The sequence below is a fragment of the Caballeronia grimmiae genome, from assembly GCF_000698555.1.
Taxonomy (GTDB): domain Bacteria; phylum Pseudomonadota; class Gammaproteobacteria; order Burkholderiales; family Burkholderiaceae; genus Caballeronia; species Caballeronia grimmiae.
In genome coordinates this window covers 1-57671 of record NZ_JFHE01000016.1, presented here as the reverse complement: position 1 = coordinate 57671, position 57671 = coordinate 1, and the positions used below count along the sequence as shown (strand labels likewise).

Below are 57671 nucleotides of genomic sequence, written 5' to 3'. Positions count from 1 at the left end.
GCCGGAGCTGACCGGCGTCACATCGACCTTCAACGCGTCGTCGCAGCAACTGCTCGCCGACGTCGACCGCGACAAGGCCGAGACGCTCGGCGTGCCCGTCGAAGACGTCTATAGCGCGATGCAGACGATGTTCGGCTCGCTCTATGTCTCGCAGTTCAACCGGTCGAGCCGGCTGTGGCAGGTGATTCTCCAGGCGGAGCCTTCATATCGGCTGAAACCCGGCGACCTCACGCAGATTTTCGTGAAGAGCAAGACCGGCAGCATGGTGCCGCTCAAGTCCGTGGTCACCACGCGCTACGTGACCGGGCCGGATCTCATCACGCGCTTCAACAACTTCCCGGCGGTGAAGATTACCGCGAACGCCGCACCGGGCTATTCGTCGGGTCAGGTGATTCAGGCGCTGGAGGAAGTCGGCGCGGGGCTGTCTTCCGACTACGGCATCGCGTGGAGCGGCGAGGCATACGAGGCGAAGCAGTCGGGCGGCACCTCGGGCCTCGTCTTCGTGTTCGGGCTCATCATGGTGTTCCTGATACTCGCCGCGCAATACGAGAAGTGGAGCCTGCCGCTCGGCGTGCTGATGGCCGTGCCGTTCGCGATCTTCGGCGCGCTGCTCGCGATTCTCTTGCGCGGGCTCAATAACGACGTGTACTTCCAGATCGGCCTCACGATGCTCGTCGCGCTGGCCGCGAAGAACGCGATCCTGATCTTCGAGTTCGCCGTGCTGAACGTGGAGGCCGGCAAGTCCGTGTTCGACGCTGCGATGTCTGCCGCCGAAGAGCGCCTGCGTCCGATCGTGATGACATCGCTCGCGTTCATCCTCGGCTGCGTGCCGCTCGCGATCGCGACGGGCGCATCGGCGAACAGCCGGCATTCGATCGGCACCGGCGTGATCGGCGGGATGCTCGGCGCGACGGCCATCGCCGTGTTCTTCATTCCGATGTTCTTCTGGGGACTCGAAACGATGTCCACGCGCAGGAAGAAGAAGGCCGCACAGGTGCCCGCGCCGACGCCGACCGATACCCACACACCCGGCGGAAGCGGCCCGAATGCGACGCCGTCGGCTCCGGACAAGGGGCACTGAGATGCAGCCCGACCGGTTTTTTCGCACACTGTCGGGCGTGATCGCCGCCGTATCGCTCGGCGGCTGCCTGCTCGGACCGAACTATTCGCGCCAGCCGGTGGAGACGCCCGCGACGTATCGCTTCGCCGCCACCGATGTCGCGGATACCGCCAACACCGAATGGTGGAAGCAGTTTCAGGACCCCGTTCTGGACGAACTGATTGCAACCGCGCTCGCCAACAACAAGGACGTGAAGATCGCGGCGGCGCGCGTCGAACAGTTCATGGGGCAGTTCGTCACGACGCGCTCCGCGCTGTTTCCGCAGATCGGCGCGGGCGCGACGGCGGCGCGGCAACGCTCGCCGCTCGGCGCGCTCCAGCAATTGCCGGGCGGCGTCGGACCGGTCTATAACAGCTTCGAGTTGTCGGTGTCGGCCGCGTGGGAACTCGATCTGTTCGGGCGCACCCGCCGCCTGACGGAAGCGGCGCGCGCCAATCTGCTGTCGAGCGAAGAAGGCAGGCGCGCGACGATTCTCTCGCTGGTCGCGTCGGTGGCGTCGTCGTATCTGAACCTGCGCAGTCTCGACAAGCAACTCGAGATCGCCAAGGCGACGACAGAGAGCCGCGCCGAATCCGTGCACGTGTTCACGCTGCGCTTCGAAGGCGGCGAAGTCTCGCAGATGGAACTCGCGCAGAGCCAGTCCGAATACGAAGCCTCGCTCGCGACGATTCCCCAGCTCGAAACGCAAATCGCGCAGCAGGAAGACGCGCTCTCGGTCCTGCTCGGCAGCAATCCCGGGCCGATCGTGCGCGGCTTGCAACTCGGCGCACTCGCGACGCCCGTGATACCGGCAGGCTTGCCGTCGGACCTGCTCGAACGGCGGCCCGATCTCTTGCAGGCGGAACAGGATCTGGTCGCGGCGAATGCGCTGATCGGCGCGGCGCGTGCGCTCTACTTCCCCCAAATCTCGCTGACGGGTCTGCTCGGCACCGCGAGCACGCAATTCTCGTCGCTGTTCACCGGGCCGGCGCGCTTGTGGTCGTTCGCGGGTCAGGTCACGCAGCCGATCTTCACGGCTGGCAACATATCGGGCCAGGTGCAGACGGCGGAAGCGCAGCAACGCGCGGCGCTGCTCACGTATCAGAAGGCGATACAGGTGGCGTTTCAGGAAGTCGACGACGCGCTCATCCAGTCGCAGAAGCTCCACGAACAACTCGAAGTGCAGGGCCGTCAGGTGACGGCGCTTTCGACCTACGCGAGGCTCGCGCGGGCGCGCTACGAAGGCGGCTATACGAGCTACATCGAAGTGCTGGACGCCGAGCGCAGCCTCTTCAACGCGCAGCTTTCGGAGACGCAGACGCATGCGGCGGCGCTGGCATCGTTCGTCACGCTGTACAAGGCGATGGGCGGCGGCTGGGTCGTCACCGCCGACCAGATGACCACGCAGACGGCGACGACGCCCACCGACGGAGCGAAGCCGGCTGCACCCGCGGCCCCGACAGTGCAATGAACACGGCAACCTCCACGGCGGAGCAGGATCGCGAGCTCACCGCATGCCCCGAATGCGACCTGCTTCAGTTCGAGCATCCGGTGCCGCCCGGCGGCGCGCTGCGTTGCTGCCGATGCCGCGCCGTGCTCTACCGGCGGCGCCAACGCGGTTTCGACCGCGCCCTTGCCTGCGCGATCGCGGCCTGCGTGCTGTGGCTGATCTCGAATGCGTTTCCGATCGTCGGGTTGTCGGTCAATGGCGATCTCGTCGAGACGACGCTCTTCGGCGCGGTCCGCGTGCTGTATCGCGACGGCATGTGGCCGCTTGCGGGACTGATCTTCGTCACGACAATACTGATGCCCGCCGCGCACGCGCTCGGCATGGTCTGGCTGCTGTTGCCGCTGCACGTGCACCGGCGGCCGTATCGTGCGGACGCGGCGTTCCGGCTCTTGCGCATCGCGCGCGAGTGGGGCATGACCGAAGTGCTGATGCTCGGCCTGCTCGTCGCGGTGGTGAAGCTCGCGCATATCGCATCGGTGGTGACGGGGCCGGCGCTGTGGTCGCTCGCCGCGCTGATGCTGCTGCTCGTCGCAGCGGCGTCGGCGTTCGACGAGCGCGCGATGTGGCGCGGCGTCGACAGCGCATCGCTTGCAACGCCGGAAAGTCCGACGCTGAAAGGACGCACCGCATCGTCGAGCGGCATATGCGTCTGTCACGACTGCGGACTCGCCACGCGCGGCGTGCTCCGGCATGAACATACGTGCTGCCCGCGATGCGGCGCGCGGCTGCATCTGCGCAAGCCGGCGAGCCTCTCGCGGACGTGGGCGTATCTGATCGCGGCGGCGGTGCTCTACATACCCGCGAACCTGCTGCCGGTGATGAACACCAGTTCGCTTTTCGGTGCGCAGAAGGACACGATCATGAGCGGCGTCGCGTATCTGTGGACGTCGGGGTCCTGGCCGCTCGCGATCATCGTATTCATTGCGAGCATCGCCGTGCCGATGCTCAAGATTCTCGCGATCGGCTATCTCGCCGCGAGCGTCAATCTGCGCATGACGCAGTACACGGCGCAACGCGCCCGCATCTACCGCATCGTCGAGATGGTCGGACGCTGGTCGATGCTCGATATCTACGTGATCGCCGTGCTCGTCGCGCTCGTGCAGTTCAGCGCGATGGCGACGATCGAAGCCGGGCCGGCCGCGATTGCATTCGGCGCGGTCGTCGTGCTGACCATGCTCGCCGCGATGTCCTTCGATCCGCGCCTGATCTGGGACACGAGCGATGCGAAGGAGACGCCGCGATGAGTTCCCCCGGCGACCTTCCCGATGCCGAACTCGTACCGAAGAAGCGCTGGCGCATCCCGTGGATATGGGTCGTGCCGGCGCTCGCGGTGCTGATCGGCATCTGGCTCGCGGTGCAGACCGTGCTGCAAAAAGGCCCGGTCGTGACCATCACGTTCAAGACCGGCGAAGGACTCGAAGCCGGCAAGACCAAGATCAAGTTCAAGGACGTGGACATCGGCATCGTCAAATCGGTGGCGCTTTCCAAGGACTACACGCGCGTCGTCGCGACGGCCGAGCTGACGCGCGATGCCGCGAACATGCTCGTCGACGATACGCGCTTCTGGGTCGTGCGTCCCCGCGTCGCGGGCGGCTCGGTGTCCGGCATCAGCACGCTGTTGTCGGGCGCGTATATCGGCATGGATATCGGGCGTCACAAGAACGTGCAGCGCGACTACGTGGGGCTGGAGACGCCGCCCGTTTTCGCGAGCGACGTGCCGGGGCGGCGGTTCGTCCTTCGCTCGCCGGATCTCGGTTCCATCGATGTCGGCGCGCCGGTCTATTTCCGCCGGCTGCAAGTGGGCCAGGTGACATCGTTCGAGCTCGACAAGGACGGCAGCGGCGTCACGCTGAACGTTTTCATCAATTCGCCCTACGACCGCTACGTCAACGCCGATTCGCGCTTCTGGCAGGCGAGCGGCCTCGATGTCACGCTCAGCACGGAGGGCCTCAAGGTCAACACGCAGTCGCTCGTCTCGATGCTGATCGGCGGTCTCGCGTTCGAGACGCCCGCCGTGTCGCTGAGCTGGGCGCAGGCTCCGGCCGATACGAGCTTCACGCTGTTCCAGACGCGTTCGGAAGCGCTGCGTGTGCAGGAACGCATCGTCGAGCATTACGTGTTCAACTTCACGGGCTCCGTGCGCGGCCTCTCAATCGGCGCGCCGGTGGAATTCCGGGGCATTCCCATCGGCGAGGTATCGGCGATCAATACCCGATTCGATCCGGCGACGGGGCGGATCAGCATTCCTGTCGAAGTGAAGCTGTATCCGGAGCGTTTCACGTCCCGCTTCGCGTCAGGCCCGAAGGGCGGCCGCATGGTGAGCGACCCGAAGGCGCTCGCGGATATGCTCGTCGCGCACGGCTTGCGCGCGCAGTTGCGCACCGGCAGCCTGCTGACCGGGCAGCTGTACGTCGCGCTCGAATTTTTCCCGACCGCGAAGAAGGCGACCGTCGACTGGAGCCGCACGCCGCCCGAACTGCCGACGACACCGAGCGGACTCGATTCGCTGCAGGATTCGATCAACCGCATCATGACGCGCATCGACAAGCTGCCGATCGAGCAGCTTACCGCCAGCGCCCAGCAGACGCTCGACAACACGAGCCGGCTGATGCAGAACCTCAACACCGAGGTCGTGCCGCAAGCGGCGACGACGCTGATGGCCGCGCGCGCCGCGCTCGACGCCGCGCATTCGACCCTGCTGCCAGGCTCCGGCTTGCAGCAGGACACGACGGAAGCGATTCGGGAATTGACGCGCACGGCGGCGTCCTTCCGCAGCCTGGCGGATTATCTGCAGGAGCATCCCGAAGCGTTGCTGCGCGGAAAACCGGAGGACAAGAAGTGATGCGCCTTGCGTGGGTGTCCCTTTCGATCATCGCCATGCTGGCGGCATGCGCGTCGCCGCGCGCGAGTTTCTATCGGCTGAGCACGGACGACACGCTGACGGCGACGGCTGTGCAAGCGCCGGCGCGGCCCGTCATCGTGGGTCCGGTGACGGTGCCCGATCTGGTGGATCGCCCGCAGATCGTGACGCGCAACACGGACAACGAAGTGGCGCTCAATGAGTTTGCGCGCTGGGGCGAGCCGCTGAAGAGCAGTATCGCGGATGCGATCGCCGGCGATCTGACGGTCCTGCTCGGCTCGGACCGGGTGGCGGTGGCGTCGCGTGCGATACCCGAGACGCAGGCGCTGCGGGTGCGTGTGGATATTCAGCAATTCGAATCGATTCCGGGCGATGCGGTGATGATCGACGCGCGCTGGAGCGTGCGCGGCAATATGGACGATGCCGGCGCGACGGGGCGATCGCTCGTGCGGGAAGCGGTGACGGGGCCGGATTTCGATGCGCTCGTGGCGGCGCATAGCCGCGCGTTGGGAAGGGTTAGCCGGGATATTGCGGGGGCGGTGGGGGGTGGGGGGCGTTGAGGGGGTCGCTATGCTGTTGCGAATTCTTCGATTGGCGGTTGCGATTGAAGACCAACGACTTGTCTCTCGCCGTACCAATGCGGTACGCGTGCTGTCCTTATCCGAATTGGGCCCCTGACCACAAGCGCCGCCTCACAACACCCACCGCGCGGCATCATCGAGCGCGGTTCCAGCGGGCGGTAAGTCCCGCCGCGCGATCCGCACGATCTCGACCGCACGCGTTTCCGGCGGCTGCATCGGCAGATACGCAAGCTCGAGCGTCACATCGGCGGCAGGCTCGTCGCTGCCCTCGTCCACGATCAGGTTCATCTGATTCACACGCAACGCGCGCTGCGTCACGCGGATCAACGTCGACGGCTCCTCGAACACGCCGATGATCGCTTCCAACTGCTGCTCGACCGCTTCGGCGCGCGAGCCGAGCGCGGCGATCGCGGCTTCGTTATCGGCGATATCGCGCTGAAGCCGCGCGACGTCCGTCGACGCATCGGCGGATGCAGACGGCGCGCCGCTCAGCCCCGACATCCCCGCGCCGCGCCGCCCGAGCATCTCCAAGCGTGCCGACAGCAGCGCCCGTGCTTCCTGTAGCGCCTCGCGCTGCGCCTCCCGTGCGCCAACGCGCGACATGCCTGCGAGCGCAAGCTGTTCGACCACCCGCAGCACGATCTCATGCCTGAGCGCGGCGTCGGTTTCGTCGCAGATGCGAATGCGTTTTTCGTCGAAACTCACCGCGACGCGCGGCACTTCCGAGCGCAGCACGCCGCCTTCGTGAGCCACCGCCAGCACGCGTCGCTCGACAAAGCGGCTGCTCAGCACCGCATAGGCGTGCTCCGCGACGTAATGACCATCGAACCAGCCGCGCAACTCATGCGACTGCCCGATGGTTCGCGTGATGTCGTCCGCCGTCGCGAACATCGTCCGCAGATGCGGATCGTCGGCCCATGCGGCGGGGGTGGCGTCGCGCGGGGCGGGCAAGGCATCGACGAGTTCGCGCGCATAACGCAGCGCCCCGCCGATGACTGGCGCGAGCCGCGCATCGTAGCGATTCGCCAGCCGCACTTGCGGCGCAATCCGCACGACGCGTTCCAGTGCTTCACGCACGTCCGCCTTCGATGCGCGCGCATCATCGTTCGTATTCCCGAATATTCGACGAAGGATGTTCATGCCATGATGTGCACGCCGCCATCGACATACAAGGTCTCTCCCGACACGCGCCGCGCATAGGGCGTCGCGAGAAATGCACACGTGAAGCCGACGTCCATGATGTCGACCAGTTCACCGAGCGGCGCACGCGCGGCGGCCTCGGTCAGCAACAGGTCGAAGTCCTTCAACCCCGATGCGGCGCGCGTCTTCAGCGGACCGGGCGATATCGCATGCACGCGGATGCCCTGCGGACCGAGTTCATACGCCAGATAGCGCGCGCATGCCTCGAGCGCGGCCTTCACCGGACCCATGACGTTGTAGTTCGGAACGACCTTGTTCGCGCCGTGATAGCTCATCGTGAACATCGTGCCGCCGTTCTTCATCAGCGGGGCCGCGAGCCGCGCCATCCTCACGAACGAATGACACGAGATGTCCATTGCTGCCGCGAAGCCTTGCGCCGAGCAGTTCAGCAAGCCGCCCTGGAGATCGTCCTTCGGCGCCCATGCAATCGAATGCACGACAATATCGAGCACGCCCCATTCGCGTTCGATGCGCTCGAAGACCGCATCGAGTTCATCTTGCCGTGACGCATCGAGCGCCATGAACACCGGCGCTTCGAGTTGCTGCGCGAGCGGTTCGACATGGGGCTTCGCCTTGTCGCTGGCATACGTGATAGCCAGCTCCGCGCCCAGTTCGCGAAACGCCTTCGCGCAGCCATACGCGATCGAATGCTCATTGGCGATGCCCGTTACCAGCGCCTTGGCGCCTTTGAGCGGCGGTTGCGGCGCGAGTGGCGTCATGCGGGCGCTCCTTGTGTCAACGCGAGCGTATGGCGCGCGATCATCAGTTCCTCGTTGGTCGGCACGACCCACGCGCTGACCTTGCTCGTTGGCGTGCTGACGCGCGGGCCGCCGCGCGCGTTGGCGGCGTCATCGAGTTCGATGCCCCACCATCGCGCCTCCTCGCACACGCGCCGCCGGATCTCCGCCGAATGCTGGCCGATGCCCGCCGTGAAAACGAGGGCATCGAGGCCGTGCAGCGCGGCGCCCATCGACCCGAGCTCGCGGCAGATGCGGTACACGTAGAGGTCGATGGCGAAGACGGCGCGCGGGTCGTCGGCGGCAAGCAGCGCACGCATGTCGCCCGAGATGCCCGATACGCCGAGCAGCCCCGAACGCCGATACAGCAAGTCTTCGATTTCGCCCGCATCCATGCCCAGTTCATCGAGCAGATAAAGCACGACGCCCGGGTCGAGCGTGCCGCAGCGGGTGCCCATCATGAGACCGTCGACGGCCGTAAAGCCCATCGTGCTCGCAACACTCTTGCCCGCCCGCAGCGCGCACAGGCTCGCCCCGTTGCCCAAATGCGCGACCACGGTACGCCCCGTCGCCGCTTCCGGCGCGATATCCGGCAGCACGCTCGCAATGTACTCATACGACAGGCCGTGAAAGCCGTAGCGCCGCACTCCCTTCTTCGTCACCGACTCCGGCAGCGCGAAGGCCTGCGCAAGCGGCGGTTGCGTAGTGTGGAACGCGGTGTCGAAACAGGCGACTTGCGGCATCGACGGCATGCGCTCGGCGATGATTCGCATCGGCCTCAGATTGTGCGGCTGATGCAGCGGCGCGAGCGGCGTGAGCGTTTCGAGTTGGTCGAGGATGGCGGCGGTGGCGAGCACCGGCTGCGTGAAATGCGCGCCGCCATGCACCACGCGATGCCCCACCGCGACAAGACGATGCCCGCTGCCCTGCCCGCGCAGAAAGTCAGCGATATGCGTGATGGCTTCGGCGTGCGAAAGCTGTACGCCTTCGCCCCACGCGTGTTCGCCGGCCGGCTGGCCGTGCGCATCGAACGCGGTAAAGCGCGGCGAACTGAAGAGCCCTTCGGCCTGCCCGTGTATCACGAGTGCGAGACCGCCGGAGCCGCCGGCATCGAACGCGCAGAATTTCAGGCTCGACGAACCCGCGTTCAGAACGAGAATAAGGTCGGCCATCGCATTACCCCAGCAGTTGCGCTTCCTCGGTGCGCTTGGCGGCGACGAGCGACGCCACGGCGCACGACGCCAGCCGCGATTGCAGCGAGTCGGCCCGGCTCGTGAGGATGATCGGCACACGCGCGCCGAGCACGATGCCCGCCGCATCCGCGCCCGCGAGAAACGACAGGCTCTTCGCGAGCATGTTGCCGGCTTCGAGATCGGGAACGAGCAGCACGTTCGCACGCCCCGCGACCGGCGAATCGATCTTCTTGGCACGCGCGGCTTCGGGGTCGATCGCGTTGTCGAGCGCAAGCGGGCCGTCGACGAGCGCGCCCGTGATCTGATGCCGGTCCACCATCTTGCAGAGCGCGGCAGCTTCGAGCGTCGATGGCACCTTCGGGTTCACCGTCTCCATCGCGGAGAGAATCGCCACGCGCACTTCGGGCATGCGCAGCGCGTGGCCCAGATCGATCGCGTTTTGCAGGATATCGACCTTGTCGGCGAGCGTGGGCGCGATGTTGATTGCCGCATCGGTGATGAGCAGCACGTTCTCGTGGCCCGGGACGTCCATCAAAAAGCAATGGCTCACGCGCCGCGCGGTGCGCAGTCCGCCTTCGCGCGCGACGACGGCGGCCATCAGTTCGTCGGTGTGCAGACTGCCTTTCATCAACGCTTCGGCCTTCGCTTCGCGCACCAGCTCGACCGCCAGCTTCGCGGCTGCGTGGCTGTGCGGGGCATCGACGATAGGAAAGCCGGCGATCTTCAGGCCATGCTCCCCGGCCACTTCGTGGATGCGTTCGCGCGGCCCGACAAGATAAGGCTTGATCAGCCCCATTGCGGCCGCTTCGACCGCGCTTTCCAGCGATGTGCGGTCACACGGATGCGCGATCGCGGTCGCGAGCGGCGGCAGCGTCTTGCAGATTTCGATGAGCCGCTGGTACTTCTCGTGCGTATTCTCCATATCATCTCCTTCAATGCGCCTGCGCCGATCCCTTCGCCTGCCTCGGCTGCTTCGCCGGCTTCGCGGCTTGCACGGGCAGCACCGCACGGATGCGCGCGAGCATCTCGCGCTGTCCGGCGGTCGGCTCCACACTTTGCACGCGGCTATCGGCGAGCAGCGTATCGATAAACGTCAGCAGCTTCTTCCGATCATCAGTATCGCGAAGCAACTCCGGCAGTGCCGCGAGCGCCTGCTCGGGCTCCAGCCGCACGACGATCTCCTGCTCGCCGCGCAGCCTCCGCCATGCGTCGGGCGGCATCTGCGGCACGTATTGCGCGTACTCTCGCGTGAGTTCCTGCCGCAGCAGCATGCGTGCGAACGGAATCGGCTGGTCATGCTGCACTAGCAAACACGCGACACGCGCGAGCGCCTCCGGATAGCCGCCACGCGCGATGCCCGCCAGCGCTTCCTGCACGAACGGCAGATCGCGCGGATCGGCCGGTTCGTGCCTGGCCGCCCGGCCATCGGCGGTTTGCGTGTGATGCGTCGAGAACATGTTTCCGTAGATGGAAAAGAAGAGGCTCTCGGTGGCGGCATCGCGCATCGCGCGATAGAAGTCGAGGCCCGCGCTCAGCATGTCCGATCCGAAATGCTCGGCTGCATGCCATGCGCCCGGCGCGGCATCGGGCTTGCGCGCGGCTTTCACCGCATCGGCTGCGGGGCCGAGCCACGCGAGCCACGGATTCATATCGGACACCATCCAGCGTTGCGCGCGCAGCGGATGAAACTGCCGCAGCCAGGTCGCGGTCACATCGTTCGAGATCGCCTGCACGAACGGCTGCGCGAAAAGTTCGTAGGCGCGCTGGTTGAAGTCCGATACCTGCTGAACCGCCTTGAACGGCAACTCGTCGACGCGTTCGAAGCGATTGAATCGCGCGACGACTTCCTCCAGCCGATGCTCGCGGAACGAGACGTCGTATTCGGTTGCGCCGTCCGCCGTCTTTCGCTCGGCGATCTCCATGCCGTACAGCCCCGGCGGAAATGATTCGATCGCCTCCAGCACAGATGCAATCTGCGTGTATTCCTTCTTCGCGACTTTGCCGCTCACGAAGATGCCGAGGTGCCCGATATCCTGATGCATGAGCCCGACGATCACCTGTCCGCGGGACTTGATTTCCTCGGTGCTGCCGTAGACATCGGCGACCCAGTTGAACGCCTGTTGCGGCGGCGTGATGTTGTCGCCGAGCGAGGCGAAAAGAACGATCGGCGACTTGATCGCGCGAAGATCGAACGACACGCCTTCCATGCCGCGCACTTCGCCCGACCACAGCTTGTTGCCGACGAAGAGATTGCGCGTGATCCATTCGATCTCGTCGCGGTTCATCAGGTAGTAGGCGCCCCACCATCGTTCGAAGTCGAGGAAGCGCGGCGGCTCGCTGTCGATGTTCGCATAGAGGTGGTAGTACTTGTCCCACAGGCTGTTCGCCGGGTTGAGCGCTTCAAAGTTCTGCACCAGATGCGCGCCGTCGAACTTGCCGTTGCCGAGGTCCGCCGTGAACGACGCGAGCCACGTGCCGCCCAGCATGCCGCCGGAATAGCGCATCGGGTTGTCGCCTTCGCCTTCGCTCCATGCGCCGCTCCAGTACGACATCGGCGCACCGTTGATGACGAGCGGGCCTGTTTCGTCCGGCTCGGAACTGGCGAGCATCATCGCGGCCCAGCCGCCCTGGCAGTTGCCGACGATCGCGGGCTTGCGGCTCTCGGGATGCAGCGCGCGCACGTGCTTCACGAAGCGCTGTTCGGCGGCGCAGACATCGAGCAGCGTCTGGCCCGGCTGCGGATCGCGAAAGAACGTGACGAAGTAGACCGGATGACCCGCACGCAATGCGACGCCCACTTGCGAGTCGTCCTTGAAGCCGCCGATGCCCGGACCATGCCCCGCGCGAGGATCGATGATGAGGTAAGGCCGCTTCTTGTCGTCGATCACGACGCCTTGCGGCGGCACGATACGCAGCAACGCATAGTTCACCGGCCGCGAAAAGCCGCGACCGTCGAGAAGCATTTCGTACTCGAAATGCAGCACCGGTTCGGAGCCGCGCTTCGCCTGCTCGACGAACTGATTGCCGCGCCGGCGCAACGTATCCCAGAAGAGAATCGAACGCTGAAACACGTCGACCGCATCTTCGTAGCCGTTCGAACTGGCGCGGCCGTTGTCGAGCAGACGCTTGCCCGCCGCGCGGAAGCGCTCATCGTATTGCTGCTGCGCGGTTTGCGCGCGCTTCTGAAACACCCGTGTGACTTTGCCCGCGATGTCCTGACTGCGGGCGAGCTGATCTGCATACGTCATGGCGCGGTCTCCGCGACGAGAGCTTGAGAGGGAAACGCTTACAACAGAGACGGGGGCTGCTCTCGTGGATGATTCGATTCGTTCAGCCCAACTGATCGATGGCGCGACATGGCATTGATACCATCGACCAAGCCCGCGCGCAACGTGGCTTCCATCGGCAGATGAAGCGGACCGCGCCTAGTAGCGCTCGGGCACGTACCGCAAAGGACGATCGCTCTCGCGGTAGCCCTCGGGCTTCTGCCGCTTCGGCAGCTTCACCTTCTCGCGCGGAACGTCGGTATAGGGGATGTTCGTCAGCATGTGGCTGATCATGTTGAGCCGCGCCCGCCGCTTGTCGTCCGAGCGCACGACGTACCACGGCGCGTGCTCGGTGTCGGTTGCGGCAAACATCTCGTCGCGTGCGCGCGAGTAGTCGTACCAGCGGCTATAGGAGCGCAGGTCCATCGGCGAGAGCTTCCAGATCTTGCGCTCGTCGCGAATGCGCGCCTCCAGGCGGCGCGTCTGTTCCTCCTGACCCACTTCGAGCCAGTACTTCAGCAAGATCACACCCGAATCGATGATCGCGCGCTCGACGAGCGGCACGCCGCGCAAGAAGGTTTCCGCCTGTTCCTGCGTGCAGAAGCCCATCACGCGCTCGACGCCCGCGCGGTTGTACCAGCTCCGGTCGAAGAGCGTGATCTCGCCTGCTGCGGGCAGATGCGGCAGATACCGCTGAACGTACATCTGCGTCTTCTCGCGTTCGGTCGGCGCAGGGAGCGCCACCACGCGAAAGATGCGCGGGCTCACGCGCTCGGTGATCGCCTTGATGGTGCCGCCCTTGCCCGCGCCGTCGCGTCCCTCGAACACGACGCAGATTTTCGCGCCGGCATGCACGACCCATTGCTGCACCTTCACGAGTTCCACGTGCAGGCGCGCCAGTTCCTTTTCATAAGTCTTGGCGCTCAAACGCTCATGCTCCGCGACGGCCTCGTTCACGTTCATTGCGTTCTCCCGCGTCATTCAATGCTCGTGACGCTCCGGCATGACCTGCACCACGAGCTTGCGATCCTTCCAGAGCATGTTGTGCAGGCGCGGCTGGAAGCGGCGCAGCACATGCGGCTCGACCGAGTCGAAGGTCACCACCGCCGCCGGACGTTCGCCGGTGCCCGGCACGCGTTTGATGGAATCGAAAGAAGGGAATCCGTATTTACAGAGGAACTCGCGGATCTCGTCATCCGTCGTGTCCTCGTCGATATTGCCTAGCCAGAGATCGCCCATTGCGACACCCTCCATCGCCTGGCGGGGCTATCCCGCCGCTTCGGTCAGCATCCGATTCGTTCGCCCGCCCCGCGTTGCAGCTTTTATAGCGTAGTACACATTCGGCCCGATCATCACGATTACGCGCATATTTCTACTTGCGTTGCGCGAGCGGATTCAGCGCGGCCACGAAGATGACGATGCCGATTGCGAGCGCCAGCATCCCATAACGGAATTCGGGCCGTATGTCATAGATGAGGCCGTGGATGGTTCCGCAAAGCCCGCCCAGCCAGATGAACACACCAATGGCCGCGATCACCATCCGAAGCTCGGTTCGTTGCATCGATGCCTCCATGACGTGCGTGGTGCTCATAACACGTTCCGCTGGCTCGGATCGTAGCGGGGATCGGGCTGCTTCTGCGTCTGCCGGAGCACGCCCTGCGGGTCGAAATAAAAATGGAACAGCAGATGGTCGATGTTGTTCTCGACATACCGGTACGACCACACTTCGCGATCCATCCGCTTGAAATACGACGTCTCGAACGGGCGGCCGAAATGCGTCAGCACGTCGTCGCGCGTCCACTTGCCGATTTCCGCGCGATAAAACTCGTTGTCCTGAAGCACTTGCCGCACACTCAGGACTTTGCCCGATGCGTCGACATCGACGGCCGTGGTGGTCGAACCCATCGGCTGCGTCGGCCACATCAGGCGCTTGCCGCCGCCGGGCAGATCGTAGCTTTCCTTCGGCGGGCCGAGACGCGCGACGATCGCCTGCTGATCCATGCCGGCATCGACGCGCGCCTCCTGCTGCGCACAACCGGCGAATGCCAGCACGGCGCATGCGATTGCAACGCCCCTTGCGTTGCATTTCATTGGGTCTTCGCCGGCTCGACGGAAATGGCCAGCGCCTCTGTAAAGACCGCCTTCACCTGATTGCCCTTCTTGAGCTGCTTCAGGCGATCGGGGTCCTCGACGAGCAGATTCACCGTCTCGCCGCGCGGCCCGCGCAGCGTCACCGTTTTGGAATTGCGATCGACCGCGATCACGTCGGCGATGATCGTCACCTCGCGGCCGATCTCGCCGCCCGGCTTCGCGCCCTTCGGCGCACGCGCTTCGATATCCTTCTCGGTGCGCGAGAGCGCGGTCTTCGCATCGACAAGGCTCAGCGTCAGCGATTCGCGATACTGCGTGGTGACGATGTCGCCAATCTTGAGCTGGTCGAAGTTGCGCGCTTCCGGCGTCACTTCGAGTTCCAGCACCTTGCCCGCCTTCGTCTTGAGCGTGACCGTGCGCGTGGCCGGGTCGATGCCGACGATCGTTGCCGTCACTGTCGCGACGCCCTGCACCGATGCGCTATCCGGTCCTCTCACGATGCTCATGTCCGTTTCGGGTTCGGCGGACAGGACGCTTGCGGAAACCGCAAGGCACGACAGCAAAAGCAGGCTCATGCGCTTCATCATCTCCCTCCTTTGAAAACGCTCGTGACGGTTCGACGTTACTGGATCGAGTAGCCGCGCCCTTGCATGCACGCCGACCACGCGCGGTAATAGGTGGACATCGCGCCCTGACTCTGCGCCTGTGCATTGGCCTGCTGTTCGCGCCGGTTCTGCCGCGCGCGCGCACCGCCCGCCATCGTGCCGGCTGTTGCGCCGATGGCCGCGCCCTTGCCCGCATCGCCCGCGATGGCGCCGATCACCGCGCCGCCCGCAGCGCCCCGCGCCGCACCGCCGACGCGCTCGCCGCCGCCGACAGCCGGTCCGCTTTGCGGCGGCGGCGCCGTCGATGCGGTCGCCGGATCGATGCCCGTGTTGCTTTTGGCCCAGCTATAGCAGGCGCCGTCGTCCGCCTGCTGCTTTTGCGCGCTCTGCCCTTTCGACGGATAAGCGATCGGCTTGCCTTGCGCCATGACGTCGAGCGTCAGGGCGGCGATCACGATGGCACAGCTTGCTCGCAATGTCTTTGCGTTCATGTGGCAACTCCTTCCAAGTCATGGGTCCTGCACGCGCGTCCACGATGCATCCGGATCGAATTCCGTCAGCGGCGGCGCAGATGCGCCCCGGTTCTTCTGATACACCACCCCGTTGTTATTGACAATGAAAGTCATCACGCCGCTTTCGCCGTATTGCGCCGCATTGCGCCGGATTTGCGGCCATCGCAAAGCCGGCCAGCATGCGGCCATTGATGAGATAGCTGAATGCGCCGCCCGGGGCGTTCTTTCCCTGTTTCGTCAGGATTCGGAAGTGATATCCGTGATAAGCGTCGCCGGCTTTTCGATCCTTGAAATAGTGCGAGCTGGCGGCGATGAGCGCGAACCAGGCGGTGAAAACGCCGGCATCGCGCTATCGGGCCGCTTGCTTGAGCGTCTTCGAATACCCTTCTCGCCGCGGCCTTCTTGTCCTGTCTATTTCTGGCCGCCGCTTGCGATCTGCCCGCACTGAGCGATTAAGCGCCTCATGCGACGAGTCGATTCATCGCGCGCTCTCATGCACTTTGAAGATATGCAAACGCCGTTGCCTTTTCAAGCGTCGCCGCATCGGGTTGTCAGCTCGCTTTTACTTCGTTCTCCAAGGGTTCGTTCTTTTCGAAGGCCGTCACGCTTTGCAGCGTCGTCTCGCAGATGGTCGTCAGCGCTTCGCGCGTCAGATACGCCTGATGCCCCGTCACGATCACATTCGGAAACGACACGAGACGCTGCATCACATCGTCCTGAATGATCTCGTTCGACAGGTCGCGGAAGAAAAGACTGCTTTCCTGCTCGTACACGTCGATGGCGAGCCCGCCCAACTGGCCGCTCTTCAGCGCCTCGATGACGGCTTCGGTGTCGATCAGCGCGCCACGGCTCGTGTTGATGAGCAGCGCGCCGGGCTTCGAACGCCTGAGCATGTCCGCGTTGATGATGTGATGCGTCTCGGGCGTCAAGGGGCAATGCAATGAAACGATGTCCGCTTTCGAGCCGATCTCGCCGGGCTTCGCATAGCGCCCGCCCAGCGCCTCGAATTCCGCTGAATGATACGGGTCGTAGCCGATCACGTCGCAGCCGAAGCCGATCATGATCTGCGCGAACACGCAGCCGATCTTGCCGGTGCCGACCACCGCCACCGTCTTGCCGAACAGATCGAAGCCGATGAGACCATCGAGCGAGAAGTTTGAATCGCGCGTGCGGTTGTAGGCGCGATGCACCTTGCGGTTGATCGCGAGCAGCAACGCCACGGCGAACTCCGCGACCGAATTCGGCGAGTACGTGACCACGCGCACCACCTTGATGCCGAGCCGCGCCGCCGCCTCGAGATCCACGTTGTTGAAGCCGGTGCAGCGCAGCGCGAGCAGCCGCGTGCCGCCACGGTGCAGCGCTTCGAGCGTCGGCGCGTCGGCCTTGTCGTTGACAAAGATGCAGACCGCGCCGAAGCCGGCGGCGAGCCCGACGGTGTCGGGACCGAGTTGAACGTCGAGGTAGCGCAACTTGTGGTGCCCGGCCTTGTTCGCCTCGTCGAGAAACTTGCGCTCGTAAGGGGTCGAACTGAAAATCGCGACTTCCATGATGCCCTCCCTAAGAGATGTGGCCGACGCCTGGCGGCTAGCCGCTTGCGAGCGATATGGCGATCTGCACGAACAGCACTTTGACGATGGTCATCGACGGGAAAATCATCGCGTACATGATGTCGGGCTGTTCCGTCGGCGCGATGCGATTGGCGAACGCAAGGATGGCCGGATTTCCCGTCGCGCCGCAGATCACGCCCACGGTCGTATCGAACGGCAGCTTGAATATCCACAGGCAGCACGCAGCCGTGACGCCCACGAGCACGATCAGCGTGATCGCACCGTAGAGCAGCAGCAGCGGACCGGCGGTACCGACCGTCGCGATGAACTTCGGCCCGCACGAGATGCCGACCTGCGCGAGAAAGATCGTGAGCCCGAGATTGCGCAGCACGAGATTCGCGGAAAGCGGCATGACCCACACGAACGGGCCGTTGCGCCGCAGCTTGCCGAGGCACAGCGCGAGCAGAAGCAGCGCCGCGAGCCCCAGACTGAATGCGCCGAGGCCCGGCACGGGCAGCGGCAGCGCGCCGATCAGCAGGCCCGCCGCCGCGCCGATGCCCAGGCAGACGAAGCTGAGATCCGCCGTGCTCTTGATCGAATCGCCGAAGAAAGCGCGAATGGTCGCCTGATGCGCGCGATTGACGAGCAGGCCGACGCGATCGCCCGCTTCGATGACGAGATCGGGCGTCGACAGCAGATCGGCGTCGCCGCGCCGCACGTGAGCGACCGCGCACTTCACGCCATCGGGAAAGCGGAGATTGCCGAGCGTCATGCCAACGACCGCCGGATTCGATGCGAACACGCGCATATAGTCGAGGTCCTCGCGACGGCTCGTCAGCCGCCCCGGCTGCAATTCGCCGCATAGCGCGGTGGCCTGTTCGAGCAGGCCGCGATCGGTGCCGGTGACGAGCAGCACATCGTCGGAACGGAGGATGAAGTCGTCGGCCGGCAACTGGTTGTGATGCTCGCGCCGCACCGCCGCGATCGACACGCCGGCAGGCAGGCGCGTCGTGAGTTCGGCCAGCGTGAGGCCGAAGAAGCTCTCGTTTCTCAACGCGATCTCCGCCGTTTCGAGCAGTTTCGCGGGCGGCTTCTCGATCTTCACTTTCAGCAGGACGTTCAGCGCGTACAGCAGCAGAATCGGACCGGCGACGCCGAACGGATACGCGACGCTATACGCGACTGCGGGATCGTTGCTTTTCATCGATGCAATCGCAACTTGCAGGCTGGCCGTGCTGGTGCCGCTGCCGGCGAACATGCCGAGCGCATCGGCGAGCCGGATACCGAGCGGAATGAACGCGCACGATACGAGGCCCGCGATGATCACGCCGACGCACGCTGCGGCGTTCGCTTTGGCGCCCTCGCGGCTCGTGAGACCCTTGAAGAATTGCGCGCCGTATTGAATGCCGATGCCATACAGGAACAACAGCAGCCCGAGCGTGCCGAGCAAGGCCGGAGGCGCGGACTTCGGCGCGAACGCGCCCACGGCGAGCCCGACGAACAGCACTGCACCGGAGCCGAGCGCGACGCCCTTGATGTTGATCTCCCCAATCAGATAGCCGAGCGCGATGGTCAAAAACAGCGCGAACAACGACTGATTCTCGAGAAACGTTCTGACTGCGTCCATGCGGCCTCCTGTCGATACGCAGCGTCGCACCGTCGCCATACCTAGGACATTAAAGACGTTCGGCCGGGCGCAGTCCAGAGCGATGCATCAGCCGCGCCGGTGCGATTCGAGCACCACCACGCTGCGGGCTTCGAGACGGATCGAATCGCCCTTGTCCGCCGATGTTTCGGTTGGCGAAACAATATCGCGCGGCGAATCGGCGGCCGTATCGACGATGCAGCGCCAGCAAAGACCATCTATATCAGGAAGCGCGGCCGTGCGGGCATCGTTGTTCATGTTGAGCGCGATATGCAGCATCGCTTCGTCCGCCACCGTCCCCGCCAGTGTGAAAGCGACGAAGCGTGCATCGGGATCGTGCCAGGCGGGCTCGTTGAGCCGCTCGCCGTGCCATGCGACATCGGCGTGCTCCTGTCCGGATGCCGGACGCCCTGTCAGGAAGGTGCGGCGCCGCAGGCTTGGATGACGCTTGCGAAGCGCGATCAGTTCACGCACGAAACGGAGCATCGCGCGGCCATCGTCCGTGAAGTCCCAGTCCAGCCAGGAGAGTTCGTTGTTCTGGCAGAACGCGTTGTTGTTGCCGCGCTGGCTGCGCAGGCATTCATCGCCGGCGAGGATCATCGGCACGCCCTGACTCAGCAGCAGAATCGCCATGAAGTTGCGCGCCTGACGATTGCGCATGTGCGTGACTGCCGCATCGTCCGTATCGCCTTCGACGCCGCAATTCCACGAAAGGTTGTCGTTCGTGCCATCGCGGTTGTCTTCGCCATTGGCCTCGTTGTGCTTCGCCTCATACGTCACGAGATCGCGCAGCGTGAAGCCGTCGTGACTGGTCACGAAGTTGATGCTGCTCGCGGGCAGGCGGCCGTCGCGCTGATAGAGGTCGGCGCTTCCCGACATGCACGTACATACTTGTCCAGTGAGACCCGCATCGCCGCGCACGAAGCGGCGGATCACATCGCGATAGCGCCCGTTCCATTCCGCCCACGCCATGCCGGGAAACGCGCCCACGTGATACAGCCCCGCCGCATCCCATGCCTCGGCGATCAACGGCACGCGCGCAAGCACCGGCGACGCTTCCATCGCCCACGGCAAAGGTGGCGTGCCGAGCAGCTCGCCGTGTTCGCCGCGCGTGAAGATGCTGGCGAGATCGAAGCGAAAGCCATCGACGCCGAGTTCGCACACCCAATATTCGAGGCTTCGAAGAATGAACGCCGTCACCAGCGGATGATTGCAGTTGACCGTGTTGCCGCAGCCGGTGAAGTCGAGGTAATGGCGTGGATCGGCACGGTCCGTCAGATAGAAGATATCGTTCGCCAGCGCCTTGAAGTTGATGACCGGTCCCGCGAGCCCCGCTTCCGACGTGTGATTGAACACGACGTCGAGCAGCACGCGAATGCCCGCCGCATGCAGCGCATCGACGAGCGCGCGAAACTCGTGCGGCGCGCGATGCGGCTCGACGCAATAGCGCGGATGCGGGCTATGAAAGCTATGCGTGCTGTAGCCCCAGAAGTTGCAGAGCCCTCTTTCGGCGGCGGACGCAGGCACGTCCTGTTCGTCGAAGGCCATGACCGGCAGCAGTTCCACGTGCGTAACGCCGAGCGCCTGCAAATAAGGAATCTTTTCGGCGAGCCCCGCAAATGTTCCCGGCTGCGCGACGCCGCTCGATGCATGCCGCGTGAAGCCGCCGACGTGCAGCTCGTAGATGATGGCGTCATCGAGCGTTCGCACCTCGGCGCTTGCAGGCGCATTCATTGGCTCGGTGACGATGGCGCGCATCGACGCACGATCGTCACCCGCCGCATCGGCGGCCTGCTGGCGGTCATAGAAACGGTCGCTGACGGCACGCGCGTTCGGATCGAGCAATTGCTTGCGGCTCGCGGCTTCATCGTCCATTTGCGGCAAGCCGTGTGGGCCATGCGCGCGCCACGTATAGCAAGAATGAACCGGCAGCCCCTCGATGAAAACGTGCCAGTAATAGAACGTGCGGTTCTCTTCCGGCACGAGCGTGACGATCTGAAACGGCTCCATGCTTTCGACCGAAGCAAAGAGCAGCAAGTCGACGTGCGTCGCGTACCGGCAGAACACGCAGAAGTTGACGCCGCCCGGCATCACCGTCGCGCCCGAAGGAAAGCGCGAGCCGGGCTGTGTGCGATACGCCCGGCTCGCGTCCGCATCACGCATGAGCAAGGTCGATCCTCACGGCGCGCGCGTCCCAGATGCGCTCGCAATATTCCTGGATGGCGCGATCGGATGAGAACTTGCCCGAGCGCGCCGTATTGATGATCGACATGCGCGTCCACTGCCGCACGTCGCGCCATGCTTCGCTCACGCGCTCCTGGCACGCGGCGTAATCCGCGAAATCGGCGAGCACGAGGAACGGATCGTGATGCAGCAGGTTGTCGAGCAGCGGGCGGAACATGTTCGTATCGCCGCGCGAGAAGCGTCCTTGCGCGATCTGCTCGAGTGCGTCGCGCAGCTCGTCGTTCGCTTCGACATACTGCTGCGGGCGATAGCCCTCGCGCTTGCTGTCTTCGACCTGTTGCGCCGTCAGTCCGAAGAGGAAGAAGTTCTCCGGCCCGGCTTCCTCGCGAATCTCGACGTTCGCGCCGTCCAGCGTGCCGATGGTCAGCGCGCCGTTCATCATGAATTTCATGTTGCCCGTACCGGATGCTTCCTTGCCCGCCGTCGACATCTGCTCCGACAAATCGGCGGCCGGATAGATCCAGTGACCGTGCTTCACGTTGAAGTTCGGGTAGAACACGACCTTGATGCGGCCGCGCGTCGCCGGATCATGGTTGACCACTTCCGCCACACCCGTAATCAGACGGATGATGAGCTTGGCCATTGCGTATCCCGGCGCGGCCTTTCCTCCGAAGATGAAGCAGCGCGGCGCGGTCACGAGATCGGGATTACGGCAGAGCCGTCTATAGAGCGCGATGATGTAAAGCGCATTGAGATGCTGCCGCTTGTACTCATGGATGCGCTTCACCTGAACGTCGAACAGCATGTCCGGATCGACGTCGATGCCGACCGTCTTCTGGATGCGCAATGCGAGCGCGGCCTTGTTGTCGCGCCGGATCGCACGCCATGCTTCGTGAAAGGCCGGGTCGTCGGCGTGGGCGGCGAGCGCGCCCAGACGCGACAGATCGCTTCTCCACTCGTCCCCAATCGTCTTGTCGAGCAGTTGCGCGAGACCGGGATTGCTCAACATCACGAAGCGGCGCGGAGTAACGCCATTGGTTACGTTAAGAAAGCGCTCCGGGAACATCTCCGCGAAGTCGCGCATCACCGTCTGCCTCAGCAGTTCGGAATGCAGTCCGGCCACGCCGTTGACCGCGTGACTGCCGACCGTCGCGAGATGCGCCATGCGCACCTTTCTGCCGCCGGTCTCGTCGATCAGCGACATTCGGGCAACGCGTTCCTCATCGCCGGGGAACGCACGGCGCACGTCTTCGAGGAAGCGGCGATTGATCTCGTAGATGATTTCCAGCAGCCGCGGCGACTGGCTGTTGAACAGCGGCAAGCTCCATGTTTCGAGCGCTTCGGGCAGGAGCGTGTGATTCGTGTACGCAAAGGTCCGCTGCGTGATGGACCATGCCGCATCCCATGAAAGCTCGCGCACGTCGATGAGAAGGCGCATGAGTTCCGCCACCGCAATCGACGGATGCGTATCGTTGAGCTGCACCGCGAAGTGCTCCGCGAAATCCTCGATCGGCGTCCCGGTGATATCCATCAGACGCAGCATGTCCTGCAGCGAGCACGACACGAAGAAGTACTGCTGCGCAAGACGCAGGCGCTTGCCGATTTCCGGTTCGTCGTTCGGATAAAGCACCTTCGAGAGCGTCTCCGAGTGAACCTTCTCGTGCACGGCCTCGTAGTATTCGCCCGCATTGAAGTCCTCGAAATCGAAGGACTCGACCGCCTCGCTTTTCCACAGGCGCAGGAGATTGCAGGTATCGACGCGAAAGCCCTGCATCGGCATGTCGCATGCGACGCCCTTCACTTGCCGCGCCGGAATCCAGCGCACGCGCAGATGTCCGCTGGCATCGGCCGCGTGCTCGGTGTGCCCGCCAAAGCCGACGTAGTAGCTCACTTCAGGACGAATGATTTCCCACGCGTTGCCTTTCTCGAGCCACTTGTCGGTGCGCTCGACTTGCCAGCCATCGCGGATTTCCTGATCGAAGATGCCGAACTCGTAGCGAATGCCGTAGCCGATCGCGGGAATCTGGAGCGATGCGAGCGAATCCAGATAACACGCGGCGAGCCGTCCAAGGCCGCCGTTGCCGAGCCCCGGCTCTTCCTCGACTGCCAATAGCTCGTCGAGATCGAGCCCGAGCGCGAACATCGCTTTGCGGGCGTCGTCTTCGATACCGAGATTCAGCAGGTTATTGCCGAGCTGAGGACCGATCAGGAACTCGGCCGATAAATAGCAGGCGACTTTCATGCCCTGAATTGAGTACGTTCTCGCCGATGCGACCCAGCGCGCCAGCATGCGGTCGCGAACGGTGTAGGCGAGTGCGAGATACCAGTCGTGCGCGCTGGCGATATCCGGATAGCGGCCCTGCCGGGAGATGAGATTGCGGATCACGTCGTCCAGCAACGCGGCGCCTTTCGTGACGGCTTCCGCTGTGGTGCTCGCATCGGCGCGCACGCGTGTTGCAAGGTCATCGGCCATGATCGGTTCCTCGCGGTTGGCTCTTTTCCTTCAGAAAGAATATGCCAACCGCTTTGGATTACCAATCAAGGCACGAAATCACGCGGCAGGCGCGTTGTTGACGTAAGCGAAATAGCGGCGGCGTGAGCCGCCGCTTTCGAAACGCGTGCGGATGTCAACCGGCGAAGCGCGGCTCCGGCAGACCTCTTACGCCTAGGCCCGTCACCGCGAACAACCCGCCCTTGTCGCGTTCTTTCTGCGGAATGCCCCACATCGGGCGGCCCATCGTCGTGACATAGAGCGTGTCGAGGTTCGGCCCGCCGAACATCACGCTCGTGAGATTGCGCACTGGAAACGGCACCACGCGATCGAGCGTGCCATCCGGCGCAAAGCGCACGATGCGCCCGCCGAACACGAGCGCCGACCAGATGAAACCTTCCTCGTCGACGGTCGCGCCATCGAAGGTGCCTGCCATGTTCTGCGCCGATACGAAAAGACGCCGGTTGGTCGCCGCGCCCGTTTCGATGTCGTAGTCGTAGGCGTACATCTCCTTGCTATAGGTGTCGGTGAAATAAAGCGTGCGGTTATCGGGGCTCCAGCACGGCCCGTTCGAGCAACTGATGCCGCTGTCGAGCCGCGTGACCTTGCCGTTCGTGTCGAGCCGGTACAGTCCGCCGCTGCGCGTCGAGCGTTGGCCGCGATCGGCATCGTAGCGGTCGAAGTCGTAGGCCATGGTGCCCGCGATGAAGCGGCCCTGTCGATCCACCTTGCCGTCGTTGAAGCGCGTTTCGGGATCGTCGGCCTCGGGGTCGGCGATGAACTCGACGGTCTGCGATTCGAAGTCGTAAAAATGCAGCCCGTTCGCGAGTGCGACGACCGCGCCGCCCTTTTCGCGCAGGGCCATCGAACCGATGTGACGCGGCACGAAGAATCGCTCGACCTCGCTGCCGTCCGCGCGGCATCGGTAGATTTCCGCAGCCGTGCTGTCGATCCAGTAGAGCCGTTCTTCCCGCACGTCCCACAGCGGGCCTTCGCCCAGATGATTGTTCGCGTCCACGAGCAAGCGCACTTCGGCCATCGTCGTCTCCTTGAGCTTAGGTTCAGTCCTGGTCTTTCAGCGACCGCCGATGCGCGAGCAACGCCATCAGCCGGCGATCCCGCCAGCGGCTGCGCTCTTCGATGCGCTCCCGGTCGAGCACCGCGCGGCGTTCGGCATCGAGCCGCGCGAGGGTTTCATCGGACCAGTCGAAGGGCACGCGCGTCCCGGCGATGCTGCGATACGTGCCGCCATAACGCGATGCGTAATCGGCGACGCCGCCGGGCGCGTTCAGGTCGATAGTCTCGAACGGACCCATGAACGACCAGCGCATAGCGAGGCCATCGCGCATGACGGTGTCCAGGTCGGCGGCGCTCGCATAGCCCTGTTCGTAGAGGCTCAAGGCTTCGTCGAGCACCGCGCCTTGCAGCCGGTTCAGCAGAAAGCCCGAAATCTCGCGATTGACCAAGACGGGCTTCTGTCCCGCTTCTTCGTACAGCGCGCGCGCACGTTCGAGCGTTTCCGGCGCGGTCCACGGCGCACCGCACAATTCGACGAGCGGCACGAGCGACGGCGGATTGACGGGATGCGCAACAAGGCAACGCGCACGCCCTTCCAGCCCTTCGGTAAAGGTCGATGCGGGCAGGCCCGATGTCGAACTCGCGAGCAGCGCATCGGGCTTCGTCAGGCGATCGAGCTCCGCGAACAGCGCGCGCTTCGCTTCGACCACTTCCGCGATGTTCTCCTGCACGAGGTCGGCGTCCGCGACCGTTTCGGCGAGCGTGTCGCACGTCGAGATGCGCGCGACGATCGTATCGACGGATTCGTCGACGAGACCGAACGACGCTAGGTCTTCGACGCTTTCGCGTATCGCTGGAATCGCGCCCGTCAGCATGTCTTTCGATGCGTCGTGGATCTTCACCGTAAAGCCGTTGCGCGCAAACACGATGGCCCACGCGCGGCCGATGCGCCCCGACCCGATGACCGCGATGTGTCTTCCTTGCATTCGATGCATCCTCGATGATGGTTTCAGGCCCGCTTGTCGCGCAGCGTGATGACCGCAGCCAGCACGACGAGCCCGTTGATGATGTCCCTGACCGCAGGCGGCACGGTCGTGCCCGCGAGCAGGGTGCCGAGCGCGGTCAGCAGAAGCGCGCCCCCGAATACGCCGAGATAGTGTCCGCGCCCGCCGGTGATGAGCGCGCCGCCCACGACGACAACCGCTATCGATGGCAGCAGATACGGATCGCCCATGCCGAGGAACGCCTGCGAGCTGAAGCCCGCCAGCAGCAGCCCGACGATGGCCGAGCAAAGACCCGAGAGGCAGTACACCGCGATCAGCGTCGCGCCGACGCGCACACCCGAAAGCCGTGCCGCGACTTGCGAATTGCCGACCGCATACACGCGCCGTCCGAACGGCGTGCGATGCAGCAGCAATAACGCGACGATGAGGAACACGGGCACGCTCCACGCCGCGAGCGACAGCGGCCCGAGCCGTCCGTTGGTGAACTCGCTGATTACGGACGGCGACCAGCCTTGCGGCGAGCCGTTGCAGTAGATGAGCGTGAGCCCTTGCAGCAGGCCGTTGGCCGCGAGCGTCACGACGATGGGCGGCAGCCCCAGCATCACGACGCCCACGCCGTTGAACACGCCGACGAGCAGACCGACGCCGAGCACGACCGGCACCGCCCACGCCGCCGCTCCGTTCGCGCCGTGCGTGAGACCCGTCAGCAAGACGCCGGACAAGGTGATGAGCCACGGCATCGACAGATCCAGACCGCCCGTCAGAATGACCGCGCCCTGACCGAGGCCGAGAATCGCGAGGAACAGCGTAAGCGTGAGCAGACTGCTGTAGAAGCCCGCGCTCGCGAGCACGCCCGGCCCGTAGACGAAGCCGGTCACGACGACGACCGCGATGAAGAGCAGGTACGCGGGTATTACGTACTTCACCCATTCGCGATTGCGCTCGATCCAGTCCGACAGCGCGCGGCCCTTCAGCTCCGTGTTCTTCATCGGCTGATAGTCGCTCACTTCGAACGACACGCGCCGCGCATGAGGATCATCCTTTGCCCGCGTGCCCGTTCGCACCGCCTTCAGCCATTGCGCCGCGTGGCGCGCGCACTCGTGCGCTGCCGATTGCTTGCCGATCGACGAGCCGAGCACCGCGAGAATGAGGATCACCGCTTCGGCGATGGTCGTGAAAAACGCCGACACGTTCAGCACGAGCAGGATGTTCACGGTGATCATCAGCGTCATCGCGGCGAACACGGTGCCGGTGCAGCCGCCGCGCCCGCCGCCGAGCAGCGTGCCGCCGAGCACCACGGCCGTGAACATCGACAGCAACAGCGGCCTGCCGACGAGCGGATCGGCCGAGCCTGTCTGCGCCGAGACGTACAGCCCCGCCGCTGCATAGAAGACGCCGGCGAGCGCATACGTGGCGATGCGATAGCGCGTGACCGGCATGCCGTTGGCGAATGCGCCGTCGGGGTCGCTGCCGAGCGCATACAGCCCGACGCCGAAGCGTGTGCGCCGGATGAACGCCCACACCAGCAACGCAATAATTAGTACCCCTGCCGACATCGGCAGCTTTTCGGGGATCAGGTCGGACGTAATGAACGCGCCGAACTGCTCGCCTACCGCGCCGCCCGGCTTGTTCTGAATCAGCAGCGTGAGACCTTGCACCATGAACATCGTCGCCAGCGTGACGACGATGGATTGCAGCCGGAACCACGCGATCAACGCGCCGTTCACGAGCCCGATGCCGCCGCCAATCGCGAGAATGAGCGCCGCGCCTGCCCATTGCTCCATCGGCGTGCCGGCGACGAAGCGCACCGCGAGCACGTTGGCGAGGGACACCACCGCGGACGCGGACAGATCGAATCCGCCCGACAGCACCACGATGGTCTGCCCGATGGCCGCGAGCGCGAGCGTCGTCGAGCTCGAAATGACCGAGCCGATGTCGTACATGCCCACCGGCGTCGCGGACAGCGACACCCAGGCGGCCAGCATCGCGACGAGTGCGCTGATCGCGATGATGAGCCCGCGATGATGATCGATGCGCGCGCCCCATCCCACGCGCGCGCCCGGCCGCACGATCTCGCTTTCGGGCGACGCAATCGCAATCTTCATGAACACTTCTCCGTAGCGTTGGACCGCTTAACTGGACAGCATCTTGCGCATCACGCTTTCTTCGGTGAGCGCGTCGCCTTCCAGCTCCCCGACATTGCGCCCGCGATACATCACCGACACGCGATCGCACACGTTCACCAGCTCGGGCACGTCGGTCGAATAGAACAGCACCGCGCCGCCCGCCGCCGCGAACGCGCGCATCAGCACGAAGATCTGGTGCTTCGTGCCGACATCGATGCCGCGCGTCGGATCGAACATCAGCCATACGCGGCTTTGCGTGAGCAGCCACTTGGCCATCGCGATCTTCTGCTGATTGCCGCCGGAGAACGAGAGACACGGCTTGTAGAGCGCACGCGGATTCACTTCCATTTGCGCAAGCGATTTCGCAATGGCGGCCCGCTCGCGCTTGCGGTCGATGAGTCCAAAACGCGCATAACGTCCGATCACCGGCAGCGAGACGTTCTCGCCGCCGGGCAGCCGCAGAAACAAACCTTCGGTCTTGCGGTCTTCGGGAAGAAAGCTCGTCGAGACGCCGGCCTTCAGCGAATCGGCGGTGCAAGTAAGCGTGACCGGCTTGCCGTCGATGCGAATCTCGCCCTCGTCGATGTACTGCGCGCCGAACAGCGCCTCGAAGAGTTCGCGCTGCCCCATGCCTTGCAGCGCAGCGATACCGTGCACTTCACCCGCTTTCAGCGTGAGGTCGAAGTCGCTCACGACGCCATCGACACGAATGCCGCGCGCTTCCATCGCGGGCGGCTGCGCCGCCGCTTGCGTGAGCGCGGGCGGCGTCACCTTCGGCGGATACTTCGCTTCCATCGACCGTCCGATGACGAGGCGAATGACTTCCTCGTCCGAGATGTCGGACGCATCGAACGCACCGACATCGCGCCCATTGCGATACACCGTGAGACTGTCGCAGAACTCGCGCACTTCCTGCATGCGATGCGAGATGAACACGAACGTGACGCCGTCCGCCTTCAGTTCGTCGATGCGGCGCGCGAGCCACGCGACATCGGCGCCGGAGAGCGCGGACGTCGGCTCGTCGAGCAACAATACCTTCGGACGCCGAACGATTGCTTTCGCTATCTCGATCTTCTGACGCACCGGCAACGCGAGATCGCGGATATAGGCGCTCGGGCGGATGTCCGATAGCTCCAGTCGCTCGAGCCACTCAAACGCCTGCCTTTGGGCCTCGCGCTTCCTGATACGACCGAGAAAGCCCGTCGGTTCATACGACATCAGCAGGTTCTGCTCGACGGTCAGATCGCGCACCAGGGTCATCTCCTGATACGCGGTCTGCACGCCCGCGCGATGCGCGTCCTTCGGGCCGCGCATCGTCACTTCGCTGCCCATCACGTGGATGCTCCCGCTATCCGGCTGCATCAGCCCGGACAGCAGCTTGACGGTGGTGGACTTGCCCGCGCCGTTCTCGCCGAGCAGTGCGTGCACCGTCCCGCGCCTGACCTTGAACGACGCGCCGTCGAGCGCGACCGTCGCGCCGAAGCGCTTGGTCACGTTCGCGACGTCGATTGCCAGCGCGCCGTTCCCGGTCATGGATGCGCTCGTCATTGCTCGCCTCCTCGCGTTGGCCGCATCAGTCCTGGTTGCCGGTCAGCGCCGCGTTGAAGCCGACTTCGCGCGTGTCTTCCGAATAGATGTCGGCGAACCAGCCCGGCGGCACCTTGTCCGGCGGGAACGCGGTGCAGCCCGCCTTCAGTTCGTCGATACTGCCGCTCTTGCAGAGCTTCGATTCGGACGTCAGCACGAGCGGCAGCTTGAGCGTCACGCGCTGCGGGAACTCCTTGCCGTCGAGCTTCTGCACGGCCATCTTGAGCGCCATCGCGCCCGAATACGGCGGCGCGCCATACGAGATCGAGCGATACCCGATCGAGCGATAACTGCCCTCGCCCTTCACCGTGCCCGGCGGCAGCATCTGCACGCGATGCCCGTTCGACGATTCGCCCGCACACGGCTTGACCTTGTCGTCGGGGATGCCCGCTTCGAGCTGCATCGACGCCGCCGTGAAGCAGCCGACCTGCATCCATAGGCCGTCGATCTTGTCCCAGCTATTCGTGGCGAGAATCTTCGACAGTTCGGTCTTGGCCGTCGCCTGACTCCACATGCCGGTGCCCTCCGCGACGACCTTGATGTCGGGATGCTTCGCGAACACCGCCTTCGCGGCCTCCGTGCGCGCACGGTCGACCGAGGTTCCCGGCACGCCGTTGATCATCACGATATTGCCCTTGCCGTTGATGGTCTTGGCGAGCCATTCAGCGGTCACGGTGCCTGCCTGATGCTGGTCGATGGTCACGTTGTGCGCGCACGGCTCGGTCACTTCCCCGTCGTAGGCGGCCACGACCACGCCCTTCGAGCACGCGTTCTTGATCGCGCGATTGAGCGCGGTCGGCGAGATCGGATAGATGATGATGGCCTTCGCGCCCGCCTGCACCATCGAGTTGATCTGCTGTATCTGTTTCTGCGCGTCGGTGCCCGCGACCTGTACTTCAAGATCGACCTTGTCCTTCAGCGCGGGCGTGTTGGCCATCGCCTTCACCATGTTCGCGGCTTCGGTCTGCCAGTCGTTGCCGACATAGCTCATCGACAGGAACACCTTGTATTTGCCCGCTGCTTCCGCGTGCGCCGATACCCCGAGCGCCGCCGCGATTGCGACGCCGAGCGCTGCCCGGCCCGCACGGCGAATCGAATGCGTCCATGCTTTCATGTCTTCCTCCGGTCCTTCGTTATTGGTATCCCGACTACAGCTCGTGGTCCTGCGACTGTGCAACTCACTTCGCGACATGCGGAAGACGTGCGCTCGCAGGCAGCGCAATGCCCGCGCTTCCCGGCACGACGTTCGGATCATGTCCGGGTATCACGAAGTCCGCGATCTGCCGGATGCGCGTGAGCGAGCTCATTTCCGCGAGAGTTTCATGCACGATGCCGACCGGCACGAGATCGACGATGTTCTCCATGCAGTTCGCGCAGTCGCCCGCGATCAGCACGACGCCTTCTTCCGTATCCACCGCCACCGATTGATGCCCCGGCGTGTGTCCCGGCGTCGGCACCACGCGCACGCCGGGTACGATATCCGTCACGCCATGCGCGAATTGCCAGCGGAAGTACGCGAGCGGTTCACGCCCGATCAGAAACTCCTGGTAGTACGTGGCCTGCGTCGGCAGCGGATGCCCCGCGTACTCCCACTCGGCCGCCTGCACGATGAAGCGCGCATTGCGGAACAGCGTGTTGCCGCCCGAATGGTCGTAGTGCAGATGCGTGTTGATGACGATATCGACTTCGTCCGCGCTCCAGCCCACGTACTCCTTCAGCGCGCGTTCGAGCCGCTCTTCCGGCGCCTGATCGCACGGGCAAACGAAGTTCGACACCCAGCCCGGATCGTGGATGCCGGTATCCACGACGATCTTCTTCTCCGCCCCGACGATGGCCGTCGACCATACCGGCACTTTGATCTGTTGTCCGAAATACCGGCCATAGACCTGCGACGAGCGATCGACGGTCAGCCAGCCCGTCGGCATGGCGACTACCTTCAGCTTGCGCCTTGCACTGTCGTTCACGATGCCCTCCGCATCAGAAGTTGGTGTCGCTGCCGCCCTTGAGTTGAAGCATCTCGCGCGCTTCGTCGGGCGTCGCGATATCGAGCGACAGCCCTTCGATCACCTGCTTGATCTTGCGCACTTGCGCGGCGCTGGATTCAGCGAGCTTGCCCGGCTCGATCCATAGCGAATCTTCCAGACCGACGCGCACGTTAGAGCCTTGTGCGACGCCCATCGAGCCGAGCGTGATCTGGTTGCGGCCCGCGCCGAGAATCGACCAGACATAGTCCTTGCCGAAAAGCCGGTCCGCGGTGCGGCGCATGTGCGCCAGGTCTTCCGGATGCGGCCCGATGCCGCCCAGCAGCCCGAACACGCTCTGCACGAAAAACGGCGGCTTTGCGAGCCCGCGATCGACGAAATGCGCGAGGTTATACAGGTGCGAGATGTCGTAGCACTCGTACTCGAAGCGCGTGCCGTTCGCGCTGCACGAAGTGAGGATGTATTCGATATCCGCGAAGGTGTTCTTGAAGACCAGATCGCGGCTGTTTTCCAGATGCTTGCGCTCCCAGTCGTGCTTCAGTTCCTTGAAGCGATCGAGCATCGGATAGAGGCCAAAGTTCATCGATCCCATATTGAGCGATGCGACTTCCGGCTTGAAGTGATGCGCGGGCTTGAGGCGCTCCGCAACCGTCATATGCGGGCTGCCGCCCGTGGTGATGTTGATGACCGCATCCGTTTCCGCCTTGATGCGCGGCAGAAACTCCTGGAACACGGCCGGATCTTGCGTCGGATGGCCGTCGTTCGGATCGCGTGCGTGCAGGTGCAGAATCGCCGCGCCTTCCTGTGCGGCGGCGAGCGCCGCATCGGCGATTTGCTGCGGCGTCACCGGAAGATAAGGCGACATGGACGGCGTATGAATCGCACCGGTCGGCGCGCACGTGATGATGACCTTGCGTTTGGTTGCCATGTGGTCCTCTGAGTCTTTATATCAAAGCACTTCGACGTTGCCGCACACCGAGATGGCCTGCCCCGAAATGCCGCTGCCGGCTGGCGAGCACAGAAACAGCGTGGTGGCCGCGACTTCTTCGGGCGTCGTCATGCGGCGCAGCGAAATCTTCGCGAGATACTGTTTTTCCATGTCTTCGTAGGAGAGGTTCATCTGCTTCGCGCGCGCGGCGATCACGCGCTCGATGCGCGGGCCTTTCACGATGCCCGGCTGAATCGCATTGACGCGAATGTTCGTCGGCCCAAGTTCGATCGCAAGGCTTTTCACCATGCCGACCACGGCCCATTTCGTCGCGGCATACGGCGTTCTGAACGCATAGCCGAGCCTGCCCGCCACCGACGACAGCGCGACGATCGCTCCGCCGTTCGGCGCCTCGCGCAGGAGCGGCACCGCGCGCCGCGCGAAGTAGAACTGCGCGTTCAGATTGACGTCGACGGTGTCTTCCCATTCCTTCACGTCGATCTCTTCGACGCCGCCCGTAGGTCCCGCAATGCCCGCGTTGTTCACGAGCACATCGAGGCCGCCAAGCTGGCTTTGCACATCGGCGAATACGCGATCGACTGCTTCGCTGTCCGAAACATCGGCGAGTGTGGCGGTAATGGGGTTCAGCTCCGCATTGGCCTCCGCCTTGGCGAGGGCGTCGATCGCTTCGGGGCTTGCATCGCAGACATGCACGCGTGCGCCTGCGTCGATAAAAGCTCGCGCGATCACGAGTCCGATGCCCGACGCACCGCCCGTGATGAGCACGCGCAAGCCCGCCTGCGGTTTCAACATCTGAAGAACCGTCATTCGCTGTCTCCGTTTGTTTTGATCTTTATCGCTGCTAGGCGCTCGCCTGCGCGCCGCCTTTCTTGCCGCTTTCTTCGTTGCTTTGTTCCGCGCCTTGCAGACGCTCCGCGAGGTCCGCCGCTGCATCGCCGATATCTTCTTCGATGCCCGCGCGTGCGCCTTCGCCATCACCGCGCCACAGCGCCTCGACGATATGTCGGTGCGCGGCCATCGAACGCCGCATATGCGGAATGTCGGGCGCGACGAGGTTCAGGAACGGACCGATGCGCATCCACAGGTTCTGGATCGTCGCAAGCGTGATGTCGCTCGCGCCGTGCGTGTAGATGGCGATGTGGAATTCGAAATTGCTGCGCAGATAAGCGGGGACGTCGCCCGCTTCGACATGCGCGTCCATCACGTCGTAGACGGCTTGCAGCGCGGTGAGATGCGCGCGCGTCATGCGGGACGCCGCTCGCTTAGCGACTGCGCCTTCGAGCGCGACGCGCACGTCGCGCAATTCGCCGAGCAGCTCGAGCGTCATGGGCGGGACCATCAGCGCGCGGCCCGCTCCGTCGATCAATGCGCCTTCCGCCTGCAAGCGCGTGAGCGCAGCGCGCACCGGCATCGTCGATGAGCCGACCGCTTCGGCGACGCTGCGCAGGCTCAACAACTGGCCCGGCGCGAAGCGTCCGGTCATGATCGCCTCGCGCAATTGCGCATAGACCCGGCCGGCCATCGTTTCTCGTGCCACGAGTTCCAACGCGGGAAGATCCGTTGCGGAGCGTGTCGGCGCCATGCGTTTCCGGTCCTGTGCCTGAGGATGCGCTGCGGAAACTGTGACCTGTGATCACAGTGCGATGTTCGAATTCTGGTACGTGAACGGTCGAGCGTCAACGAAGATTCGCTAGGGGAAAACGCGGACTGTGTTCGTCAGTTTGATGGGCGCGGGCGAAAGCGCTCGTACGCAATCAACGCAAGATAAACGACGCCTGCGCCAAAACTCGTGTCGCCGCTATAGCGAACGAGGCCCATCGCCCAGCCTTCATTCGCGACGGCGATGACGAGCGCAAGCAAGAGCCCGCACCAGTCAGCGACGCGAAGACTGCGGGTGTGTCCGCGCAGAATCGGCCGTTGGTGACGCTCCATCGCGAGGGCGAGACATGCGAACGAAGCGACACAGCAGAGCAACGCGATCATGTGCATCATGCGCTCTGTTTCTCGCGTTCTGATTCGACGACGTCCGACCGGTGACTCGTCGAGCGCGTGATTCGCGGACGATGACGCGCCACGCGCAACGCCAGAACCGCATGCAGCGCCGCGAAGGCCCACAGCATCAGTTCGAAGCCTGCGAACGCCGGGTCGCCTTCCACGATGCTGCGCCAGAGCGGCCGTTGAGTCGTGACCGCGTTGAGCAATGGCAGCAGCGCGAGCAAGCCAGCCGCGAGCCACAACAATTCAATCCACGCGCGCCGCGCGGATCGCGTCATCGCAAAGAGGAGCGTTGCGCTCCACACGGCGAAGAACACGTTGACTTCAGCATTCGCCCGGTCCGCCATCGCAAACGGCAGCAGCCGGTTCGCCCACAAGGGCGCGGCTTTCATCGGCCCGGCTCTTCTGCGTTCAGCCTCAGAAGTTGAATTCAGCCGACAGCAACAGCGTGCGCGGCGCCGCGTTCGTCACGTACGTGCCTTGCTGAATCCAGTAGCGGCTGCCGAAGAGGTTCTCGACGTTCGCGCGCAGGATCACGTCCTTGCCGATGACGCGCATGCCGTAACGCACGCCCAGGTCATAGCGGGTCCACGAAGGCAGCCGCAGCGTGTTGCTGGCGTTGTAGTACTGCGCGCCGGTGTGAATGATGCGGCCGTTGATGCTCAGGCCCGGCACCCACGGCAAGTCGTAATCCGCGCCGAGATTGAACGCGAATTTCGGCACGCCGACAGGATCGTTGCCATCGTTTGCGCCGCCTTCGGTGCCCTGGAGCTTCGGATCGTAGAACGTCGCGCTCGCCATCATGCGCAGGTGGCGGAACACTTCGCCATACGCCGCGAGTTCGAGACCGCGAATGCGCGTCTTGCCGTCGTAGCCGTAGATGTTGGTCGTCGGATTCGTGACGCCGTTGGGCCGGCTGATCTGGAACACCGAGATCGATGTCAGCACGCGGCCCCAGTCCGCCTTCACGCCCGCTTCGTATTGATTCGACTTGTACGGTGCGAACGCCTGCCCCGCGTTGGCGGTGCCGGCTGGCGCGGTGTCGCCGTTCGTGAGACCCGACGTGAAGTTGCCGTACACCGAGATATTCGACAGCGGCTTGAACACGATGCCCGCGAGCGGCGTGATCGCCTGCTGATCGATTGCGCTCGTCTGCGCGCCGCTCGTCGGGTCGTAATTGTCGAGACCGATGGTCTGTCGACGGAAACCGCCCGTGAGCAGCAGGCGATCGTCGAAGAACGACATCGTGTCGATGATCTGCTGGCTGTTGAGGCGCAACTGGCTGCTGCGTTGCGGATCGCCGCGTGCGGTGGTCATCGGCAAGAGCGGCGTCGGGTTATACAAGCTCGACGCCACCGACTCGCTCCCCAGCGCGTAGAAATAGCCCTGCTCCTGATTCAGCGAAGTCACGCCCGTGACCAGCGTGTGCTTGACGCCGAACGTGTCGAAGTGAAAGCGCAAACCGGCATCGACGGTCTTGGTGCGGTTGTACGCGTCGTAATAGCCGTTGGTCACGTCGAACGCGCCGGCAGCGGTCATGCCGCTCGCGTACGGGAAGTTCTGCTCGGACGTGCCGTAGTGCTCGCCCGCCGCGCCATACACGGTGACGTAGCGGTTGATGTCGTACTCGAGCCGCGTCATGACGGCCGAATCGCGCAGCTTCAGCTTCGATCCGGGATACAGATTCGTATAGCCCGATGGCGCGGCCGGCACTGCCGTCGCCGTGCCGAAGCCGATTTGCGAGCGGAACTCGTCGGTATTCTCGGAGACGTTGTAGGCGTCGAAGGACCAGCGCAACTGCTTGCCGCGATAATCGAGACCGATCGCGCCATCGCCCTGAAGCTGATTGCCGTGCGCGATGCCCGTCTGGCCATCCTTGAACTGGCCGTTCACGCGGATGCCCCACTGCCCTTCATCGCCGAAGCGGCGGCCTACGTCGGCGGCCGCGCCGAACTGTCCCTTCGACTGAAAGAGCGCGGTGAGACGCGTCAACGGTTCATCGTCGGCGCGCTTCGTGACGATGTTGATCGCTCCGCCGATGCTGCCCGATGGCCCCATCCCGTACATCAGCGAGCCTGGGCCTTGCAGCACCTCGACGCGCTCCGCGAGATTCACCGGCATCTTCGCCGCCGACACCATGCCGTACAGGCCGTTGAGCGCCACATCGGTCGCCTGCACGTCGAAGCCGCGAATCTCGAAGACATCGCCGAACCCGCCGCTGCTCTGCTGCGCACGCACCGACGCATTGTTCACGACGACATCGCCGAGCGTGCGCGCCTGGATGTCCTGCATCGCCTGCTCGGTGTAGTTGGTCGTGTTGAACGGCTGATCCATCACGTTCGACGTTCCCAGCACGCCGATGCCGCCGCCCTTCGCAAGCTGGCCGCCTGCATACGGCGCGGGCAGCTCGCCGGTCGTTGCCGTGCTCTTGACGACGACGGCCGGCAGCACCGTAGAAGAACCCGCCGCGCCCGATTCCGCCGACTGGCCGGCTTCCGGCGTGGCCGCTTCCTGCGCAATCGCGACGCCCGGCGCGGCGATCGCCGCCGCGACACCCACGAACCCGGCGAAAAAGCTATGCGCCGCCCACGATACCGCCGTGCGCCGGCAACGCGGCGCTTCGATTACCCGTTGAGACATTGTTCTTCGATTTTTGCTGGATGGTAGGACGGCAGGTCGAACGTCGCCGCTGAATTGAGAATCGTTCGCAATTGTAGGCGAAGCGAGCGGCGCGCGGTAAAGAATTGTTGCGAATGCTTGACTAAATTGGGAGTTTGTTCAGCGAAGCGACGAGGGCGATGCGGCCGGCCAGCGCCACGGTTCACGTGGCGCTGGCGGTAAGGGACGGGTGAGAGACCGGCGTGCGACTGCCTATTCGACGCGCGCCGTGCGTGCGTCGCGGAAACGGATCTTGTGCGGCATGCCCCACGCGATCAGCGCCGAGGTAAAGATGCAGACGACCGCGATCGCATACAGCCCCATCGACGCGCTGCCGAGCAAGTCCTTCACCTTGCCGACCATGTACGGCGCGACGATCCCGCCGAACTGCCCCAGCGAATTGATCAGCGCAAGTCCGGCCGCCGCCGCCGCGCCCGTGAGAATCCGCGCAGGAAACATCCAGAAGATCCCGAACGAAGCGATGACGCCCGTCGCCGAGATGCTCAGGCCGAGCACGAGCAGCACCGTGCTCGTGGGCCATGTCGCGCTGATCAGGTAGCCGAACGCAGCGGCAAGCGCGCAACCCGTCAGATGCCAGCGCCGCTCGCCGGTGCGGTCGGAGTTGCGGCTGATGAGCACCGTGCCGACCATCGCGGCGAGATAGGGAATCATCGTGATGAGGCCGATGATCAGCGGATCGCTGTTGCCCGCGCTTTTCACGAGTTGCGGCATCCAGAAGAGGAAGCCGTAGATGCCCATGCACAGCCCGAAGTAGATCAGCGAGAACAGATAGATCACCGGCCAGCGCAGCGCAACCAGAAACGAATGCGTGCTGTCCACCTTGCGGTCCCGCGCGATGATCGCGGACAGCAGGCTCTTTTCGGCGGGCGTGAGCCACTTTGCATCCTCGACGCGATCGTCGAGCACGAAGAGCACCATCAGGCCGAGCGCGATCGACGGCAATCCTTCGAGCAGGAACAGCCACTGCCAGCCCGGCATGCCGCTGACGCCATCGAAGTACTTGAGGATACCGCCCGAGATCGGGCCGCCGATGATTCCGCACAGCGCGATCGCGCCGAAGAACAGCGAGTTCATGCGGCCGCGCCGTTCCGCCGGGAACCATTGCGTGTAGAAGTACAGCACGCCCGGCACGAAGCCGGCTTCGAGCGCGCCGAGCAGGAAGCGCAGGATATAGAACCACGTTTCGTCGCGCACGAACATCATCGCCGCGGATGCGAGGCCCCATGAAATCATGATGCGAGCAATCCAGCGGCGCGCGCCGGTCCGCACCATGATCGCGTTGCTTGGTATTTCGAACAACAGATAGCCGATGAAGAACACGCTCGCGCCCAGGCCGTATGCCGCTTCGCTCAGGCCGAGTTGCGACTGCATCTGCAGCTTCGCGAAACTGATGTTCACGCGGTCGAGATACGCGGCCACGAAGCACGCGAGAATGAGCGGCACGATGCGCCAGGTCACCTTGTTGAAGATGCGCGCCTCATCGGGCGCGCCGGCTTTCGAGCCGACATCCGCCAGGGTATCGAGCATGGTGTGTCTCCGTCGAAGTATTCTTGTCGAGTGCGGCTTTATGTCGAGATGCGATGTGCTGCTGCTATCCGCGTCCGATGAACGGCATCTTCGTCGCCATGACGGTCATGTACTGCACGTTCGCTTCGAGCGGCAGGCTCGCCATGTGAGCAACGGAGCGCGCTGCATGCGTGAGGTCCATCGTGGGTTCGGGCGCGCGTTCGCCATTCGCCTGCAGCACGCCGCCCTGCATCTTCGCGGCCATTTCGGTGAGCACGTTGCCGAAATCGATCTGGCAAACGGCGATGTCGTACTTGCGGCCATCGAGCGCGCACGCTTTCGTGAGGCCGCTCACCGCATGCTTGCTCGCGGTGTAATCGGCGGAATGAAGACGCGGCGTATGCGCGGACAGGGAGCCGTTATTGATGATGCGTCCGCCGCCCGGGTCTTGCGCGCGCATCTGACGAAACGCGGCCTGCGTGCACAGCAGCGTTCCGGTGACGTTGATGTCGAGCATGGTGCGAAAGCGCTCAATCGACAAGTCTTCGACCGATACGCCTTCCACGCCGAGGCCCGCGTTGTTGAACAGCAGATCGAGCCGGCCGAAGCGGCGCTGCACCGTTTCAAAGAGATGCTGCACCGATGCGGGATCGGCGACATCGGTCGCGACTGCGAGCAGGCGATCGGCGGTCTGCGGATGGCGCTGCGCGTAGCTGCGGATCACCGCATCGAGCGCCTCCTGCCGACGGCCCGCGAGCGCGACATGCCAGCCGTCGTCGGCAAGTGCGTGCACCGTTGCGCTGCCAATGCCGCTTCCCGCGCCCGTGACGATCGCGACTCGCAATGCGTGCGGCCTTTCTTGCGGACTCATCGCTCGTGTCCCCTGTCCTTTTCGTTTGATCTGGCTGTTGCACTGACTTGCGAATCTAGCGAAAAGAAGGCCGGCCTAATATTGACAGTTTGCGATAGGGGTATGAGGGAGTGTTATATCTCTGCGTCGGTGACGGCGTTATTGCGTGGCGCCCTGCTGCACCGAAGCCTTACGCTGCAAGCGTTCGCACGTTCTTGCAGCACAGCGGCCGCTTGGTGCTACGACGGCAGCAGGCGGTTGACGGCAAATGTGAATAGGGGAAGACGCGAACGGGCTTTCGCCCCGGAGCTTTTAGGCATCGCCCGTTCGCGTTGCTCAGTCTACCTATCGACTGTTCGACTGGCAGGATGTGTCGCCCTGACCTCGGGCGAAAGTCACGTTCAACTACGGTCAACTTCCCCGTTGCCGCATCAGGCCGAGCCAGCCGTTCTTCACCGGTTGCGCGCCCGCACGCGGCATTTGCCGGCATTCGACGTGCATGCGCCGTGCTGGCGCATCGGCCATGAACTTCTCGATGAGTTCGCGCACGTCGGGGTCGATGTAATCGGCGCGCGAGGCATCGAAGATGACGGTCGCGCCATCGGGGATCGCATGAAGATGCTGTCTGAGCGACACCTTGCCGAGAAACGATACGTCCTTGCGGAACGACAGCAGGTAGTGATCGTCATGCTGCGCGATGGTGATGGGCCGCTTCAGGTTCGCACGCACGGCGAGCGCGAGACTGCACGCGATGCCCAGCAGAATGCCCATCAGCAGATCGGTCAGCAACACGCCAGCGATGGTCACGATGAACGGTGCAAACCGCTCGATGCCCTGCTTTGCGACAGCCGCGAACAGCGATGGCTTGGCGAGCTTGAGCCCCGTGAAAATCAGGATCGCCGCGAGGCACGCGAGCGGAATCAGGTTGATGATGCTCGTCAGCGCAAACACACTCGCGAGCAGCAGAACGCCGTGTATGAACGATGACCAGCGGCTCTGCGCGCCCGCATGCACGTTGGCGGAACTGCGCACGATCACCGACGTGATCGGCAGCGCGCCGATTGCGCCCGCCATCATGTTGCCGATGCCTTGCGCCTTGAGTTCGCGGTCGGGCTGCGCCGCGCGCTTCTTCGGATCGATCTGCTCGACCGCTTCGAGACACAGCAAGGTTTCCAGGCTGGCGACGATGGCGAGCGTCAGCGCAAGGCGCCATACATCGGGATTCACCAACTGCGATACATCGGGTAGCGAAAGCGCATGGGTGAACGAGGCAAACGTTTGCATCGACGGCAACGCGACGCGATGCTGCGCGGGCGGCGAGAAGCCCGGCGCGACGGCATCGAGCAGCAGCGTCACGCCGATACCGAACGCAACGACAGCAAGCGGTGCGGGCACCGCGCGCACGAGCGCGAAGCGCCGCATCGCGCGTGTTTCCCACGCGGCCAGCATCGCCAGCGAGACGAGTGCGACGAAGCACGCCGCGATCGACATCGTGCCGAACGGGGTATCGATCATGCCCGCACCGCTTGCAGCCTTTGCGCCTTCGTTCGCGAAGCCTGCGGCGAGCGGTATCTGTTTGATGACCAGCAGCAGGCCGATCGCGGCGAGCATTCCCTTGATGACCGACGACGGCACATAGGCCGCAAAGCGCCCCGCTTTCAGCATGCCGAAGCCGAACTGAATCGCGCCGGACAGCAGCACGGCGAGCAGGAACGACGAAAAGCTGCCGAGTCCCGCGATGCCGTCGACAACGATGACGATGAGTCCGGCCGCGGGACCGCTGACGCTCAGATGCGAGCCGCTCAGCAACGCGACGACGAGTCCGCCGATGATGCCGGACAGAAGCCCCGCAAAGGCATCGACGCCGGATGCATTGGCGATGCCAAGACAAAGCGGCATGGCGACGAGAAAGACGACCGTGCCCGCGAAAATATCGCGTGGAAAGTGAGTCAGGCGGTTTATTGAGTTCATGGTTTCTTGAAGCGAGTTGGGGCCTGCAACGCGATCGACGCCACGTCGCATGCAAAGAAATGCCTGGGAAAACATAGTCGATTATCGGTCGGCCAATTCGACCGCTTCGAGCATGTCGGCCTGCGATGCGCGCCGCGTATCGCGCGCGGGTTCGTCGTCGTAGCCCGAGGACAACACCTTGATGAGCCCGTCAGAGAGCCCGAAGATCCAGCCGTGAACGAGTGGGGGCGTGTCTCGATCGCAAACGATTGCGGATTGACGCAACAGGCGCACTTGTTCGAGCACGTTGAGCTCGGCAAGGCGATTCGCCCGCGCATCCAGATCGGCGCACGCGTCCAGTTCTTTTCGATGACGATCGCCCAGCGCGCATAACGGCGCAATCCGGCGATTCACGTGCGGCAACTCATTCGATAGCGGCAGCAGCGATGCACGAACGCCGCCGCAGCCGTAATGCCCGCATACGATCACGTGATCGACTTCGAGCACGCGCACGGCGTATTCGAGCACGCTCACGGTGTTGTCGTCGGACGGGGAAAACAGATTGGCGATATTACGGTGAACGAACAGATCGCCAGGATTGGCGTTCGTCACGGGCTCCGCCGGAACGCGGCTGTCGGAGCAGCCTATCCATAGCACCTTCGGGCTTTGCCCTTGCGCGAGTCCTGGAAAGAACTGCGGGTCTGCATGCGCGGTCTCGCGAGCCCACGCAATGTTTTCAACGAGCATCCGTTTCGGTCGATTCATGCGTTCTCTCTCCAAAGATTGTCGCTGGCGCCGCCGCTTGTCGACGCACAGATCCTTACGAATCACTTTCGCATGAAAAGTTCAGAAATGTCTAAGGAAAAACAATTGGCCCTATAAGATTTTTAATTGGTTCCGTATTGACGAACCAAAACCGTGCATCGTTGCTTCATGTTGGTGCGTCATCCCGCGTGCATCAAGCCAATCCCGCACGCCCATACAATTAAAGCAACGCCCACCGCTTGTCCGATGCGTCGTCCCCACGGCAAATTCTTTTCTGCCGCCATGACCGCGCCCAAAGCGAGCATCCAGCCGATGCTTCCCGTGCCCACCGCGAACATCAGCAGCATGAGCGTCCAGCAGCAACCGACGCAAAACGCGCCGTGACTGACGCCCAACACGAAACTATTGCGCCGAGCATTTCGTCCGGTCCAGTGCTCCATGACGAACATGAGCGGCGACCGGCACTTCTCCAGGCATCGGTATTTAATGCGAGTGAACTGATAAGCACCCGCCAGCCCGACGACGCCAGCGCCTAGAAGCCAGGCATATAGCGATATCACGGGCACGCGTTCGGCAACCTGATGCAAGGTCGCATCGAAGACATGCGCGGCCACGCCGAATAGCGCCCACACGCTCGCATAGCCCGACACGAGCAACGCAAGCAGTACGCGCCTGTCCGGGCGCGCGGCAGTGAGGCGTCTGAAGCCCGCCAGCAACGGAAAAACCGTGGGCAGCATCATCGCGGCGATCATCAGTAGCCAGGCCGCGCTGTGGAGCAATGCGTCGAGTAGCAGGCTGCCGCCGGGAACGGCTTCGCAAATCGCCGCCACGCCCGGCAAGTCCGACCAGCTTGCGTGATGAACATAACGCGCATACGGTCCCGCGCCCCATGCCCACAGGACGATCCATGCGCTCGCCACCAACGCGGTGAAGATCGGTGCGAACAGCCGGGCGCGTGCGTCGTTGCGCATTGCTCAACTCGCTCCTGCCCGCTAAGACGCGAAGCTGAACGAACCTTGAATGGCGTTATGCCCCGAGAGCGAAAGGTCGATACCCAGTTTCTCGTCTTTCAGACGGAACAGGTTCGCTTTGCCGACGTAAGCCGGCGAACCGGGTATCGTCGAGAAGATGCTTTCGACGAGTTTGGTCGGCTCGCCCGTTGGGCCGCGATACGGCTCCATTTCCGCATCGATCGTTTGCCCGACGGTCAGCCTGCCCTTGCCGTCCTGCACCGTGAATTCGATGGGCGCGCGTTCCACCGCGACGACCTCGCCAATCAGTTTGACGAGTTCGGCGAGCGGCCCGCCGCGCTCACCGCGATGCACGCTGAGCAGCGCATCGAATTGCGCATCGGTCGCCTTGTCGTCGACGAACATCGCAACGCGCCAGTTACCGCTCAGCACGTTGCCCGGAATGAAGGCAGCGAACGCGACGGTCACGCCGGACACGTCGACACCGTCGATCACGCCTTTCTCGTAGTGATAAGCCAGCGCACTACGGCAGATACCGTTATCCGGATCTTCTCCGATCCAGCACGGACAAAGCACTTTGCATTCGCATACTTCAAGAATGCTGCCTTCCAGTTGATAGCTCATTTTCGCCCTCATCCGTTGATATCGAACGTTCGGGCCGTCGTAACCATGTCGCTTGAACTCTCCTTCGAGCGACGTCCGCCCGCGGCGGCTCCATGCATCGAGCCGGCCTCGTTCCTGTTTTAGGCGTTCGGGCGCCGGATGGAAAGCGAAAGTCGCGAACGCGTTTCGCTTGCCCCTGTCCATCCGAAATTCGGTGTACTACGCTGGCCGTTTGCAGGCCGGTATCGGCGGCGAAGCGTGCGAACGTGCGTTTTCGATCGCCGCATCGAAATCATTCACCGAGGAGCGCTTCGTGATCATGTCGCTCGAATACTCTCAATTCGGAAGACGGCAACGGTCAGTCCTGGCTGCGGGTCGTAACGGGTCGCATGTGCTCGTCGTCGCGGGGCCGACTGCCGGTGTCGGCAAGACCTTCATCGCCGCCAATCTTGCCGACGTCAACGCGCGAGGCGGAAAGCGCGTGCTGCTGATCGATGCGGACCTGCGTCACGGCCGGGTGGCGGCGATATTCGGACTACCGCCCGGCGCGGGACTGGCGCATTGGCTCACGGGCCGAATCGACGCCGCGTCGGCTGTTCGTCACGTCGATGTACCGGGTCTCGACGTGATGACAGCCGGCGGCGCGCTCGCCGATCCATCCGAACTGCTCGCGAACGGGCGTCTGCCGGAACTGCTCGAACAGCTATCGCCGCTTTACGACCTCATCATCATCGATACCCCCGCGATACTCGCGTTCGATGATGCGAGCACCGTGGCCGCGCTCGGCGGCTCGACCATCGTCGTCGCGCGCCCCGGCCCACGCAGCGAGGAAGAAATCGACGATGCTGTCAGCACGCTTCAGCGAAGCGGCGCGAACGTCGCCGGCGTCGTATTCAACACCGCGCCACGCCGTGCCGGCGAGATGGTGACACGACGTCGCCGTGCGTTCGCTGCTTCGTGAATTAACCGTTCCATGCCCGCGCGCTTTGAAGAAACGGGCGGTTCATGAGCCGGCCCCATTCGTAGTCGAGATGCTCGGGGTCCATCGGAAACACGCCCGCGCCCGGCGTGAAAGTCAACTCGCCGAAATAGATCCGGTCGCCCGGCGCGTAAAGATCGACACGCACATACTCGAAGCCTTCCGCAAGCGACGTCGCAACCGATAGCAGCGCATCGAGGTTCGCGGGACGCGGCGCTGGCTGCGGACTGCGCGGATAGTGACCGATCGCGACATCGAGACGGTTCCAGTTGCCGTCATACATATCGCCACGCGGATGTTCGCCGAAACGATCCGAAATCACCGCGATGTAAATCGTCGGCGTGGCCTGGCCCTCACTGAAGAAACAATGAATCTTGATGTCGGCGGGAATCTCCTCGTTCGACTCAATCAAGAGCTGCTCGAAGTAGATGCGCGGCTTGATCGTGCGATAGTGACGCTCGCGAGCCACGCGATAGAAATCAGTCGCGAGCCAGCGTTGCGCGAGGCGCTGCAATTCATCGAACGATGTCTTCGACTTGTCGCGCACGACTTCGACAAAACCGCTGCCGTGATTCGCTTTCATCACGAAGGCGCGCGGCAATGCATCGAACACGTCACGCGTGAACGCGGGCGGCGTGGCGATGAGCGGTATCAGATATTGCTCACCGACTTTTCGACGCACGTAGTCGCGCACGGTCAGCTTGTCGGTGAGATCGACGAAGCGCGCATCCGGATAGAGACAGCGATGCAGTATCTTTTCGTTGAACGTCTTCGGATGGCTGATGTTCGGAAATCTGCCGACCTTGCGCCGATGCGCGATACTCAGGAACACGCGGTCTGGAAGACAATCCAATACTGCTTTCACAAGGCCTTTGCCGATCGACATCGTCTTTCTCCTGAACGCTCCCGTCTGTTTCAATTGCTGTGACGTTATTCTGCAGAGGATTATCGAATGACGAATGGTTTTCATTGAATTACTAACGCATTCGATATTTTCGCGGCCTGCAATTGGCTGAAAATAAGTTGAGCGCTGTAGTCACAGTGCGACAACACATGTATAAACGACATTAGTCGGATATTTACGTGCGGAAGCGCACGATAAAAGGACGACTGATCGGCGTACATTTCTTTCTGACAACCCACGACGTATATCGACTGCAAGGCACGCGTTCCTTTCTCGATGGCCTGACTGTAAAGGCACGTTGTTCGTCGCCACGGTCTCCCAGTTCGTCATCCAGCACGAGCATCGAAGCGCGATCCACCGCAAGATCGCCGGCTTCGCATGGACTGATCGTGTCGTGTTTAATTCGTCGTACTATGTACCGGAGAACATCTTGAGCCGCCTTAAAATTTCCCGACGAGCATTCCTCGGCGGCGCTGCATCGACGCTTTCATGGGCTGCGTTTCCCTATATGGCCGTTGCGGCGACCAACGTGGTCCGCGTGGAGTGGCAGCAGTACAAGCAGACCCCGCAATACGCATCGTTTCTGAACTGCGTGCGCTCCATGATGGCCAATACCAACGCCAACGATCCGAACTCGTGGCAGTACTGGACGAATGTGCATGCGAACTACTGCCCGCATCGCGCACCGTACTTCCTCGCCTGGCACCGCGGCTATCTCTACTATCTCGAGCAGCAGATGAAGCGCATCACCGGCGATGCGAGCTTCACGCTGCCCTACTGGGACTGGTTCAAGAACCCGCATATTCCCAGTGAATTCACCGACAACGCGAGCGGCAATCCGCTGTACTGTCCGCGTCTCAACACGAACGTGTACAGCGCACTGGACCTGTCGCCGTTCTCGTATTCAGTCGTGAACTTCCAGCGCGGCACGGCTAACTCGTTCGAAGAGAAGTTCGAGAGCGCTCCGCACAATCCTGTGCATAACATCATCGGTAATGCGATGGCGACGATGCAATCGCCGCGCGATCCGATCTTCTACCTGCATCACGCGAACGTCGACCGTCTGTGGCACGCATGGGCGCTCCCCGATGGACGAACCATGCCGCCGCCGAGCGATCCGTACTGGGCCGGCACGTTCACTTACGCGCCGGGTCTCACGATCAACAAGGAACAGACGTACTCGAACCGCTCGCGCCTTGGCTATGACTATGCGGACACCACGCGTCCCACGACGATGCCGCCGTCCGCGCAACGAGGGGGCATCATCCGCGTGCAGGCCCAAGTCGCGCAAATTCGCGCTCGCCCGCCGATCGCCAGCTTCGCTGCAACGGCAGCGCGCAACGTTGGAAACGGCCGCCGCTCGATTGGCGGCATCAAGGGTCTGACGCTGAGGGAAGCGTCGGTCAGTGCGCGCGTGATCGGCGAAGCGAATTCGACCAAGCCGTTGCAGGATCTCTTGTCGACGACTGCGGAGAGCTTCGATGCGGCATCGCGCGGCGCGTCGAACGCCGCATCGCCTGCAGCCAACAAGTCGAGCCAGTACAAGTCCGTCAAGATCGTCCTCGACGACGTGATGCTGACGACCGCCGGCGCAGCGGGCGGCTACTTCTATAACGTCTATCTGAACCTGCCGGAAGGCGTCGATATCGATGAAGTGCGTTCCAAGCATTTCCTCGGGACGGTCGGTGCATTCGAAGTAGCCGGGGCCGCGCATCACGGCATGGTGACGCTCGAGTTTCCGGCGACCGCGGCGCTCCTGAAGATGGGTGGCCCAGCCGGGCGGGAGTATGCGGTGTCGTTCGTGCGCGTGAACGGCGGTGCCGCGCCCAAGGGCGATGTGATGTCCGTCGGAGAAGTGCGAGTTGAGCTGAGTACCGAGGCCCCGTACATCGTTTCCACGAGCGTGCGCGCGCCGGCTGGCACGTACTGATTCAGCGGTCCGGCTTCAAGCCGGACTTGTCGTGCGAGAAACCCGTCGAAGTTCGGCGGGTTTTTTTTCGTACTCAAGTTGGCCGGGCAGTGATTCGCTTGCGGCGAGCAGCGACTAGATCGTCAGACTATGTCCTCCCCCAAGCGGGTTTACATGGATAAAAACCCGCCGAAGACCTTCATATAGTCTACCTATCTCGACGCCGCGCCATCGCAAAGATAAAAACCCAAATAGCGAGAGAACAGCCCTCTGGCGGCCGCGGGATATCTGAAAACAGATTCAGACGTGCATTCCACAAGCATTCGAAGACCAATAATTCAACAGCGAACGAATGGAGGAAACACTGATGAGACGCCGCACCGTTTTGGCCGCGATGGCCGCTGCATCATTGAGCGGCATGTTGCCGGCAGTGAGTTTCGCGCAAAAACCCATCGTGCTCGGATTCGCGCAAGTCGGCGCCGAGAGTGAATGGCGCACCGCGAATACGCAGTCAATCAAGTCGAGCGCCAAGGAGGCGGGCATCGACCTGAAGTTCTCCGACGCGCAGCAAAAGCAGGAGAACCAGATCAAGGCGATCCGTTCGTACATCGCGCAACGAGTCGATGTCATCGCGTTTTCGCCCGTCGTAGAAACGGGATGGGACACCGTGCTCATCGAAGCGAAGAACGCAAAAATCCCCGTCGTGCTCACCGATCGCGCAATCAGCAGCAAGGACGAATCGCTTTACGTCACCTTCATCGGCTCCGACTTCACCGAAGAAGGCCGCAAGGCAGGCCGCTGGCTCGTCGAAAAGATGAAGAGCAATCCCGGGCCTGTGAATATCGTCGAATTGCAAGGCACGGTCGGCTCCGCGCCCGCCATCGACCGGAAGAAGGGCTTCGAGGAGATCATCAAGGCGGACCCGAAGTACAAGATCATCCGCTCGCAGACCGGCGACTTCACCCGCGCGAAAGGCAAGGAGGTGATGGAAGCGTTCCTCAAGGCCGACGGCAAGAAGATCAACGTGCTCTATGCACACAACGACGACATGGCGATCGGCGCGATTCAGGCGATCGAAGAAGCGGGCATGAAGCCGGGCAAGGACATCATCATCATTTCGGTCGATGGCGTGAAGGGCGCGTTCGAAGCGATGATGGCCGGCAAGCTGAATGTATCCGTCGAATGCAGTCCGCTGCTCGGGCCGCAGTTGATGTCGGTAGTGAAGGACATCAAGGCGGGCAAGCCCGTCCCGAAGCGTATCGTGACGCAGGAAAGCATCTTCCCGATGGAAGTCGCGGCGAAGGAATTTCCGAACCGCAAGTACTGAGCGACGATGACATCGCCAAGGCCGACGGACGCCGCGCCCGTACTCGAGCTGCGCGGCATCGACAAGCGCTTCGCCGGCGTGCATGCGCTGGCCGGCGTGAACCTCACCCTCTATCCGGGCGAGGTTCATGCGCTGATGGGGCAGAACGGCGCGGGCAAGTCGACGCTCATCAAGGTGCTCACCGGCGTCGTCAGTCTCGACGCCGGCGACATCATGCTCGATGGCCGCGCAATCCGCCCCGGCTCGCCGCAAGAGGCGCAGCGGCTAGGTATCAGCACGGTCTATCAGGAAGTGAATCTCTGCCCCAACCTGTCCGTTGCCGAGAACATCCTGAGCGGATCGTTTCCGCGGCGCGGGGCGCTGCATGCGTTCCGCATCGACTGGGACGCGACGAATCGCGAAGCGCGCGAGTTGCTCGCACGCATCGGCCTAGATATCGATGTGACGCGCCTGCTCACGAGTTACTCGGTCGCCGTTCAGCAGATGGTGGCGATTGCGCGTGCGTTGAAGCTGTCATCGAAAGTGCTGATTCTCGATGAGCCGACGTCCAGTCTCGACGAAGAAGAAGTGCGCCTCCTCTTCGACGTGCTGCGCCGCTTGCGCGCGCAAGGTCTGGCGATTCTCTTCGTCACGCACTTTCTCAATCAGGTCTATGCGATCTCGGATCGCATCACCGTGTTGCGCAATAGCCGCCTCGTCGGCGCATGGCCTGCGAGCGAGTTGAATGCGCAAGCGCTGATCGCCGCGATGCTTGGCCGCGAACTGGCCGCCGCGCAGGCGCGCCAGGCACCGCCCGACGAAACCGATACGGCCTCAGCCGACGACGCGCTGCTCGACGCCTCACGCCTCGGCCAGAAGGGGCAATTGCAGCCGCTCGATCTGCGCGTGCGCGCGGGCGAAGTCGTCGGCGTCGCGGGCTTGCTCGGCTCGGGCCGCACGGAACTCGCGAAACTGTTGTTTGGACTGGAAAAGCCCGACGAGGGCGAATTGCGGATCGACGGCGTGCCGGTCGAATTCGCAACGCCCGCGCACGCGATCCGTCACGGTCTCGCGTTTTGCCCGGAGGAGCGCAAGGCGGACGGCATCGTCGCGGAGCTGTCGCTGCGCGAGAACATCGCGCTCGCGTTGCAGGCGCGGCTCGGCGCGCGACGCTGCCTGTCGCGTGCAGAGCAGAACGCGCTCGCCGAACGGTTCGTGCGTGCGCTCGGCATCAAGGCCGCGACGCTGGACATGCCTATTGGGCTTCTGTCGGGCGGCAATCAGCAAAAGGCGCTCATCGCGCGATGGCTTGCCACGGAACCGCGCCTCCTGATCCTCGACGAACCGACGCGTGGCATCGACGTGGCGGCGAAACAGGAAATCATGGATGAAATCCTGCGGCTCGCTTCGACGGGCATGGCGGTGCTCTTCATATCGTCGGAGATATCGGAGATCGTTCGGATAGCGAATCGTATCGTCGTGATGCGCGACCGGCGCAAGGTCGGCGAGTTGCCTGCGGGCACGAGCGAGGACACCGTGTGCGAAATGATCGGAGCCGAACATGGATGATGCCGTGCGACCCAACGCGCTGCGCGCTGCGCTCGAACATCGGCTGGGCTGGCCTATCGTCACGCTCGCGCTGCTGCTCGCGCTGAACGCGGCGTTCAATCCCGGCTTCCTGCACATCGAATGGCGCGATGGCCATCTGTACGGCAGCCTCATCGACATTCTCAATCGCGCGGCGCCGCTCGCCGTGGTGTCGCTCGGCATGACGATCGTGATCGCCACGCGCGGCATCGACATATCCGTGGGCGCGATCGTCGCGATTGCGGGCGCGGTCGCCGCGTGGGCCATCGGCGGGTCGATTGCAGGCAACGTCACGCGCTTTCCGCTGCCCGTCGTGCTGTTGGCGGCGCTCGGCGTCGCGTTGTTGTGCGGCGTGTGGAACGGCTTGCTGGTCGCGCGTGCGGGCATGCAGCCGATTATCGCGACATTGATTCTGATGGTCGCGGGACGCGGCATCGCGCAGCTCATCACGAGCGGTCAGATCATCACCATTTACTATTCGCCGTACTTCTTCTTCGGCGGCGGGTATTTCCTCGGCCTGCCCGTATCGATTCTGATTGTCGCGCTCGTGTTCGCGCTGCTTTATCTCGCCATCACGCGCACGGCGCTCGGGCTCTTTCTGCAGGCCGTCGGCATCAATCCGACGGCAGCGCGCGTCGCCGGTGTGCAGGCGCGGCGGCTGACGCTCGGCGCTTATGCGTTCAGCGGCCTGTGTGCGGGCGTCGCGGGCATTCTGATCAGTTCCAACGTGAAGAGCGCCGATGGCAACAACGCCGGCCTGCTGCTCGAACTCGATGCGATCCTCGCCGTCACGCTCGGCGGCACGGCGCTCACGGGCGGGCGCTTCACGTTGGCGGGCAGCGTGATCGGCGCACTGATCATCCAGACGCTCACCTATCTCATCTATTCGTTGGGCGTGCCGCCGGAAGTGAATCTCGTCGTCAAGGCGATCGTCGTGTTCGCGGTGATGATGCTGCAATCCGGCGACTTTCGCGCAACGGTCGCGAAGTTCGCGCGCCGCCCTGCCCTTTCCGATCGTGAGGTGCACCGATGAATTCGCGCTTGCCGAAACCGCCAAGCGTGCCGATCACGCCGGGTCATGGCGGCCGCGCTCCATGGCGCAGCCGCACGCAGAGCCGCTATTTGCCGCTCGCCGCGACGATCGCGCTCTTCATCGCTGTCTCCGTGATCGGCTCGACGATGTACACCGGCTTTCTCTCGCCGCAAGTCTTCCTCAATCTGCTGATCGATAACGCGTTCCTTATCGTCGTCGCGGTGGGTCAGACGTTCGTGATTTTGTCGGGCGGTATCGATCTGTCCGTGGGATCGGTGATCGCGCTGACGACGATGGTCTCCGCCGCGCTCGTCGAGAAAGCGGGCTGGCATCCGCTCGCGGTCATCCCGCTCGTGCTCCTGATGGGCACGGCATTCGGCACGTTCATGGGCTGGCTCATTGCGCGCTTCCGGCTGCAGCCGTTCATCGTGACGCTCGCGGGCATGTTCCTCGCGCGCGGGCTGTGCTATCTGATCAGCATCGATTCGATCAGCATCACGCATCCGTGGTACGCGGCCGTGTCGCAGATTCGCATCCCGGTGATGAGCGATGCATCGCTTTCTATCGGCGCGGTCATTGCGCTCGTCGTGCTCGCGATTGCCGTATTCGTCGCGCATTACACGCCGTTCGGCCGTTCCGTCTATGCGGTCGGCGGCAATCCGCACTCCGCGTTGCTGATGGGCCTGCCGGTGCACGGCGCCACCATCGGCGCCTATGCGCTGTCGGGCTTCTGCTCGTCGCTCGGCGGCGTGCTGTTCACGTTCTACATGCTCTCGGGATACGGCCTGCATGCAATGGGCCTCGAACTCGATGCCATTGCGTCCGTCGTCATCGGCGGGACGTTACTGACTGGCGGTGTCGGCTATGTGATCGGCACGCTGTTCGGCGTGCTGTTGCTCGGCATCATTCAAACGCTGATCTCGTTCGACGGTTCACTTAGTTCGTGGTGGACGAAGATCGCGGTCGGCGCGCTGCTGCTCGTGTTCTGCCTGTCGCAGCGCGCGTTCGGTCATCGCGCGGCGTCGCGCTGAGGAACGGCATGGACTATCGCCATCCCCTTCCCCGCAAGAGCATGCACGCGCGCATCGTGCAGGAGCTTGGCATCGAGATCGTGAGCGGCAGGCTTTCGCCCGGCGAGCGCCTGCCCGCCGAGGCGAAGCTGTGCGAATCTTACGGCGTGAGCCGGCCGGTTCTGCGCGAAGCGACCCGCGTGCTGGTCGCGAAGGGGCTCGTGCTGTCGAAGCCGCGTCTCGGCAGCATCGTGCGGCCGCGCGACGAATGGCACATGCTCGATCCCGACGTGCTCTTCTGGACCATGAACAGCGTGAACGAGGGCACGTTCTTCAACTCGCTGCTGGTCGTGCGAAGGATCATCGAGCCGGCTGCGGCGGCGCTTGCGGCATCGAACGCGACGGACGACGATCTCACGCGCATCCGCGATGCCTTCGAGCGCATGTCCCGTGCGGAGACACCCGAAGCGCTGCTCGCGCCCGACCTCGACTTTCATCGGGCGATCATGTCGGCGACGCACAACGACATGCTGATGTATATCGGCCATATGCTGTCGCTCGCGCTGTCCGAGTCGATCAAGCTGACGAGCCGTCATCCGGATACGCACGCGCTTTCCCTGCCTCGCCATAAGGCGATCCTCACTGCAATCATGAATCGCGATCCGCTCGGCGCGCGTCACGCGAGCCTCGTCCAACTGGATAACGCGCAGACGGATGCGGAGAACGTCCTGTCGGCGGTTTATCAGGAGTAGCGGCTCCGCATTGCAATCCGCACGTTCGCCACGCATGCCGTGCGAACGTTCATGCCTCGATCTTGCGTTAATTGCTTACGTCGTTGCGCGCTACCTATACTTCGTGCGCCACACACTGCAGGCATCGCCGCACGCCGATTACGGCAGCGTCTCGCATTGTCGGTACTTGTACGTACGACGAAACAATCATGGAGACGAGCGATGAAGAAGACAATTGCGTACCTGAGCGCCTGCACCGCGCTGTTCGCGGCCGCGCCGTATATTGTTCATGCAGCAGATGCCGCTATGGTTCAGAAGGCCAACGCGGCCTGGGACAAGACCTTTAACAGCGGCGACGCGAAGAAACTCGCCTCGCTTTATGACGAGAACGCCGTGGTATCGCCGGGAAATGGCAAGACAGTCAAGGGCCGTGCGGATATCGAGAAATTATTCGACGGCTATTTCAAGGCAGGCGTCGGCAACCACACGACGGATGTTGTCAATGCGCGCCGCGTCGGCAACGTCATGTACGAAACCGCCAACTGGACCGCCGTAGCCGACAAGGACGGCAAGAAAACGCAATATCAAGGCGTGTTGCTCAAGGTGATGACCAAGAGCAGCGACGGACAGTGGCGCACCACCGCGCATACGTGGAATGCGGCGCAATAGAGCGACTCCCGCTTAGCGAGGATCGGCGCGCCGCCGCCGGTCCTTCGATCCCCCGCACGATCACCCTAAAGCATCGCGTCCTCGCGACGTAAACCAGCTATAGCCCTTCGGCCACTTCAGGCCGAGCCGGCCGCTCGTCCACCGCACGTCGGTATTGCTTCGCACATGCCTCAAACCATTCGTCCCGGAGCTTCGGCAGCCCTCCCTATTCGCGGCGAGACACCGCGAATCGCGTCGTCCGCCCATAACCAGGGCTTTCTCTCCTTTTTCCTGTCGATGCGCGCGAGAAGCGCCACGTCGCTGCCGCTCGCAAGCATCGCGCAGATTTTTCTCGCGGCTGTGGGCGCGTGGGCGCTGGCCTGGTTCGCGCTGGCATCGGTATCGGAGGAAGCGGCTTTCTGCATCGGCGCGGGGGCGGCAATGCTCGTCCTCATGGCCGGGCTGCGTCATGCGCGCCGTCAACACGCGCGCGCGAACGCGACATCGGCGCTCGCGAAAGCCTTGCTCGACGCCAACCGCGAATGCCTGAAGCTGCTCGACACCGATGGCCGCATGTTGCGCATTTCCGAATACGGCGCCGAACTGATGCAGGCGAGCGGCCCCGAACAACTCGCGGGCGCGAACTGGCTGGGCTTCTGGTCCGGCGATGAAGCGAGCGCCGCGCGCAACGCCTTCGATGCCGCGATCAAGGGCTCGCGCAGCGCGTTCGTCGCCTCGTGTCCGACCACGGCGGGCGTGCCGAAGAAGTGGCAATCGCGCCTGATTCCGATCGACGACGGCCACGGCGGCGTGCACGCGATTCTCTGCGCATCGCTCGATATCACGCACGAAGCGGAGCTTGCCGCCGACCTGCGCGCAAAAGAATTGCTCATGTCCGAGATGGAGGCGCACGTCGGCCTCTGCTTCTATTCGTACAGCGCGGACTACACCTATTTTCACCACGTCAGCGCAGGATGCGCGTCTGTCTTCGGCATCGACGCGCGGACGATGCGCGAGCGTCCGCAGGCGTGGATCGATCTCGTGCTGCCCGAGGACCGGCAGCAGCTTTACGACGCAATGCAGCGCATCACGCGCTTGAAAACGGGCGGCCGCGCGCGCTACCGCATTCAACATCCGCGCCGCGGCGTACGCTGGATTCAAAGCACCGGCAATCCCGTGTTCGATGCACGCGGCGATCTGGTGCGTATCGTCGGGATCAGCGAGGACATCACCGTCGAACAGGAACGGCTCGCCGAGCTTGACCGGCTGGCTTTCTCGGATTCGCTGACGGGCCTCGCCAATCGTGGCGCGCTGGTGCTCAAGATAGAGGAGCGGTGCCGGCGCAACGCGGCGTTCGCGCTGATGTTCATCGACCTCGATCGGTTCAAGGTGCTCAACGATACGCTCGGCCATACCGCCGCTGATCGCTTGCTCAAGTCACTGAGCGAGCGGATTCAGGCCGCGCTGCCTCACGACGCTGTGCTTGCGCGCCTCGGCGGCGATGAGTTCGCTGTCCTGATTGATCATGCTTCCGACAAGCAGCGCCTTGCCGGAATCGCGAAGGACATTCTGGCCGCGCTCGCGCGATCGGGCGATCCATCGCGCGCCGATGCGTTCGTCACGGCGTCCATCGGCATCTCGGTGTTCCCGGAGAACGGCGCGGACCAAGAGACGCTGCTGACGAGCGCGGACATCGCCATGTATGCCGCAAAAAAGGCGGGACGTAATGGCTTTTCGTTCGCGGACAAGGCTTCGACGGAGCGCATCGTCGACTTCAAGCTGGAGCGCGATCTGCCCGCCGCGCTCGCGAATCGCCAGTTCCTGCTGCACTATCAGGCGATCCACGAGCCGCGGACGCTCGAAGTCCGCAGCGTCGAAGCGCTGATACGCTGGCGGCATCCAACGCGCGGGCTGGTATCGCCGGGCGTGTTCATTCCGATCCTCGAAGAAACGGGCTTCATCAACGAGATCGGCGCATGGGTGATGGACGAAGCGTTGCGCCAGCTTGCGCTCTGGCGGCGTGCGGGCGCGCGTTCGCTGGGTGTGTCGGTGAACGTGTCGTCGCGGCAGTTGCGCGATGCGGCGATCGTCGAAGTCGTCAACGATGCGCTGAGCCGCTATGAATTGCCGGCGTCGAGCCTGCAAGTCGAGCTGACTGAGAGCGCGTTGATGGAGAATCCCGCGCTCGCTCAGCGCACGTTATCGGCGCTGAAGGCGCTGGGCGTGCGGATCGCTATCGATGATTTCGGCACGGGTTACTCGAGCCTCCGCTATCTCGCCGATTTCTCGCCCGATACGCTGAAGATCGACCGCTCGTTCGTTGCGCGGCTGCAGGATGATCGCGCGACGCAGGGTATCGTGAGCGGGATCATTCAAATGGCGCGCACGCTGGGCGTCAGTGTGACGGCCGAAGGCGTCGAGCAGACGGCGCAACTGGAGTTGCTGCGTGAGTCCGCATGTGATCTCGTGCAGGGGTTCTTGTTGAGCCGGCCTGTGGCGCCGGACGAGGTGCTGGGGCTGTCGATCAAGGCGGTGGATTGATCCAGGTGCGGGGCTTCAACGCAAGTGTGCAATCGTCACGATGATGCATACGGTGGCCCATTGCGCCGCTGCGGTGGCGACGGCTGATTTCATTAGCCACACCACGCCCTGGGCTCGTAGGTGTAATGGGCGACCCGAGTTGCGGGCAGCGAGCCAGCCGAGGGTTGTTAGTGCGTGGTCGAGATGCGGTAGCGGGTGTTTTATATCTGCTTCGGATACCGAATCGTTATCGACCGTGGCATCCGCTAGCGCAGCAAATACGGGGGAACCGCGATTTCCGCGGCCCGCGTCGTCAACAAGGCGAGAACTACGCACGCGCTGGGAAAAAGCCATCGTTGCTGCTTACCGTGGCGTGGACGAAGCGAAAGCAAGAGCAACGTCTGCTCATGCTTCGCCGGTCTTTGGCGCCGCTGTCACCGCATCGACCGTGCATCCGCCGGCTTGCTGCAGCACCGCTTCGACATCTTTTACGCGCGCCTCTTCCACCTGCGCGGTAAGAATGAAGCGTGACACTTCGCCCTGATGCCTGAATCGGGCGTCGTATTCCTCCTTCCAGCCGATCGAATCGGTGCTGTCGCCGGTCAGGAAGTTGCCGCGTACCGGGCCGGCTTCGTCCGCCTGGAAGCTCAGGTCGATTGCATCGCGGGGAACGCCCGACTGCACGAGCGCATCGCGTGCCTTTTCCGCTTCTTCCATGGACTGAAATATTCGTGCGATCGTCGTTTCCAATTGAGGCTCCCTGCGGTGCTCGCTCGATGAGCGCTGGTCCGAAGATGCACGCAAACCGCATGCCGCGCGGGTGACCGCGACGTCGCAGACTCGCGTCCTCGCGGCGCTCCACGTTCATGTCCAGCGCAAAGGGCCAGCGCAGGCCGATGAGAATGCCCGGCAGGCCGAACGCGAGCCATGCAAGCGCGCGCTCGGGCACACACGAGCAACACCGACACGATCCTGACCGCAAGCGATGCGTGAATAGCGGGACTCCGGCTGTGGCGGCGCCCAATCGAACCGCCATTCTCCACGCACAACATCCCCCAGCACCGCACCTGCCTCAAACAACCGCCCCTTCCATACGAAACTGCGACACAGTCCGCGACAGCACCCGCCCCTGATCATCGAGCGCCTGCGAAGCAGCCGCCGCCTGCTCGACCAGCGCGGCGTTCTGCTGCGTGACGCGATCCATTTGCGCGATCGCCTGATTAACCTGCTCGATGCCGCGGCTCTGTTCCCCCGAAGCCGCTGCGATCTCGTCCATGATGTCCGACACGCGCGTCACCGCTCGCAGCACGTCGCTCATCGTCGTGCCCGCATCCTGAGCGAGCGCGAAGCCCGCCTCGATCTTCGAAACCGACGCGCCGATCAGTTCCTTGATTTCCTTCGCCGCAAGCGACGAACGCTGCGCGAGCGAGCGCACTTCCGCCGCCACCACCGCAAATCCGCGTCCCTGCTCGCCGGCGCGTGCCGCCTCGACCGCCGCGTTCAGCGCGAGAATGTTGGTCTGAAACGCGATGCCTTCGA

Annotated in this window: 52 protein-coding genes (1 of these 52 running past the window's edge); 14 read left to right on the top strand and 38 right to left on the bottom strand. The window is 63.6% G+C overall.

Annotated elements, in window-relative coordinates; genetic code table 11:
- The 5 genes in view from BG57_RS17535 to BG57_RS17515 are tightly spaced (at most 1 nt apart) and all read left to right on the top strand, a layout consistent with a single transcriptional unit that may run on beyond the window.
- On the top strand, positions 1–1081 hold the end of the coding sequence (locus tag BG57_RS17535; RefSeq protein WP_035966615.1) for an efflux RND transporter permease subunit. The gene continues 2135 nt to the left of window position 1, outside the view; 1081 of the gene's 3216 nt are visible here — the last part of the coding sequence; the start codon falls outside the window, past its left edge; it ends in the stop codon at positions 1079–1081.
- A gap of 1 nt (position 1082) precedes the next feature.
- Positions 1083–2570, top strand: coding sequence for an efflux transporter outer membrane subunit (locus BG57_RS17530; protein ID WP_035966614.1), 1488 nt, complete (start codon positions 1083–1085; stop codon positions 2568–2570).
- Positions 2567–3853 (top strand): paraquat-inducible protein A, encoded by a 1287-nt coding sequence (locus tag BG57_RS17525; protein WP_035966610.1) that lies wholly within the window; start codon positions 2567–2569, stop codon positions 3851–3853. The genes BG57_RS17530 and BG57_RS17525 overlap by 4 nt, the downstream gene beginning before the upstream one ends.
- Entirely contained in the window at positions 3850–5451 is a 1602-nt protein-coding gene (locus tag BG57_RS17520; protein ID WP_035966601.1) for a PqiB family protein, read from the top strand. Before BG57_RS17525 ends, BG57_RS17520 begins: the two co-directional genes overlap by 4 nt.
- Positions 5451–6029, top strand: a complete 579-nt coding sequence (locus BG57_RS17515; protein ID WP_035966599.1) for a PqiC family protein — start codon at positions 5451–5453, stop codon at positions 6027–6029. The genes BG57_RS17520 and BG57_RS17515 overlap by 1 nt, the downstream gene beginning before the upstream one ends.
- A gap of 132 nt (positions 6030–6161) precedes the next feature.
- Here BG57_RS17515 and BG57_RS17510 read toward each other — a convergent pair whose 3' ends face one another.
- The 35 genes from BG57_RS17510 to BG57_RS17345 form a co-directional block, all read right to left on the bottom strand.
- Positions 6162–7127, bottom strand: a complete 966-nt coding sequence (locus BG57_RS17510) for a hypothetical protein (RefSeq protein WP_229753916.1) — start codon at positions 7125–7127, stop codon at positions 6162–6164.
- A gap of 59 nt (positions 7128–7186) precedes the next feature.
- Complete coding sequence (fabI, locus tag BG57_RS17505; protein ID WP_035966595.1) at positions 7187–7969, bottom strand: enoyl-ACP reductase FabI; 783 nt, start codon at positions 7967–7969, stop codon at positions 7187–7189.
- Positions 7966–9159, bottom strand: a complete 1194-nt coding sequence (locus BG57_RS17500; protein WP_035966593.1) for an acetate/propionate family kinase — start codon at positions 9157–9159, stop codon at positions 7966–7968. Before BG57_RS17500 ends, fabI begins: the two co-directional genes overlap by 4 nt.
- A 4-nt stretch (positions 9160–9163) precedes the next feature.
- On the bottom strand, positions 9164–10102 hold the full coding sequence (locus BG57_RS17495; protein ID WP_035966592.1) for a phosphate acetyltransferase: 939 nt from the start codon (positions 10100–10102) through the stop codon (positions 9164–9166).
- A gap of 10 nt (positions 10103–10112) precedes the next feature.
- Entirely contained in the window at positions 10113–12428 is a 2316-nt protein-coding gene (locus BG57_RS17490; protein WP_035966589.1) for a DUF3141 domain-containing protein, read from the bottom strand.
- 177 nt (positions 12429–12605) lie between these two features.
- On the bottom strand, positions 12606–13409 hold the full coding sequence (gene ppk2, locus BG57_RS17485; RefSeq protein ID WP_035966697.1) for a polyphosphate kinase 2: 804 nt from the start codon (positions 13407–13409) through the stop codon (positions 12606–12608).
- Positions 13410–13427: 18 nt separating this feature from the next.
- Positions 13428–13685 carry an RNA recognition motif domain-containing protein gene (locus BG57_RS17480; RefSeq protein ID WP_035966586.1) on the bottom strand — a complete coding sequence of 86 codons (258 nt, stop codon included), beginning with the start codon at positions 13683–13685 and terminating at the stop codon, positions 13428–13430.
- A gap of 133 nt (positions 13686–13818) precedes the next feature.
- A complete protein-coding gene (locus tag BG57_RS17475) occupies positions 13819–14037 on the bottom strand; it encodes a DUF2964 family protein (RefSeq protein ID WP_229753915.1) in 219 nt (72 codons plus the stop codon).
- Positions 14034–14537, bottom strand: a complete 504-nt coding sequence (locus BG57_RS17470; protein WP_035966584.1) for a membrane protein — start codon at positions 14535–14537, stop codon at positions 14034–14036. Before BG57_RS17470 ends, BG57_RS17475 begins: the two co-directional genes overlap by 4 nt.
- A complete protein-coding gene (locus BG57_RS17465) occupies positions 14534–15121 on the bottom strand; it encodes a hypothetical protein (RefSeq protein WP_035966693.1) in 588 nt (195 codons plus the stop codon). The genes BG57_RS17470 and BG57_RS17465 overlap by 4 nt, the downstream gene beginning before the upstream one ends.
- A 38-nt stretch (positions 15122–15159) precedes the next feature.
- Complete coding sequence (locus BG57_RS17460; RefSeq protein WP_035966582.1) at positions 15160–15633, bottom strand: glycine zipper domain-containing protein; 474 nt, start codon at positions 15631–15633, stop codon at positions 15160–15162.
- 18 nt (positions 15634–15651) lie between these two features.
- Positions 15652–15768 (bottom strand): DUF2950 family protein, encoded by a 117-nt coding sequence (locus BG57_RS34150; protein ID WP_268238015.1) that lies wholly within the window; start codon positions 15766–15768, stop codon positions 15652–15654.
- Complete coding sequence (locus tag BG57_RS34145) at positions 15749–15895, bottom strand: DUF2950 family protein (protein WP_268238014.1); 147 nt, start codon at positions 15893–15895, stop codon at positions 15749–15751. Before BG57_RS34145 ends, BG57_RS34150 begins: the two co-directional genes overlap by 20 nt.
- A gap of 310 nt (positions 15896–16205) precedes the next feature.
- Complete coding sequence (locus BG57_RS17450; protein WP_035966576.1) at positions 16206–17201, bottom strand: 2-hydroxyacid dehydrogenase; 996 nt, start codon at positions 17199–17201, stop codon at positions 16206–16208.
- A 37-nt stretch (positions 17202–17238) separates the two neighbouring features.
- The gene (locus BG57_RS17445; RefSeq protein WP_035966575.1) at positions 17239–18828 is read right to left on the bottom strand and encodes an aspartate:alanine exchanger family transporter; all 1590 of its coding nucleotides are present in this window, start codon (positions 18826–18828) and stop codon (positions 17239–17241) included.
- Positions 18829–18915: 87 nt separating this feature from the next.
- Entirely contained in the window at positions 18916–21009 is a 2094-nt protein-coding gene (gene glgX, locus BG57_RS17440; RefSeq protein ID WP_035966574.1) for a glycogen debranching protein GlgX, read from the bottom strand.
- Positions 21002–23503 (bottom strand): glycogen/starch/alpha-glucan phosphorylase, encoded by a 2502-nt coding sequence (locus tag BG57_RS17435; RefSeq protein WP_035966573.1) that lies wholly within the window; start codon positions 23501–23503, stop codon positions 21002–21004. Before BG57_RS17435 ends, glgX begins: the two co-directional genes overlap by 8 nt.
- A gap of 154 nt (positions 23504–23657) precedes the next feature.
- Positions 23658–24560 (bottom strand): SMP-30/gluconolactonase/LRE family protein, encoded by a 903-nt coding sequence (locus BG57_RS17430; protein ID WP_035966571.1) that lies wholly within the window; start codon positions 24558–24560, stop codon positions 23658–23660.
- A 22-nt stretch (positions 24561–24582) separates the two neighbouring features.
- On the bottom strand, positions 24583–25524 hold the full coding sequence (locus BG57_RS17425; RefSeq protein ID WP_035966570.1) for a 3-hydroxyacyl-CoA dehydrogenase: 942 nt from the start codon (positions 25522–25524) through the stop codon (positions 24583–24585).
- Positions 25525–25547: 23 nt separating this feature from the next.
- On the bottom strand, positions 25548–27647 hold the full coding sequence (locus tag BG57_RS17420) for an ABC transporter permease subunit (RefSeq protein WP_035966562.1): 2100 nt from the start codon (positions 27645–27647) through the stop codon (positions 25548–25550).
- Positions 27648–27674: 27 nt separating this feature from the next.
- Positions 27675–29216 carry a sugar ABC transporter ATP-binding protein gene (locus BG57_RS17415; RefSeq protein WP_229753914.1) on the bottom strand — a complete coding sequence of 514 codons (1542 nt, stop codon included), beginning with the start codon at positions 29214–29216 and terminating at the stop codon, positions 27675–27677.
- A gap of 25 nt (positions 29217–29241) precedes the next feature.
- Positions 29242–30369, bottom strand: coding sequence for a sugar ABC transporter substrate-binding protein (locus BG57_RS17410; RefSeq protein ID WP_035966560.1), 1128 nt, complete (start codon positions 30367–30369; stop codon positions 29242–29244).
- Between the two features lie 64 nt (positions 30370–30433).
- Positions 30434–31180 (bottom strand): N-acyl homoserine lactonase family protein, encoded by a 747-nt coding sequence (locus tag BG57_RS17405; RefSeq protein ID WP_035966557.1) that lies wholly within the window; start codon positions 31178–31180, stop codon positions 30434–30436.
- Between the two features lie 52 nt (positions 31181–31232).
- Complete coding sequence (gene kce / locus BG57_RS17400) at positions 31233–32165, bottom strand: 3,5-dioxohexanoate:acetyl-CoA acetone transferase (RefSeq protein WP_035966552.1); 933 nt, start codon at positions 32163–32165, stop codon at positions 31233–31235.
- Positions 32166–32186: 21 nt separating this feature from the next.
- On the bottom strand, positions 32187–32993 hold the full coding sequence (locus BG57_RS17395) for an SDR family oxidoreductase (RefSeq protein ID WP_035966549.1): 807 nt from the start codon (positions 32991–32993) through the stop codon (positions 32187–32189).
- Positions 32994–33027: 34 nt separating this feature from the next.
- Positions 33028–33768, bottom strand: a complete 741-nt coding sequence (locus BG57_RS17390; protein ID WP_035966548.1) for a GntR family transcriptional regulator — start codon at positions 33766–33768, stop codon at positions 33028–33030.
- Positions 33769–33902: 134 nt separating this feature from the next.
- Positions 33903–34178, bottom strand: coding sequence for a DUF3325 domain-containing protein (locus BG57_RS17385; RefSeq protein ID WP_035966546.1), 276 nt, complete (start codon positions 34176–34178; stop codon positions 33903–33905).
- Complete coding sequence (locus BG57_RS17380) at positions 34175–34573, bottom strand: hypothetical protein (protein ID WP_035966545.1); 399 nt, start codon at positions 34571–34573, stop codon at positions 34175–34177. Before BG57_RS17380 ends, BG57_RS17385 begins: the two co-directional genes overlap by 4 nt.
- A gap of 25 nt (positions 34574–34598) precedes the next feature.
- Positions 34599–36821 carry a TonB-dependent receptor gene (locus tag BG57_RS17375; protein ID WP_075583161.1) on the bottom strand — a complete coding sequence of 741 codons (2223 nt, stop codon included), beginning with the start codon at positions 36819–36821 and terminating at the stop codon, positions 34599–34601.
- Positions 36822–37052: 231 nt separating this feature from the next.
- Positions 37053–38387: an MFS transporter gene (locus BG57_RS17370; RefSeq protein WP_035966543.1), complete on the bottom strand. Its 1335-nt coding sequence runs from the start codon at positions 38385–38387 to the stop codon at positions 37053–37055.
- 64 nt (positions 38388–38451) lie between these two features.
- The gene (locus BG57_RS17365) at positions 38452–39237 is read right to left on the bottom strand and encodes an SDR family oxidoreductase (RefSeq protein WP_035966540.1); all 786 of its coding nucleotides are present in this window, start codon (positions 39235–39237) and stop codon (positions 38452–38454) included.
- Between the two features lie 390 nt (positions 39238–39627).
- On the bottom strand, positions 39628–41187 hold the full coding sequence (locus BG57_RS17360; protein WP_035966687.1) for a SulP family inorganic anion transporter: 1560 nt from the start codon (positions 41185–41187) through the stop codon (positions 39628–39630).
- Between the two features lie 81 nt (positions 41188–41268).
- Entirely contained in the window at positions 41269–41931 is a 663-nt protein-coding gene (locus tag BG57_RS17355; protein WP_035966538.1) for a carbonic anhydrase, read from the bottom strand.
- Between the two features lie 179 nt (positions 41932–42110).
- The gene (locus BG57_RS17350) at positions 42111–42902 is read right to left on the bottom strand and encodes a DUF2182 domain-containing protein (RefSeq protein WP_035966536.1); all 792 of its coding nucleotides are present in this window, start codon (positions 42900–42902) and stop codon (positions 42111–42113) included.
- A gap of 21 nt (positions 42903–42923) precedes the next feature.
- Positions 42924–43526, bottom strand: coding sequence for a DUF1326 domain-containing protein (locus BG57_RS17345; protein WP_035966685.1), 603 nt, complete (start codon positions 43524–43526; stop codon positions 42924–42926).
- Positions 43527–43695: 169 nt separating this feature from the next.
- On the opposite strand from BG57_RS17345, the gene BG57_RS17340 reads away from it, so the two are divergent.
- A complete protein-coding gene (locus BG57_RS17340; RefSeq protein ID WP_152562630.1) occupies positions 43696–44466 on the top strand; it encodes a CpsD/CapB family tyrosine-protein kinase in 771 nt (256 codons plus the stop codon).
- Position 44467: 1 nt separating this feature from the next.
- Here the strand turns inward: BG57_RS17340 and BG57_RS17335 are convergent, their stop codons facing one another.
- On the bottom strand, positions 44468–45370 hold the full coding sequence (locus BG57_RS17335) for an ATP-grasp fold amidoligase family protein (RefSeq protein WP_052005869.1): 903 nt from the start codon (positions 45368–45370) through the stop codon (positions 44468–44470).
- Between the two features lie 448 nt (positions 45371–45818).
- On the opposite strand from BG57_RS17335, the gene BG57_RS17330 reads away from it, so the two are divergent.
- The 8 genes from BG57_RS17330 (at position 45819) to BG57_RS17295 (ending at position 56153) form a co-directional block, all read left to right on the top strand.
- On the top strand, positions 45819–47318 hold the full coding sequence (locus tag BG57_RS17330; RefSeq protein WP_206539430.1) for a tyrosinase family protein: 1500 nt from the start codon (positions 45819–45821) through the stop codon (positions 47316–47318).
- Positions 47319–47664: 346 nt separating this feature from the next.
- Entirely contained in the window at positions 47665–48624 is a 960-nt protein-coding gene (locus BG57_RS17325) for an ABC transporter substrate-binding protein (RefSeq protein ID WP_035966681.1), read from the top strand.
- Between the two features lie 6 nt (positions 48625–48630).
- Positions 48631–50172, top strand: coding sequence for a sugar ABC transporter ATP-binding protein (locus BG57_RS17320; RefSeq protein WP_035966529.1), 1542 nt, complete (start codon positions 48631–48633; stop codon positions 50170–50172).
- Positions 50165–51223 carry an ABC transporter permease gene (locus tag BG57_RS17315; RefSeq protein ID WP_035966527.1) on the top strand — a complete coding sequence of 353 codons (1059 nt, stop codon included), beginning with the start codon at positions 50165–50167 and terminating at the stop codon, positions 51221–51223. The genes BG57_RS17320 and BG57_RS17315 overlap by 8 nt, the downstream gene beginning before the upstream one ends.
- The gene (yjfF, locus tag BG57_RS17310) at positions 51220–52254 is read left to right on the top strand and encodes a galactofuranose ABC transporter, permease protein YjfF (protein WP_035966526.1); all 1035 of its coding nucleotides are present in this window, start codon (positions 51220–51222) and stop codon (positions 52252–52254) included. Before BG57_RS17315 ends, yjfF begins: the two co-directional genes overlap by 4 nt.
- Positions 52255–52262: 8 nt before the next feature.
- Complete coding sequence (locus BG57_RS17305) at positions 52263–52985, top strand: FadR/GntR family transcriptional regulator (RefSeq protein ID WP_035966524.1); 723 nt, start codon at positions 52263–52265, stop codon at positions 52983–52985.
- Between the two features lie 156 nt (positions 52986–53141).
- Positions 53142–53633 carry a YybH family protein gene (locus BG57_RS17300; RefSeq protein WP_229753912.1) on the top strand — a complete coding sequence of 164 codons (492 nt, stop codon included), beginning with the start codon at positions 53142–53144 and terminating at the stop codon, positions 53631–53633.
- Between the two features lie 165 nt (positions 53634–53798).
- The gene (locus BG57_RS17295; protein ID WP_035966522.1) at positions 53799–56153 is read left to right on the top strand and encodes a sensor domain-containing protein; all 2355 of its coding nucleotides are present in this window, start codon (positions 53799–53801) and stop codon (positions 56151–56153) included.
- A 384-nt stretch (positions 56154–56537) separates the two neighbouring features.
- Here the strand turns inward: BG57_RS17295 and BG57_RS17290 are convergent, their stop codons facing one another.
- Together BG57_RS17290 and BG57_RS17285 are read right to left on the bottom strand one after the other, a co-directional pair.
- Positions 56538–56849: a hypothetical protein gene (locus tag BG57_RS17290; RefSeq protein WP_035966677.1), complete on the bottom strand. Its 312-nt coding sequence runs from the start codon at positions 56847–56849 to the stop codon at positions 56538–56540.
- Positions 56850–57204: 355 nt separating this feature from the next.
- A partial coding sequence (locus BG57_RS17285) for a methyl-accepting chemotaxis protein (protein WP_035966520.1) occupies positions 57205–57671 on the bottom strand: 467 nt, incomplete at its 5' end.

Excerpts from the sequence above, each read along its gene's own strand:
- BG57_RS17385 (WP_035966546.1), bottom strand. The coding sequence starts at position 34,178 with ATGATGCACATGATCGCGTTGCTCTGCTGTGTCGCTTCGTTCGCATGT.
- BG57_RS17430 (WP_035966571.1), bottom strand. The coding sequence starts at position 24,560 with ATGGCCGAAGTGCGCTTGCTCGTGGACGCGAACAATCATCTGGGCGAA.
- BG57_RS17355 (WP_035966538.1), bottom strand. The coding sequence starts at position 41,931 with ATGAATCGACCGAAACGGATGCTCGTTGAAAACATTGCGTGGGCTCGC.
- BG57_RS17435 (WP_035966573.1), bottom strand. The coding sequence starts at position 23,503 with ATGGCCGATGACCTTGCAACACGCGTGCGCGCCGATGCGAGCACCACA.
- glgX (WP_035966574.1), bottom strand. The coding sequence starts at position 21,009 with ATGCGTGATGCGGACGCGAGCCGGGCGTATCGCACACAGCCCGGCTCG.
- BG57_RS17530 (WP_035966614.1), top strand. The coding sequence starts at position 1,083 with ATGCAGCCCGACCGGTTTTTTCGCACACTGTCGGGCGTGATCGCCGCC.
- BG57_RS17515 (WP_035966599.1), top strand. The coding sequence starts at position 5,451 with ATGCGCCTTGCGTGGGTGTCCCTTTCGATCATCGCCATGCTGGCGGCA.
- kce (WP_035966552.1), bottom strand. The coding sequence starts at position 32,165 with ATGGCAACCAAACGCAAGGTCATCATCACGTGCGCGCCGACCGGTGCG.
- BG57_RS17475 (WP_229753915.1), bottom strand. The coding sequence starts at position 14,037 with ATGAGCACCACGCACGTCATGGAGGCATCGATGCAACGAACCGAGCTT.
- yjfF (WP_035966526.1), top strand. The coding sequence starts at position 51,220 with ATGAATTCGCGCTTGCCGAAACCGCCAAGCGTGCCGATCACGCCGGGT.
- BG57_RS17425 (WP_035966570.1), bottom strand. The coding sequence starts at position 25,524 with ATGCAAGGAAGACACATCGCGGTCATCGGGTCGGGGCGCATCGGCCGC.
- BG57_RS17370 (WP_035966543.1), bottom strand. The coding sequence starts at position 38,387 with ATGCTCGATACCCTGGCGGATGTCGGCTCGAAAGCCGGCGCGCCCGAT.
- BG57_RS17325 (WP_035966681.1), top strand. The coding sequence starts at position 47,665 with ATGAGACGCCGCACCGTTTTGGCCGCGATGGCCGCTGCATCATTGAGC.
- BG57_RS17500 (WP_035966593.1), bottom strand. The coding sequence starts at position 9,159 with ATGGCCGACCTTATTCTCGTTCTGAACGCGGGTTCGTCGAGCCTGAAA.
- BG57_RS17335 (WP_052005869.1), bottom strand. The coding sequence starts at position 45,370 with ATGTCGATCGGCAAAGGCCTTGTGAAAGCAGTATTGGATTGTCTTCCA.
- BG57_RS17395 (WP_035966549.1), bottom strand. The coding sequence starts at position 32,993 with ATGACGGTTCTTCAGATGTTGAAACCGCAGGCGGGCTTGCGCGTGCTC.
- BG57_RS17410 (WP_035966560.1), bottom strand. The coding sequence starts at position 30,369 with ATGAAAGCATGGACGCATTCGATTCGCCGTGCGGGCCGGGCAGCGCTC.
- fabI (WP_035966595.1), bottom strand. The coding sequence starts at position 7,969 with ATGACGCCACTCGCGCCGCAACCGCCGCTCAAAGGCGCCAAGGCGCTG.
- BG57_RS17345 (WP_035966685.1), bottom strand. The coding sequence starts at position 43,526 with ATGAGCTATCAACTGGAAGGCAGCATTCTTGAAGTATGCGAATGCAAA.
- BG57_RS34150 (WP_268238015.1), bottom strand. The coding sequence starts at position 15,768 with ATGACTTTCATTGTCAATAACAACGGGGTGGTGTATCAGAAGAACCGG.
- BG57_RS17295 (WP_035966522.1), top strand. The coding sequence starts at position 53,799 with ATGCCTCAAACCATTCGTCCCGGAGCTTCGGCAGCCCTCCCTATTCGC.
- BG57_RS17445 (WP_035966575.1), bottom strand. The coding sequence starts at position 18,828 with ATGGACGCAGTCAGAACGTTTCTCGAGAATCAGTCGTTGTTCGCGCTG.
- BG57_RS17480 (WP_035966586.1), bottom strand. The coding sequence starts at position 13,685 with ATGGGCGATCTCTGGCTAGGCAATATCGACGAGGACACGACGGATGAC.
- ppk2 (WP_035966697.1), bottom strand. The coding sequence starts at position 13,409 with ATGAACGTGAACGAGGCCGTCGCGGAGCATGAGCGTTTGAGCGCCAAG.
- BG57_RS17495 (WP_035966592.1), bottom strand. The coding sequence starts at position 10,102 with ATGGAGAATACGCACGAGAAGTACCAGCGGCTCATCGAAATCTGCAAG.
- BG57_RS17380 (WP_035966545.1), bottom strand. The coding sequence starts at position 34,573 with ATGAAAGCCGCGCCCTTGTGGGCGAACCGGCTGCTGCCGTTTGCGATG.
- BG57_RS17420 (WP_035966562.1), bottom strand. The coding sequence starts at position 27,647 with ATGAAGATTGCGATTGCGTCGCCCGAAAGCGAGATCGTGCGGCCGGGC.
- BG57_RS17465 (WP_035966693.1), bottom strand. The coding sequence starts at position 15,121 with ATGAAGCGCATGAGCCTGCTTTTGCTGTCGTGCCTTGCGGTTTCCGCA.
- BG57_RS17360 (WP_035966687.1), bottom strand. The coding sequence starts at position 41,187 with ATGAACTCAATAAACCGCCTGACTCACTTTCCACGCGATATTTTCGCG.
- BG57_RS17415 (WP_229753914.1), bottom strand. The coding sequence starts at position 29,216 with ATGACGAGCGCATCCATGACCGGGAACGGCGCGCTGGCAATCGACGTC.
- BG57_RS17290 (WP_035966677.1), bottom strand. The coding sequence starts at position 56,849 with ATGGAAGAAGCGGAAAAGGCACGCGATGCGCTCGTGCAGTCGGGCGTT.
- BG57_RS17305 (WP_035966524.1), top strand. The coding sequence starts at position 52,263 with ATGGACTATCGCCATCCCCTTCCCCGCAAGAGCATGCACGCGCGCATC.
- BG57_RS17520 (WP_035966601.1), top strand. The coding sequence starts at position 3,850 with ATGAGTTCCCCCGGCGACCTTCCCGATGCCGAACTCGTACCGAAGAAG.
- BG57_RS17405 (WP_035966557.1), bottom strand. The coding sequence starts at position 31,180 with ATGCCGACGGGCTGGCTGACCGTCGATCGCTCGTCGCAGGTCTATGGC.
- BG57_RS17365 (WP_035966540.1), bottom strand. The coding sequence starts at position 39,237 with ATGAGTCCGCAAGAAAGGCCGCACGCATTGCGAGTCGCGATCGTCACG.
- BG57_RS17350 (WP_035966536.1), bottom strand. The coding sequence starts at position 42,902 with ATGCGCAACGACGCACGCGCCCGGCTGTTCGCACCGATCTTCACCGCG.
- BG57_RS17470 (WP_035966584.1), bottom strand. The coding sequence starts at position 14,537 with ATGAAATGCAACGCAAGGGGCGTTGCAATCGCATGCGCCGTGCTGGCA.
- BG57_RS17460 (WP_035966582.1), bottom strand. The coding sequence starts at position 15,633 with ATGAACGCAAAGACATTGCGAGCAAGCTGTGCCATCGTGATCGCCGCC.
- BG57_RS17315 (WP_035966527.1), top strand. The coding sequence starts at position 50,165 with ATGGATGATGCCGTGCGACCCAACGCGCTGCGCGCTGCGCTCGAACAT.
- BG57_RS17450 (WP_035966576.1), bottom strand. The coding sequence starts at position 17,201 with ATGGAAGTCGCGATTTTCAGTTCGACCCCTTACGAGCGCAAGTTTCTC.
- BG57_RS17390 (WP_035966548.1), bottom strand. The coding sequence starts at position 33,768 with ATGGCGCCGACACGCTCCGCAACGGATCTTCCCGCGTTGGAACTCGTG.
- BG57_RS17490 (WP_035966589.1), bottom strand. The coding sequence starts at position 12,428 with ATGACGTATGCAGATCAGCTCGCCCGCAGTCAGGACATCGCGGGCAAA.
- BG57_RS17320 (WP_035966529.1), top strand. The coding sequence starts at position 48,631 with ATGACATCGCCAAGGCCGACGGACGCCGCGCCCGTACTCGAGCTGCGC.
- BG57_RS17525 (WP_035966610.1), top strand. The coding sequence starts at position 2,567 with ATGAACACGGCAACCTCCACGGCGGAGCAGGATCGCGAGCTCACCGCA.
- BG57_RS17375 (WP_075583161.1), bottom strand. The coding sequence starts at position 36,821 with ATGTCTCAACGGGTAATCGAAGCGCCGCGTTGCCGGCGCACGGCGGTA.